The sequence below is a fragment of the Falsiroseomonas ponticola genome (assembly GCF_016805305.1).
GTDB lineage: Bacteria > Pseudomonadota > Alphaproteobacteria > Acetobacterales > Acetobacteraceae > Falsiroseomonas > Falsiroseomonas ponticola.
Map to the genome: position 1 here is coordinate 56405 of NZ_JAERQN010000001.1, position 56826 is coordinate 113230.

The following is a 56826-nucleotide window of genomic DNA, read 5'->3' on the forward strand; positions in this document are numbered from 1 at the left end:
CCGCGCATTGGCTGGACCTCTGGCGCCAGGTGGCCTTCACGCGCTGGGACCTGGTGATCGACCTGCGCGCCTCCGCGCTCGCCTGGATGGTGCCGGCGCGGGCCCGCGCCACGGCCAAGGGCGGGCGGCGCCCCGGCCATCGCCTTGCGCATCTCGGCGCGCTGCTCGGCCTCGACCCGCCGCCGCTGCCCGTCGCCTGGACGGCGCCGGCGGATGAGGCGAAGGCGGCCGCGCTGCTGCCCGGCGGCCCCTGGCTGGTGCTGGGCCCGACCGCGAATTGGGAGAAGAAGGTCTGGCCCGCCGACCGCTTCGTGCAGGTGGCGCAGGCGCTGACCGCCCCCGGCGCCGCGCTGGCCGGCGCGCGCATCGCCATCCTGGGCGGCCCCGGCGAAGGGGAACGCGCCATGGCCGCGCCGGTGCTGGCGGCACTTCCCGGCGCGCTGGACCTGGTCGGCACGCTGGCGCTGCCGGAAGTGGCCGCGGTGCTGAAGCGCGCCGCGCTCTTCATCGGCAATGACAGCGGCCTGATGCACCTCTCCGCCGCCGCGGGCGCGCCCACCATCGGCCTGTTCGGCCGCAGCAGCGCCGCGGAATACGGCCCCGCCGGCCCCCGTGCGAGGGCCGTCGAGGCCGATGGCCCCCCCTACGAATCGCCGATGACGGACCTGCCCGCCCCCCGCGTGCTGGCCGCAGCCACCGCCCTGCTGGCGCCACGCTGATGCGCGTCATCATGGTCACGCAGAACTTCACCCCCGACCCCGGCGGGATCGAGACCACCATGGGCGGCCTGGCGAGGGAGGTGGCGGCGGCCGGCCATGCCGTCTCCGTCTTCGCGGAGCGCATCCGCTCCGGCCGGGCGGAGGATACGCCCCCCACCCTTCCCATCCGCCGCTTCGGCGGCCCCCGCCCGCTGCGCAGACTCGCCCGGCGCCTGGCACTGTGGCGGGCGTTCCGCGCGGCGCCGCCCGACGCCATCATCGCCGATACCTGGAAGAGCGTGGAGGCCATCCCCGCCACCCGCGCCCGCCTGCTGGTGCTGGCGCATGGCATGGAATTCCCGCCCGACGCCTCGCCCGCCAAGATCGCCCGCATCCGCGCCGCCCTCGGCCGCGCCGACGCCATCGCCGCCAATTCCCGCTACACGGCGGATCTCGTCCGCCCGCATCTCCGCGCCGGCCAGGTGCTGGAGGTGGTGCAGCCCGTCATCCGCCCCCAGCCCGAGCCCACCGCCGCCGACATCGCCGCCGCCGCGGCCCTCCGCGGCGATGCCGACCCGCTGCTGTTCAGCCTGGCGCGGCTCGAGCCCCGCAAGGGCTTCGACCAGGTGATCCGCGCCCTGCCCGCGCTCGCCAGGGAATTCCCCGCCATCCGCCACGTCATCGCCGGCGGCGGGCCGGACCGGGACCGGCTGGCCGCGCTGGCCGCCGAATGCGGCGTCGCGGACCGCGTGGTCTTCGCCGGGCGGGTGGAGGAGGGGCTGAAGGCCGCGCTCTACCGCCGCGCCACCCTCTTCGCCATGCCGGTGCGGCGGGAGGGCGCCTCGGTGGAGGGCTTCGGCCTCACCTACCTCGAGGCCGCCTGGCAGGGCGTCGCCTCCCTCGCCGGGCGCGATGGCGGGGCGGTGGATGCGGTGGCGGCGGGGGAGACGGGCCTCGTCTGCGACGGCGCCGATCCGGATGCGGTGCGCGATGCCCTGGCCGCCATGCTGCGGGACCGGCCGCGCCTGGCCGCCATGGGCGAAGCCGCGGCGGCGCGGGTGCGCCGGGATTTCGTGTGGGAAGCGGTGACGGCCCGCTACGTCGCGCTGCTGCGAGGCCCCTGAAGCGCCGAGACGGCGACGGCCAGCAGCAGGAGCATGCCGATCCACCATTCCTGCCAGATGCCGTAGCTCAGCATCCCCACCACCAGCGCGGCGCCATAGGCGCCGACCGCCCCGGGCCCGAGCCGCGCCGCCGCCACGCCGATCGCCGCCAGCATCAGCGCCGCGATCGCCGCGCCCACCGCCCCCAGCTCCAGCCACACCTGCAGCGCGGCGTTGTGCGTGTGCAGCGGCAGGCGCTGCGCCGGCGGCCGGGCGAACCAGGTGCGGGACGCCTCCGAGGTCAGGCCGAAGCGGTCCAGCGTCTCCCGGTCGAACAGCCCGGTCCCGCCCGGGATGGCGCGGGCGGATTCCGCGCCCCAGCCCAGCACGGGCCGTTCCGCGATGCGCTGCACCGCGAAATCCCAGATCAGGATGCGATGCGCGGCGGAGGGCTGGATCGCCTCCAGCCCCGGCAGGCGGGGCAGCACCGCGCCGGTCAGCAGCGGCGCCACCAGCATCACCACCGCCGCCGCCGCGCCGACCAGCCACCCGGCCCAGCGCCCCAGCAGCCAGGCCAGCCCCAGCGCCAGCAGCCCCGCGAAGGCCGCGATCTTCGCACTCTCCGCCGGCAGCAGCAGGGACGCCGCCAGCCCCGCCACCGCCAGCCCCGCGCGCCACCACCAGGCCAGGCCCCGCATCGCCATCGCCACCGGCAGCAGCACCGCGATGACCGCGACCGCCGATTTCAGCCCGAAGAACAGCCAGGACGGGGCTTCCCGCATCCCGCGCACCGCGGCGCGGATGCCGTTCCCGCTGAGGTGGTCCGCCGCCGCCAGCGCGATGCCCACCGCCAGCCCCGCCACCAGCGCCCGCCCCACCACCGCCAGCCGCGCGGGCGGCTCGCTCTCCATCGCCCGCGCCGCCGCCGCCGCCAGCAGCACGAAGCCCGCGAAGCGCAGCCCCGTGCCCAGCGCGCGCATCGGATCCGGCGCCCAGGCCGCGCTCACCACCGCCCAGGCGCCCAGCGCCACCGCCGCGATCACCACCGGCCCGGGCTTCGGCCAGGGCCAGGCGCCCGTCACCCGCCGCCCCGCCACCACCACCGCCAGCAGGCCGAGGCTCGTCACCAGCGCGATGGCCCGGAACTGCAGCACCGCCACCACCGGCACCGCCACCAGCATGACCACCAGCGGCAATGTCGGGCTTCGCGAGAAGGGGGAGGCAGGCGTCACGCGGGCATCCATCGGGCGGTCAGGGCGGGCACCAAGCCACAAGCCCCCCGCCCCCGCAAGCAAGCCGCACCCACCCTGCCGCGCCGCGCCGTTTCATGGCAGAAGCCCCCACCGGATATCGGCGGCAGTCAGGGGATCGAGAGACGATGGCGCATTACGAGCTGGTGCTGCGCGGCGGCACCTGCGTGCTGCCCTGGGGCGAGCAGGTCACGGATGTCGGTGTCCGCGCCGGCCGCATCGCCGCCATCGGCGACCTCTCCCGCGCCCATGCGGAGGAGGAGATCGATTGCCGCGGCCTGCATGTCCTGCCCGGCCTGATCGACAGCCACGTCCATCTGCGCGAACCCGGCGACCCGGCGGTGGAGACGATCGAGACCGGCACCAAGGCCGCGATCCTCGGCGGCCTCACGGCCGTCTTCGACATGCCCAACACCGCGCCCTCCATCACGACGCGGGAGAAGATCGACTGGAAGCGCGATTTCATTCATGGCCGCGCCTGGTGCGACATGGGCTTCTATGTCGGCGCGCTGAAGACCAACATCCCGAGCCTCGCGGAGCTGGAGGCGCAGCCCAACATCTGCGCCGTGAAGGTCTTCGCCGGCAGCTCCACCGGCGATTTGCTGATCGAGGATGATGCGAGCCTGGAGGCCGTGATGCGCAGCGGCCGCCGCCGCATCGCCTATCACAGCGAGGACGAGTACCGCCTGCAGGCCCGCCGCCCGAACTACACCACGGGCATGCCGCACCGCATGCATGCCGAATGGCGCGACGTGGAATGCGCCTTCCTCGGCACCCGCCGCCTGATGGCGATCGCCCGCAAGACCAACCGCCCCGCCCATATCCTGCATGTCTCGACGGCGGAGGAACTCGGCTACCTCAAGGATTACCGCGACCTCTGCACGGTGGAGGTGCTGCTGAACCACCTGACCCAGACGGATGAGGCCTATGACCGCCTGAAGGGCTACGCCGTGATGAACCCGCCGATCCGCGACGCGCGGCACATGGAGGCCGCCTGGGCCGCCGTGGCCGATGGCACGGTGGACACCGTCGGCTCCGACCACGCGCCGCACAGCCGCGCCAGCAAGGAGAAGCCCTGGCCGGAATGCGGATCGGGCCTGACGGGGGTGCAGACGCTGGTGCCGGTGATGCTGGACCATGTCTCGGCCGGGCGCCTCTCCCTCTCCCGCCTGACGGACCTGATGGCGGCGGGCCCGGCGCGGGTCTATGGCATGGTGGGCAAGGGGCGGCTCGCCGCCGGCTACGATGCCGACTTCACGGTGGTGGACATGAAGCGCAGCCGCACCATCGAGGAGAGCTGGATCGTCTCCCCCTGCGGCTGGACGCCCTTCGCCGGCCATCGCTGCACGGGCTGGCCGGTGATGACCATCCTGCGCGGCCAGGCGGTGATGCGGGAGGATGAGGTGATCGGCACCCCCGCCGGCGCCCCGGTGCGCTTCGCGCCGTAGAGCACGCTGCGTTCAAACGAACGCAGCTCGTGCTCTAGAAGTCATTGAAGCTAGAGCAAGAAATGCGTTCGGATGCTTCCATCTGAACGCATATTGCTCCAGCCCGCGCCTGCGGTTTGACCGGCCCCTGCCCGTGCCGCGGGCAGGGGCGTGCGCCCGGGCCATGGACGTCATCTCGTGGTGGTTGAGGGTGGTGCGGCGGGCTGGTAAGGCCCGCCCGGGGATGCGGCGGAGACGATGGCAATGGCGGAACGAGGCGGCGGCTTTCCCGACTGGGCCGCGCGATTGAAGATGTCGCTCGGCCAGGCCGTTGCGCCCCCGGCGCCGCCCGCCGAGCCCCCCGTCGCGCCGCCCGAGCCCGCCCCGCCGCCCCCCCAGGCGCCGGTCCAGCAGGCGCCGGTCCAACAGGCCCCGATCCCCCAGGCCCCGATCCCCCAGGCGCCGAGTCCCCCGCCGCCGAGTCCCCCGCCGCCGCCCGGGCCGGCGGCCTCCCCGGGGCTGCTCTCCTTCCTGGCCCCCTCCCCGGCCGGGGAGGCGCCCGCCGCCTCCCCCCTGCTGGGCGCCCTCGGCACCGCCCCGGCGCCGCCCATGACCGGGCTGCTCGCCGCCCTGGCCCCGGCGGCGGAGGCCCCGGCCACCCCGCGCACGCCCCCGCCCCCGCCCGCCGCCCCCGCACGGGCCCCATCGGCGCCGCTCCCCGGCCTGCTGGCCGGGCTGCTGCCCGATGCCGCCGCGCCGACCCAGCCCGCCCGGCCGGCGGAGCCGGCGCCCTCGATCGCCCCGCTGCCCGGCCTGCTGGGGGCGCTGGCGCCCTCCGGCGAGGCCCCCGCCACGCCGCCCGGCCTGCTGGGCACGCTGGCGCCGCCCGGCGAGCAGCCCGCCGCGCCCCCCATGCCCGGCCTGCTGGGCACGCTGGCGCCCACGGGCGAGGCGCCCGCCGCCCCGCCGCCCGCCCGCCCCCCGGCCCCGCCGCCGCCGCCGCCCCTGCCGCCGCTGACCACGCTGCTGGCCTCGCTCGGCAGCGAGCCACCGGCCGCGCCGCCCGCGCCCCCCGCCCCGCCCGCGCCGGAGCCGGAGCCGGAACCCGAGCCCACCTGGGCCGCCGCGCCCGAGCCCGAGCCCGAGCCCGAGCCCGAGCCCGAGCCCGAGCCGGAGCCCACCTGGGCCGCCGCCCCCGAGCCCGAGCCCGAACCCGCCCGGGCCGCCGCCCCCGAGCCCGAGCCCGAACCCGCCCGGGCCTCCGCGCCCGAGCCGCCCCCACCCGCGCCGGAGCCGCCCACGCCCGTGGCCCCGGCCGCGCCGCTGCTGGCCTCGCTGATCGCCAGCCCGCCCCCCGCCGCGGCGGCCCCGCCCGCCTTCACCGCGATGCTGGCCGCGCTGGCGGAGGCCGTGCCCCCGCCCGCGCCGCCGCCCCGCCCGCCCGCGGCCAGCCCGCAGGCCATCCTCGCCCGCCTGCCCGCCCTTGGCGGCCTGCGCCCCGCGCCCCGTCCCGAGCCCGAGCCGGAGCCCGCACCCGAACCGGCGCCCGCGCCTCCGCCGCCGGCGGTCGAGACCTGGTCCTTCGGCCAGCCCCAGGCGGCCCCCCCGCCTTTGCCGGAGACGCCCCCCGCCGCCCCGGCCGAGCCCTGGCCCGCGCCCGCCCCCCTGCCGCCCATCGCGCCGGAGGCCTGGGCGATGCTCGCCCCGCTGGCGCCCCCCATCGCCGCGCCTCCGGCGCCCCCGCCCGCCGCCCCGGCCCTGCCGCCGCTGCCGCCCCTCGAATCCCCGGCGCCCGCCGAGCCGCCGCCCGCCCCCGTCGCTCCCCCGGTCCCGCTGCCGGCCGTCGAAGCCCAGGCACCTGCCCCGCTCGCGCCGCCGCCAGCGGTCGAAGCCCCGGCGCCCGCCGAGCCGGCCGCGCTCGCGCCCCCGCCCGCGCCGGTCGCGCCGCCGGTCGCCGAAGCCCCGGCGCCCGCCGAGCCCGCCGCGCCGCCAGCCCCGCCCCCGTTCGCGCCCCCGCCCGCCCCGGTCCCGCCGCCGGCCGCCGAAGCCCCGGCGCCCGCCGCGCTCGCGCCCCCGCCCATCCCGGCCCTGCCGCCGCTGCCGACCTTCCAAGCCCTGGCACCCGCCGAGCCCGTCGCCCCGCCGCCCCCGGCGACGCCCGCCCCGGTCGCCGCCCCCGCGCAGCCCGCCCCGCCGCCACCCCCGGCGACGCTCGCGCCCCCACCCACCCCGGTCGCCGCCCCGGCGCAGCCCGTCCCGCCGCCACCCCCGGCCGCGCCCCCGCCGCCCCCGGCCACGCTCGCGCCCCCGCCCGCCCCGGTTGCCGCGCCGCCCGCCGACCCCGTTGCGCCGCCCCCGGCGAGGCTCGCGCCACCGCCCGCCCCGGTCGCCGCCCCCGCGCAGCCCGCCCCGCCGCCACCGCCACCCCCGGCAACGCTCGCGCCCCCGCCCGCCCCGGTCCCGCCGCCGCCCCCGGCGACGCTCGCGCCCCCACCCACCCCGGTCGCCGCCCCGGCGCAGCCCGCCCCTGCGTCACCGCCACCCCCGGCCGCGCCCCCGCCGCCCCCGGCCACGCTCGCGCCCCCGCCAACCCCGGTTGCCGCGCCGCCCGCCATCCCCATGCCGCTGGCCCCGCCGCCCGTCCCGGTGCCGCCCCCGCCGGGCATGGCGCCCGGCATCCCGCCCGTCCCGCCGGCCCCCTCCTGGGCGCTGCCGCCCCTGCCCCTGCCCGCCGCGCCGCCCGCATCGCGCGACGCGCCGCCGCCGCTGCCCGCCTATGCCCCCGTGCTGCCAGACCCGCTGGACGAAGCCGCGGTCGCCGCCGCCTATGCGGCCCTGACCGGGGAGGCGATGCCCTCCGCCGCGCGGCACCACGGCACCGAATGGCTGGCCATCGAGCGCAGCCTGCGCGATGCGCGGGGCGGCTGGGCCGCCCTCATGCTCGGCGCCACCGGCCACCAGGGGACGGAGGTCGCGCTGGTCGCCGCCCGCGCCGCCCGCGCCCAGGGCCTGGTGCCCCGCCTGGTCGCGACCGAGGCCGCGACGGACCGCCTCCGCCGCCTCGAATCCGCGCTGCGGGCGGAGGGGCTGGATGCGACGGCCGCGCGCCTCCTCGGCGGCGCCATCGCGGCCGAACCCCACCGCGCCGGCCCCGCCACCACCCTGGCGCAGGACCTGCTGGCGGAGGCCCCGGCCTGGGACCTGGTCCGGGTCGGCCTGCGCGGCATCATCCCGCCGCTGCTCAACAATGCCGAGACGCTGCTGAGCGCGCGGGTACGCTGGCTCGTCCTCACCACCCATGCGCGGGGGGAGGAGGCGCTGGCCGTGCGCATCCTGGATGCGGCGGGATGGCGGCTGATGGCGGAACGGCCCGCGCTGCTCGACCTCTCCGCGCCCCGCAAGGCGCAGCGCAACGGCACCCAGGTCTGGCGCGGCCCGCTGGCCTGACGCTCAGGTCCGGATGTCGGGCCTGGCCGGGGCGGCCGCCGGCCGCGCGGCCGGCGCCGAGGCGGGGGCCGGGGCGGTGGCCGCGGGCCGCGGCGGCGCGGCCGCCGGGCTGGGCGCCGGGCTTGGCGCCGGGCTCGGCGCGGGGCTCGGCGCGGGGCTTGGCGCGGCACTGGGCGCGGCACTGGGCGCCGGCGGCGGGACCAGGATCGGCGCCGCGGCCTCGGCCGGTGGCGTGACGGCCGGTGCCGCGAGGGCGGGCGGCGGCGAAGGCGGGTCCGCCACCTGGCGGGCGCTGCCGGGCGGCGGGCTGGTCCAGCAATCCACGCGCCCCAGGCTCGGCGTGCAGAAGGCCTGCGGCGGCGGCGGGCCGGGCGGCGGCGCGCACCAGCTCTCCCCCCGCTCCAGCCGCACGATCGAGCAATCCTGGCCGCGCATCAGGCTCGCCACATGGTCGACCGGCGTCCGCCCCGTCAGCACCACGCTGGCCCCGCCCACCACCAGGCCCGGGCCGATCGCCTGTTCCGCGAGGCACCCCCCCAGCAGCAGCGGCAGCAGCAGCGCGGCCGGAAGCGGGGGGACGGGACGCGCGGGCGGGGTCTTGCGGGGCTGCATGGCGGGAAGCTGCGCCGCCGGGCTTAACGTCACCTGAACACGCCGCTATGGTCCGGCCCCCGCCGGACCAATGAGGATCGCCCGTGCCCGATATCTTCGACGAGGTCGAAGAGGACCTTCGCGCCGACCGTGCCCGCCGCCTCGCGCGGCGCTGGGGCGGCGTGGCGCTGGGTGCCGCGCTGCTGGTGCTCGCCGCGACCGGCGGCTGGCAGGCCTGGCGCTGGCACCAGGCCAGCCAGGCCGCGACGGCCGCCAGCACCTACATGACCCTGCATCGCGGGGCGGAACGCGACGGCGCCGACCTGCCCGCCACGGCGGATGGCTTCGCCGCCCTGTCGCGCGAAGCGCCCCCGGGCTACCGCACCCTGGCCCGGCTGCGCGCCGCCGCCCTGAAGGCGGAAACGGGGGATACCCCCGCGGCCCTGGCCCTGTGGGAAGCGGTCGCGGCGGACAATGACGCGGACCGCCTCTACCGCGACCTCGCCACCCTGCTCGCCGTCGGCCATGCGCTGGAAAGCGGGGACCCCGCCCAGCTCGCCGCCCGGATCGGGCCGCTGACCGTCGCCGGCAATCCCTGGCAGGCCCCGGCGCGGGAGATCGCGGCGCTGGTCGCCATCCGGCGCGGCGACACCGCCGATGCCCGCGCCCGCCTGCAGGCGCTGGCGACGGATGCCACCGTCTCCCCCACCATGCGGGAACGCGCACAACGGGTTGCCGCGGGGCTCGGAAGCTGATGACACACCTGCTCAATCGCCGCGCCGCGCTGCTCGGCGCCGCCGGCCTGCTCGCGGGCTGCGACACGCTCGACGGCATCCTCGGCACGCGCAAGCAGCCCCTGCCCGGCGAACGCCGCACGGTGATGCGCGCGGACCCGCCGCTGGCCGCCGATGCCGGGCTGGAAGGCCGCGCCGTCACCCTGCCGCCGCCCCAGCCGGTCGCCGCCTGGCCGCAGGCCGGCGGCACGCCGAGCCACGCCGCCCCCCATGCCGAGATCCCCGGCGCGCTGCGCCAGGCCTGGCGCAGCTCCATCGGCTACGGCTCCGGCTACCGCCAGCGCATCACCACCGGGCCCGTCATCGCCGGCGACACGGTCTATGCCGTGGATGCCTATGGCGAGGTCACGGCCCATGCGCTGGATACCGGCGGCCGCCGCTGGCGCCGGGACACGGCGCCGGAGGATGACCGCGACGGCGCCGTGGGCGGCGGCATCGCGGTGGAAGGCGGCGTCGTCTATGTCGCCACCGGCCAGGCGGAGATCCTGGCCCTGTCGCCGGAGGATGGCGCCGTCCGCTGGCGCGTGCGCATCCCCGCGCCGACGCGCGGCGCCCCCACCGTCGCGGGCGGGCGCATCTTCGTCTCCACGGTGGAAAACCACCTGCTCGGCCTCTCGGCCGAGGATGGCCGCCGCCTCTGGACCCATCGCGCCGGCGCCCAGGCCACCATCCCCCTTGGCCTGCCCGCCCCGGCGGTGGAGGGCGAGACCGTCGTCGCCGGCTTCGGCACCGGGGAGATGGCGGCGGTGCGCGCCACCGATGGCCGGCTGCTCTGGCAGGAAGGCCTCGGCAATGCCGGCGCCACGGGGCTGGCCGACATCGTCGGCATCACCGGCCTGCCGGTGATCGACCGCGGCCGCGTCTTCGCCGCCGGCCTGTCCAACACCACCATCGCGGTCGATCTGCGCAGCGGCCGGCGCCTCTGGGAACGGGCCTTCGGCGGCGGCAACGGCGTCGCCTCCGCCGGCGACTGGGTCTTCGCCGTCACCGGGGCGGGGGAGGCCGTGGCCGTCGGCCGCAACGATGGCCGCATCCGCTGGGTGGTGGAGCTGGACCCGACGCCGGAAGGCGGCCGCCGGCGGGATGCCGCGCGCTTCGGCCCACCGCTGGTCGCGGGCGGCCTGGTGCTCATCCCCTCCAGCCGGGGGGAGTTGCTGCAGATCGACCCCGCCGCCGGCACCATCGCCGGCCGCGTCCCCCTCTCCGCGGGCAGCACCCTGCCGGCGGCGGTGGCGCAGGGCACCGTCGTGGTGCTGGGCGATGACGGGACCCTGATGGCGCTGCGCTGAGGGCGCCACCCCCGGGGCGGTAAGACGGGACAGGCAGTCTGGCCGTGCTATAGGCGCGGCCAGCACTTCCTGATCGAACCGCTCCCCCATGCAGACCGTCGCCATCCTCGGCCGCCCCAACGTCGGCAAATCCTCCATCTTCAACCGCCTGGCCGGGCGGAAGATCGCGATCGTGGACGACATCCCCGGCGTGACCCGCGACCGGAAGGAGGTCGAGGCCGAGATCGGCGGCATCCCCGTGACGCTGATCGACACCGCCGGCCTCGAGGAAGCGGCCCCCGAAACCCTGGCCGGGCGCATGACGGCCAGCTCCGACGCCGCGCTGCGCCAGGCGGACCTCGTCCTCTTCGTCATCGATGCCCGCACGGGCCTCACCGCCGCCGACCGCGCCTTCGCCAACTGGCTGCGCCGGTCCAGCGTTCCCGTCCTGCTGCTGGCCAACAAGGCGGAGGGGCGCCTCGGCGTGCAGAATGCGCTGGAGGCCTATGAGCTCGGCCTCGGCGATCCCATCCCGGTCAGCGCCGAGCATGGCGATGGCTTCGGCACCCTGCATGACGAGGTGCGGGAGCATCTGCGCAAGGAACCGCGCGGCCAGCGCGGGGAGCGGGAGCGCCCGCTGCGCCTCGCCATCGTCGGCCGCCCCAATGCCGGCAAATCCACCCTGCTCAACACCCTGCTGGGCGAGGAGCGGATGATCACCGGCCCCGAGCCCGGCCTGACGCGCGACGCCATCGCCGTCCAGATCCGCGATGAAGTGGGCCCCATCCGCCTGGTCGATACCGCAGGCCTTCGCAAGCAGGCCCGGATCGAGAAGGAGCTGGAGCGGATGTCCACCGGCGCCTCCATCGCCGCGCTGAAGGAGGCGGAGGTGGTGATCCTCGTCCTCGACGCGCTGCTGGGGATGGAGGAGCAGGACCTGCGCATCGCGCGCCTCGCGGAGCGCGAGGGCCGTGCCGTGGTGATCGCGCTGAACAAGTGGGACGCGGTGGAGGACCGCACCGCCACCCGCAAGCGGCTGGATGACGTGCTGACCTCCAGCCTCGCGCAGATGAAGGGCATCATGGTCGTGCCGATCTCGGCGGCCAACGGGCGGGGCATCGACCGCCTGCTGCCCGCGGTGCGCCAGGTGCATGAGACCTGGAACCGCCGCATCGGCACGGGCGAGCTGAACCGCTGGTTCGAGGTGATGAAGGACCGCCACCAGCCGCCGCTGGTGGAGGGCAAGCGCATCAAGCTGCGCTACGCCACCATGCCCAAGGCCCGCCCCCCCACCATCGCCGTCTTCGGCACGCGGGCGGAGCTGCTGCCGGAGGATTACCGGCGGTACCTCGTGAACAGCTTCCGCGAGGCCTTCGACATGCCGGGGGTGCCGATCCGGCTGAACCTGCGCGGGACGGACAATCCCTATGCGGAGGGGGCGGAGGACTAGGACTCCTCCAGCCACTGCCGCAGCGGCGAGGTTTTGACCACCTTCGCGCCGATATGCTCCCCGAGGCAGCGGTAGGATTCGAACTGCTCCTCGGAGAAGAACTGGTCCGCCGTCGTCTCATGCGGGAAGTCCGGGTTGCGCGTGCGGTATTCCAGGATGTCGAGCGCTTCGTCGCCGCTGACGCTCGCCTTGATGTAGAGGAGCTTCGCCTCGCCATCCGCACTCCGGGCCGCGAGTTCGCCGCCATAGACGATGGCACCCTGGCAGTAATGCGCCCGAACGCACCCCGTCTCCTTCTCATGGCCGAGCGCGGCGGGCGTGATGTCGATCAGCGTCCCCTCCGCATCCAGCCGCGCCAGCCGCGTCGCGACCGCGAGTCCGTTGAACGTCATCCCCGGATCGGCTTCCGCATCCACCACGATGATCACGTCGCAGCCGCGATGGACCAGCGCGTTGAGGCCGAGATTCTCGTGATGCCCGCCATCGCTGACCAGGATGTGGCGCGTGCGGCTGCCGATCCGCCTGATGCCGAAGAACTCCGTGACCTGCAGCTTCGGCTGCAGCCGGGCCCACCAGGCGGCGGACCTGGGCGTCGCCCCGTCCTCCCGCAGACGCTTGGGATTGGGCATCCACCGCGCCGTTCGCAGGTTGAGCAGCCCGCGCAGCAGCCGCGCACCCAATCCCATGGAGGCCTGGTTGCCCCCGATCGCGGCCGCCGAGATCGCCATCGCGCTGGCCGCGTCGAAGCGCGGATCGGCCTCCTCCACGGCTTCGGTCCGGCAATAGCCGAGCGCGTCATTCCCGATCGCGAAGGGCGTCATGGTGAAGGCGCATGTCGTCCGCCCGCGCCGCGCCTCACCCCCATCCACCACGCCATTGACCGTGGCATTGACGACGGGAAAGGGCCCGCCGGTCCGTGCCGGGCGAAGGGCTGACAAGGGCGGCGCCTGCCCGTTGCCGATGAAGGCATCCGCCAGGCGGTGCCGGTAGAAGCCGTGCATGGAGGTGGCGTTGGGGCTGATGGCGCCGCCCAGCAGGAGCAGACCGACCGCCCCCAGGCCGGCCCCCACGGCGGGACCGAAGGTGGCCAGTCCGCCGCCGGCGGGCGGCATCAACTGCGTCGCCGCCACCAGCAGCGCCAGGAGATACAAGGCCGCCACCGCCGCGGCGGCCAGCACGGTCGTCGCGATGCCGGCGATGCGGCCGCGCAGCCGCGCGCCCAGGCCGAGCGCCGCTAGGATGGTCGGCACCCCCGCAGCGAGGCCGGCCAACTCGTCCCATTTCCAGGAAGCCGCCTCGCTGCCGGACGCCATGAACCGCGGCGCCAGCGAGAGCATCAGCGGCTGCACCGCCAGCACCAGCAGCCCGAGCGAAAACCACAGTACCAGGGCGGCCGCCCTGTCGGTTGTGGCCGTCCTCACTTTCCCGATCGCCTTGCCATTCGCACGCTCGACGCGCGTCAGCATGCCCTTGTCATCCGCCGGCGCAGCGAAGCGACGCGTATCGATGAGGCAGGTGACGAAGCCGGTCGCGATGGCGATGCCCAGCACCGCCACCACGGCATGGAGCGCCAGGGTCGAGGGTTCGTTCAACCCCCAGGGCAAGACCCTGGACGCCAGGTCCAGCAGCGCCAGGCACGCCGCCAGCAGCAGCAGGCCCGACAGCAGGCGGAAGCTGTTCCCCGCCAGCTTGCGAACGATCATCGCGAGGACCTTCATCACCTCCCAGGCGCCGGGCGGCAGCAGGTAGCTCGCGCGGTTGCGCAGCCAGGCGAAAGCCTCCTGGTCCTTCGCATAGGGAAAGCGACCACCCGCGGCAGGCCCCTCATTCGCCAGCCGCGACACCCAGCCGATGCCCGTATAGCCGCCGCCGGAGACGGTGGAGAGGTAGTCCACCTCCTTCAGCAGCCCGGCCTCGTCCAGCGCCTGCAACACCCCGACCGAGACGGAGGCGGAGCGGATGCCGCCGCCGGAGAGGGCGAGGCCGACGATCGGCTTGCCCTCCCGCGCGGTGCCTGCGGCCTGGCGCCGCTTCTCGATCGCCTCGCGCTCCTTCATCAGCCAGGCGAGCGAATCAGGCGTCCCGCCGTCGTTCATGGCCGGCGCTGGCCGCCAGGCGGCTGCGACCCCTGCAGCGCCATGCGCGCTCGGCCCGCCGCGATGTTCGCCTCGACCAGCATCTGCAGCAGCCTGCCCTCACCGCACAGCCGCGCCAGTTCTGTCTGGTAGCCGATGACCCGCGGACCGCCAGGGCCAACGACAGGCTCGGTCGATTGCTGCAAGGCCGTGATGCAGGCCAGCGTCATGGCGGAGAGGTCGCCCGTCTGCATGTAGCGGTCCTGCATCCGCTCCAGCACCGGCCCGGCATCAGGCCGGCGCTGCGCTTCCGTCAGCCCGCCGCCCGGCACGAGCGTCTGCGCCCGCGCCGCCGTCAGCGCCTGCGCCGCCTGGTCGGTCCGCAGCCGCGCGCGGAGCGACGCCACCTCCGCATCGATCTGCTGCAGCCGCCGTTCCTGCTGCTGCTTCTTCTCCGTCGCCTGCGACTTCGTCGTCTCATTCTCGCTCGACATCAGCCCGGCCTGGACCGCGATGTCGTCAACTACCCGCGCCCGCTCCGTCTCCAGCTCCCGGATGCGCGTCTCGGTCGCCGTCACCTGCTCCGCCGCCTGGCGCGCCTGGACCAGGCTCGACTGCGATGATCCATCGGCCGAGGTGCCGAGCGCCGCCATCTGCCGGCCGAAGGCGCCCGCCGCCATCTCGCTGCCCAGCAGCGTCACCATGGTGTCGCCATAGCGGCTCAGCATCAGCGCGTAGCTGATCGGCCCGACCGCGCCATTCGCGAAGGCCTCGCAGGCGCGATAGAGCCCGTCCCGCAGCAGCTGGATGGTGGCCAGGCGCTCCGCCAGCTGGGCCAGCGCCTCGGCGCGGGACCGCCCGGCGGCGACGGTGCCGGCCGCCGCGACCGCCGTGCCGGTCTGCGGCTCCGTCGCATTCACCTCCAGGCTCGCCGCCGCCTGGCTCGCGCTCGACACCGCCTTGGCGACGTCGGGGCTCGGCTCCGCGCAGAAGATCTGGTTCGGCACCACCGGCCGGCCATTCTCCGGCGGGCGCTGCGGCACCGCGGCCATGACGACGCGGGTATCGGCTTCCGTCGTCGTGGTGCGAACGAAGCCGAAATTGCGGTCCCCGCATCCCGCCAGGCCGACAGCCATGACGGACAGTCCCAGGAGCAGGCGCATCGTCATGATCCCCACCGGTTCGACGGGTCATCATTCCGACATCAGTATATCAACGCAACCATTGCGCGATTATGTGGAAATTAATTAACTTTTCTCTCGGCGGCCTACCGCCCCAGCACCCGCCCCGCCACCGCATCCAGCTTCGCCAGCAGCGCCGGATCCCGCTTCTCCGGCGCCGTGATCAGCGCATGGTCCAGCGCCCGGTCGCAGCCCGCCGGGCAGGGCCCGCGCGGCGCGCCCAGCCGCGGCACCACATCCGCCACCAGCGCCCGCGCCTTGTCGGCGTTGGAGAAGAGCACCTTCACCACCTGGTCCACCGTCACCGCATCATGGTCCGGGTGCCAGCAATCGAAGTCGGTCACCATGGCGACCGTCGCGTAGCAAAGCTCCGCCTCCCGGGCCAACTTCGCCTCCGGCATGTTGGTCATGCCGATCACGCTGCACCCCCATTGCCGGTACAGCAGGCTCTCCGCCTTGGTGGAGAATTGCGGTCCCTCCATCACGAGGTAGGTGCCGCCCCGCGTCACCGGCAGGCCGAGCCCCCGCGCCGAAGCCTCCAGCGCATCGCCGAGCCGCGGGCAGACCGGGTGGGCGACGGAGACATGGCCGACGCAACCCGTCTCGAAGAAGGACTTCGCCCGCGCGAAGGTGCGGTCGATGAACTGGTCCACGATGACGAAGTGCCCCGGCGGCAGCTCCTCCTTCAGCGAACCGACGGCGGAGAGGGAGATGATCTCCGTCGCGCCCGACCGCTTCATCGCATCGATATTGGCGCGGTAGTTGAGCGCGGAGGGCGGCGTCGGATGGCCGCGCCCGTGCCGCGGCAGGAAGCGCACCTGCACCTCGCCCAGCCGCCCATGCAGGATCTCGTCGGAGGCCTCGCCCCAGGGGCTCTCCACCCGCTTCCATTCCCGATCCTGCAACCCGGGAATGTCGTAGAGGCCGGAGCCACCGATCAGGCCGATGACGGGGGTGACGAGGTCGGACATGCGGTGCTCCTGGGAAACCGCGCGGCTTCTACAGGACGGCGCCCGCCCCTCAAAGCGGGGCGGGATAATCCATCCCGGCCAGCGCCCCCTCCAGCCGCCGCCGCGCCGGCGGCAGCACCGGCACCAGGCGCAGCGCCACCGCCCGCAACGCGCGGACCGGCAGGCTCGCCCCCAGCATGCCCCGCGTCATCGCATGGGTACGGGCAATGACCATCCGCGCCACGGCCCGGCGCTGCGCCGCCCAGCCCTCCAGCGCGCCCTCCCCCCGCGCCAGCGCCAGGGCGAGCGAACAGGCATCCTGGATGCCGAGGTTCATCCCCTGCCCGCCCGCCGGCGAGTGGATATGCGCGGCATCGCCCAGCACCACGGCGCAACCGGCGCGGTAGCGGTCGGCGATGCGGTGGCTGGTGCGGAAGGCGCTCCACCAGGCCACCTCGCCGAAGCGCACCCCGGGGTATCGCAGCGGCGCCAGGTCGCCCTCCGCCGGCGCCGGCGCCCCGGGCGGCAGGGCGGAGACGACGCGCCAGCTGCCGCCGGGCAGCGGGAAGAAGAAGCCGGCGCTCCCCCGCCCCGGGAACATGTGCAGGCAGTCCGGCGCCAGCCCCTCCGCCCGCCCATCCGCCAGCACGAAGCGCTCCTCATAGGCCGCGCCCTCGAAGGCGATGCCGGCCGCCTTGCGGACCAGGCTATGCGCGCCATCCGCCCCCAGCACCCGGTCGAAGCGCGCCGCCTCCTCCCGCCCCCCGTCATGGCGCAGCACCACCTGGCCCGTGCCGGCGTCGAGCGTCGCAAGCTCCACCCCGCGTTCCAGCTGCGGCGCCCCGGCCGCGGCGCCCGCCGCCGACAACAGGGCCTCCGTCCGCGACTGCGGCAGGATGACGACGGAGGGGAAGCGGGGATGGCGCGCATGGTCGAAGGCGAAGCCCGTCTCCAGGGCGCCGAGATGCAGGCGCACGCCGCGCGGCCGCAGCGCCTCCGCCAGGATCGGCTGCACCAGGCCGAGCGGCTCCAGCGCCTCCAGCGTCCGCGCCTGGATCGCCAGGGCGCGGGAGAAGGGGCTCGGCGCCGCCAGCCGGTCGATATGTCGGAAGGCGATGCCCTGGCGGTGCAGCGCCAGCCCCAGGGCGAGCCCGACCGGCCCGCCGCCCACGACCAGAACGCGCATCCCGCCCCTCCCCCTGCCGCGGGGATGGATGGGGCCGCATCGCCGGGGGGATCGCAACGGAAAAGGGATCGCAACGGAAAAGGGCCGGCCCCTCGCGGGGACGGCCCTTCGCTCAACCCGGCCTTGCGGGCGGGTTCAGTGCTTCACGTCGGCCCAGACCTTGCGCTTCACCGCATAGGTCAGCCCGCCGAGGATGATGAGGAAGAGGATGATGCGGATGCCCATGGCCCGCCGCTTCTCCGCCTCCGGCTCCGCCGCCCAGGCCAGGAAGGTGGTCACGTCGCGCGCCATCTGGTCCACGGTGGACTCGGTGCGGTCGGCGTATTCCACCTGGCCCGGGTTCAGCACGTTCGGCATCGCGATCTGGTGGCCGGGGAAGTAGGCGTTGTAGTTCATCCCGTCCATCAGCTGGAAGCCGGCCGGCGCGTCGCGGTAGCCGGTCAGCAGCGCGTGGATGTAGTCGGCGCCGTTGTGGCGGGCCTTCACCATCACGGAGAGGTCGGGCGGATAGGCGCCGTTATTGGCGGACCGCGCGGCCTGCTCGTTCGGGAAGGGCCGGCGGAAGCGGTCGGACAGCCGCGCCGGGCGCTCGAACATCTCGCCCTGGTCGTTCGGGCCGTCCACCACCTGGAAGGTGGCGGCGATGGCGCGGACCTGCTCCTCGGAAAGCCCGATCTCCAGCAGGTTGCGGTAGCTCAGCTGCCGCATCGCGTGGCAGGCGGAGCAGACTTCCTTGTAGACCTGGAAGCCGCGCTGCAGCGACCCGCGGTCATAGACCCCGAAGAAGCCTTCGAAGCTGAACCGGACGTCGGGAAGGGCGATCGCCTCCCCGGCCGCGCGGGCCGGGGTTGCGCTCATCACGGTGGCGGCGCCGAGGGCCAGCGCGCCAACCAGGTTGCGGAAGCCCCGCAGGGACACGCGCATCAGGCCTTCTCCATCGGCTTGGCCAGGGCACCGGCGGGCAGCGGCCCGCCGCCGCGCAGCACGGGCAGGGCGATGCTTTCGGGCAGCGCCAGCGGCCGCTCCAGCCGGCCGAGCAGCGGCAGGATCAGCAGGAAGTAGGCGAAGTAGTAGGCCGTCGCGATGCGGGAGATCGTGACATAGGGCTCCTCCGCCGGCTTCCCGCCCGCCCACATCAGGACGAAGAAGGCGATCAGCCACAGGAACAGCGCCCACTTCGCCACCGGGCGGAAGCGCATGGACCGCACCGGGGAGGTGTCGAGCCAGGGCAGGATGAACAGCACCGCGATGGAGCCGAACATCAGCAGCACGCCGCCGAGCTTGTCCGGCACCGCGCGCAGGATCGCGTAGAAGGGCAGGAAGTACCATTCCGGCACGATATGCGCGGGCGTCACCAGCGGGTTCGCCGGGATGTAGTTGTCGGGGTGGCCGAGGTAGTTCGGCGCGAAGAACACCAGCGCGGCGAAGACGATGAAGTAGACCACCAGGCCGACGCTGTCCTTCACCGTGTAGTAGGGGTGGAAGGGCAGCGTGTCCTGCGGGCCCTTCGGGTCGATGCCGAGCGGGTTGTTGGACCCCGTGATGTGCAGCGCGGCGACGTGCAGGAAGACCACGCCCGCGATCACGAAGGGCATCAGGTAGTGCAGGCTGAAGAAGCGGTTCAGCGTCGGGTTGTCGACCGAGAAGCCGCCCCACAGCCAGGTCACGATGTGCTCGCCCACGATCGGGAAGGCGGAGAACAGGTTCGTGATGACCGTCGCGCCCCAGAAGGACATCTGGCCCCAGGGCAGAACGTAGCCCATGAAGGCGGTGGCCATCATCAGCAGGAAGATGACGACGCCCAGGATCCACAGCAGCTCGCGCGGCGCCTTGTAGGACCCGTAGTAGAGCCCGCGCCAGATGTGGATGTACACGACGATGAAGAACATCGACGCGCCGTTCATGTGCACGTAGCGGATCAGCCAGCCGTAGTTCACGTCGCGCATGATGCGCTCGACGCTGTCGAAGGCGTAGGCGGTGTGCGGCGTGTAGTTCATCGCCAGGAAGATGCCGGTCGCGATCATGATCATCAGCGTGACCATGGCGAGCGCGCCGAAGTTCCAGAAGTAGTTGAAGTTACGGGGCGTCGGGAACGTCCCGTACTCCTTCTGCATCATGGTGAAGACCGGCAGGCGCTGGTCCACCCAGCGCAGGACGGGGTTTGAGATGGTGCTGTCGTGAAGGCCGATGGCCATCTTGCCTGGCTCCTCGGGGGTTGCGGGGCTCACGGGCGGGCGCGGACCATACCGCGCCCCGGCGCCGTCAGCCGATCCGGATCTGGGTGGGAGAGGTGAAGGTGTATTCGGGAACCGCAAGGTTCAGCGGCGCCGGCCCCTTACGGATGCGGCCCGAGGTGTCGTAGTGGCTGCCATGGCAGGGGCAGAACCAGCCATTGTAGTCGCCGCGCGGGTCGGACGATTTCTGCCCGAGCGGCACGCAGCCGAGATGCGTGCACACCCCCACCACCACCAGCCACTGGTCGCGCTGCACGCGGCGCTGGTCCGGCGCCGGGTCCTTCAGCTCGGACAGCGGCGTCGCGCGCGCGGCCTGCACTTCCTCCGCCGTGCGGTTGCGGACGAAGACCGGCTTGCCGCGCCACATCACCGTCACCGCCTGGCCGGAGGCGATCGGCCCCAGATCCACCTCGGTGGAGGACAGCGCCAGCACGTCGCGCGCCGGGTTCATGGAATGGATGAAGGGCCACGCCACCACGCCCACGCCGACCGCGGCGAAGGCGCCCGTCGTCAGTTTCAGGAAGTCCCGCCGCGTCTCCCCGGAGCCATCGGCTCCATGGGGCGCACCGTGCGGCGCCTGCGCAGGCGCCATCGTCTCGGCCATGTCGTCGTCCCCTTCCGGTCTCCGCCCGCCGGATAGATCCGGGCGAACCGCCATCCTCGCGCATGCTTCGCGCCAGAAGATGAACCAACCGTGGCCGGCACTGCCCGAACAGGGGCGCGCGCAAGCCGGGGCTGCCACCAACGACGCTGCGCCGCATATAAAGGGTGGCTTGCGATGGTGTCCATCCGGCGGCAGCCCTGAAATCGCAACAGCTTCATCGCGAAGCCGCCCCGCCGCCTCACTTCCGGGCCAGGATGGGCATCCTCTTCATCCCCTGCCAATCTTCCGGTCATGGCGTGCGACCGGCGCGCCGATCGAGGCCATGGCGCGGCGCCCCGCCGCGCCGATCTAGGACCATCCCCGGATGACCGATACGCCCGCCACCCCGCCTTCCCACCCCATGGTGGCCCCCGCCCGCGCCTGGTTCGAAGGCCTGCGCGACCGCATCTGCGCCGAGTTCGAGGCGATCGAGGACGAACTCGCCACCGGCCCCCACGCCACCCTCCCCCCCGGCCGCTTCATCCGCACCGCCTGGGACCGGCCGGAGGGCGGCGGCGGCGTCATGTCCGTCATGAAGGGCCGGGTGTTCGAGAAGGTGGGCGTCAACGTCTCCACCGTCTTCGGCGAATTTTCGGCGGATTTCCGGAAGCAGATTCCCGGCGCGGACGAAGACCCCCGCTTCCTGGCGACCGGCATCAGCCTGGTGGCGCATATGCGCAGCCCCCGCGTGCCGGCCGTGCACATGAACACGCGCTTCATCCTGACGACGAAGGCCTGGTTCGGCGGCGGCGGGGATTTGACCCCGATGGACCACGCCGCCCCCCATTCGAAGGAGGATGCGGCGACCTTCCACGCCGCCTACCAGGCCGCCTGCGACCGCCACGACCCCACCTACTACCCCCGCTTCAAGCAATGGTGCGACGAGTACTTCTTCCTGCCCCACCGCAACGAACCGCGCGGCCTCGGCGGCATCTTCTACGACTGGCTCGGCGACCGCACGCCGGGGAAGGGTGTCGAGGCCGACTTCGCCTTCACCCGCGACGTCGGCCAGGCCTTCCTCGACGCCTACCCCGCCATCGTCCGCCGCCGCATGCATGAGCCCTGGACCGAGGCCGAGCGCGCCCACCAGCTGATGCGCCGCGGCCGCTACGTGGAGTTCAACCTGCTCTACGACCGCGGCACCATCTTCGGCCTCAAGACCGGCGGCAATGTGGAGGCGATCCTCATGTCGCTCCCGCCCGAGACCGGCTGGCCGTGACGCCCAGGCGCCGCTTCCGGCGGCGCCCTGGCCACCCTTTCCATGCCCTCGGGCACGCCTCCGGCGGGCCGTATCCGCGGCCTCGGCCGCCGGTGGCGGCCGGCTGCAGAACAACGCTCGACATCCCGCCCACGGACGCCAAGATGCCCCCGGGTTGCCCGGGGACGCTTCGATGGCCGAGATCACCGTGAATGGAGAGACGCGCCGCGCCGATGTGGAGGGCGATACCCCCCTCCTCTGGGTGCTGCGCGACACGCTGGGCCTGGTCGGCACCAAGTATGGCTGCGGCGTCGCGCAGTGCGGCGCCTGCACCGTGCTGGTGGATGGCGTCGCCACCCGCTCCTGCCAGCTGCCCCTCGATGCCCTGGCCGGCCGCCCCGTCACGACCATCGAGGCGATCGAGGCCGATCCCATCGGCGCCCGCCTGGTCGCCGCCTGGGTGGCGCTCGACGTCCCGCAATGCGGCTATTGCCAGTCCGGCCAGCTGATGGCGGCGACCGCGCTGCTGAAGGAAACGCCGAAGCCCGATGACGCCGCCATCGCCGCCGCCATGACCAATCTCTGCCGCTGCGGCACCTACAACGCCATCGCCGCCGGCATCCGCCGGGCCGCGGAGGCCGCGTGATGAAGGCGCTCAACCTCTCCCGCCGCACGGCGCTGGGTCTGGCGGGCGGCCTCGTCCTCGCGCTCCGCGTGCCCCCCCGCCCCGCCCGCGCCCAGTCCATGGGCGGCCTGCAGCACGCCCGGAAGGTCCCGGCCTACCTCACGATCCATCCTGACGGCCGGATCAGCCTGAAGAATCCCTTCGCGGAGGGCGGGCAGGGCATCCACACCGCCATCGCCCAGCTGGTGGCGGAGGAGCTGGACGCCGACCTCGCCGCCTTCACCGTGGAAACCGCCCCCGCCGGCGCCGACTACCAGGTGCTGTTCAACGGCACGCGCCGCGTCACCGGCGGCAGCTTCTCCATCCGCAACAGCGCCACCCATTTCCGCGTCCTCGGCGCCACCGCCCGCGCCATGCTCCTCCAGGCCGCGGCGCAGCGCCTCTCGGTGCCCGTGGCCAGCCTCTCCACCGAACCCGGCTTCGTCATCCATCCCGGCGGCCGCATCCCCTATGGCGCGCTGGCGGAGGCCGCCGCGGCGCTGCCCATCCCGGCGGATGCCGAGCCCAAGCCCGCCGGCACGCCGCTGCGCCTGATCGGCCAGCCCGCGCCCCGCCTCGACACCCGCGCCAAATCCACCGGCCAGGCGCGCTACGGCATCGACATGCGCGTGGAGGGCATGCTGCAGGCCGCCATCCTCCACGCCCCCCGCGCCGGCGCCGATCCCGGGGCCGTGCTGAACGAGGCCGCGCTGCGCGCCATGCCCGGCGTCCATTCCGTGCACCGCCTGCCCGGCGCCGTCGCCGTGCTGGCGGACAGCTTCTGGCGCGCCCGCAAGGCGGTGGAATCCGCCCAGGTCGCCTGGACCGCGGTCGGCGGCCAGTCCGTGGTGCCGGAGGATTTTTCCAGCTCCTCGATGCTCGACCTGCTGCGCTCCCAGGCCGATGCGCCGGGCAACCCGGCCAGCGACACCCAGGGCGACGCCCCCGCCATCCTCCGCGTCGCCACCAGGACCATCACCGCCGACTACGACGCCCCCTACCTCGCCCACGCCCAGCTGGAGCCGCCCTCCGCCACCGTCCGCTTCAACGCCGATGGCACGCTGGATGTCTGGACGCCGAACCAGGCGCCGGAGCAGTTCCGCGCCATCGCCGCCCGCGAAGCCAACCTGGCCGAGGACCGCATCCGCATCCACACCCCGCTGCTGGGCGGCTTCTTCGGCCGGCACTTCACCTATGGCAGCATCCACCCGATGAAGCAGGCCATCCGCCTGGCCCGCGCCGCCAGCCGCCCCGTGAAGGTCATCTGGACGCGCGAGGAGGAATTTGCGCGGGACGCCTACCGGCCCATGGGCTTCGCCCGGCTGCGCGCCTCCCTCGGCGCCGATGGCCGGATCGAGGCGCTGCACGCCACCATCCCGGGCGAGGGCCCCGTCGCCAAGCATTTCGGCACCGCCCGCCTCGGCAACCCGCCGCTCGATACCAGCGCGGTGGAGGGCGTGGCCTTCAAGCCCTACGCCATCCCCAACCGCCGCATCGAATGGGTGCACGTCCCCCACCCCATCAATGTCGGCTTCTGGCGCTCCGTCGGCCATTCCATGAACGACTTCTTCCTGGAGGCCTTTCTCGACGAGGTCGCGGAAGTGGCAGGCCAGGACCCCCTCGCCTTCCGCCGCGCCCACCTCGCCCATTCGCCGCGCCACCAGGCGCTGCTCGACGCCGTGGTGGAATTGGCCGGCGGCTGGCGCCGCGGGCCCTTCGAGGCGCCGGACGGCACCCGCCGGGCGCGCGGCATCGCCATGGCCTCCCCCTTCGGGACGGAGGTCGCGACCATCGCCGAGGTCTCGCTGCGGGAGGGCGAGGTGGTGGTCCATGACCTCTTCATCGCCATCGACCCTGGCAGCATCGTCAACCCCGCCATCATCCGCGCCCAGGTCGAAAGCGCCGCCGCCATCGGCCTGTCCGCGGCCTGCTTCGAGGAGATGGGCTTCGAGGATGGCCGCCCCATCCCCCGCAACTTCGACGCCTACCGCATCCTGGCGCGGGCGGAGATGCCGAAGGTCCATGTCCGCATCGTCGAATCCGGCGCCCCCATGGGCGGCATCGGCGAACCCGGCACCCCCGGCGTCCCCCCCGCCGTCGCCAACGCCATCGCCGCCCTCACCGGCCGCCGCATCCGCAGCCTGCCCTTCGCGAAGGAACGCATCGGCGCGGCGTGAGGGCGCGGGAAGCCCTCGCGAAGAATGCGAATTATATGTATAATTCGCATTCCGCACCACCGAGGGAGTCCGCGCCCATGCGGGTCACGACGGCCGACTTCATCAGGAACTTCGGCACGCTGGCCGACCGCGCGCTGGCGGAGCCGCTGACCATCACCAAGAACGGGCGGGACCGCCTGGTCGTCGTCTCGGCCGCCGAATACGAACGCCTCAAGCGCCGTGACCGCCAGGCCATCGCCGCCGCCGAGGTGCCGGACGCGAACGCCGCCCTGATCGCCAGCGCGGAAGTCCCGGCCGGGCAGGAGCAGCTGGATGCCGAGCTGACGGATTGGCGCCCCTGACCTGGCCCGCCCCGCAGCCGGGCCTCGTCATCCGCTACGCCTATCTCTGGCGGCGGGAGGCGATGCAGGGCCGGGAGGAAGGCGCCAAGGACCGGCCCTGCGCCATCATCCTTGCCGTGCACGACGATGCAGGCCAGCACCGCGTCCTGGCGCTGCCCATCACCCGCAGCCCGCCTGCCGATCCGGCGGACGCGATCGAGATTCCCCAGGCCACGAAGCGGCGCCTGGGCCTGGATGACGCACGTTCCTGGGTGGTGGTGACGGAGGCGAATGCCTTCACCTGGCCCGGGCCCGATCTCCGGCCCCTGCCGGGGCAGAACCCCGGCTCCGTCGCCTATGGCTTCCTGCCCCCCGCCTTCTTCCGCGCGGTGCGGGATCGCTTCCTGGAGGCACGGCGCCGGCAGATCGCCGCCCTGGTGCAGCGGACGGCAAAGCCCCTATCGCCGCCGCTTGGTCAGGATCGGCGGCGGCACGCCCCCGATCTCCCGCAGCTCCGCCTCCATCGCGTCATGCTGCCGGCGCAGATCGGCGACATGCGCGTCGCGCTGCGCCATCTCGCCCGGGGTCTTCATCTTCCAGTCCTGCGCGCGCTGGATCTCCTCCCGCTTCGCCAGGATCATCTCCTTCAGCTGCTCCCGCCGCGCGATCCGCTCCGGCGGGTCGGGCTCGGGCTCCGGCTCCGGCGCCGGGTCCGCGGTGATGCCGTGGCCCGGCCCGCCGGTCAGCACCATCGGCGCCTCCGGCCAGAAGGCATCCGCCGCCGCCAGCCCCTCGAACAGCCGGATCAGGCGGGACCAGCGCACGCGCTGCTCGGCGAAGCCCTCCCCCGCCGCCTGCAGCCCCGCGCCGCGGCCGACATGCACCCGCCGCCTGCCCCAGCGCGCCTCCCCCTGCGCCAGGAACAGCGCGGCGACGGCCGGGCCATGCGTCTCCGCCAGGAAGGCCTCCACATCCGCCATGCGGGGCGGGCGGGACAGGCTGCGCCGCCAGTCGCGCCAATGCGCCATCACGTCCCGCGCATCCAGCAGGATCTGCAGCTTCTCGAAGGCCGCGTCGCTGAAGGCCTCCGCCACCCACAGCCAGGCCCAGCGCAGCATGTAGGTCAGGCCGAAGGCCGCCTCCGCCACCAGCAGCCGGCCGCGATGGGCGATGCCCCACAGCACCGCCCCCGCCAGCACCAGCGGCGCCGGCTCCGGCGGCACATCCGCCAGCAGCAGCCCGGCGAGCGACGCCGCGCCCAGCATCGCCGCCACCCCATCCACCATCACCAGCAGCAGGGAGGCGACCTTGAAGCCCCGCCGCACGCGGCGCCGCCGCGGCGGGCGTTCCGCCGGCGCCGCCACCGGGCGCTGCCGCGGCCGGCGGCCGCCATTCCATCCCCCGGGCCATCCCCCTGGCCGCGCCTCCTGGTGGCTGGCCAGCGTCGCGCGGGACCGGTCGAGCAGCGCCGCCACATCCGCGCGCTGCCCGGCCAGGCCGGATTGCTCCAGCCGCTCCACCAGCATCCGCAACTCGGAAAGCGACTGGGCCTGCGCCGCCATGCATACCTCCGGCCTTCCTTGTCCGCTGTCCGGATTAGGCTTCGGTAAAAGGGCGGCGCTTCACCCTCCCTGGCCGCGTCCCCGCCAAGCCTCTATCCTGGCGCCAACCAAGGGGAGACATCCGGAATGACCACGCGCCGCATCCTGCTGGGCACCAGCCTGGCCGCGCCCTTCCTCGCCACCACCGGCGCGCTGGCGCAGGGGGCATGGCCGAACCGCTCCGTCCGCGTGATCGTCCCCTGGCCGCCCGGCGGGTCCACCGACGTGCTCTGCCGCCTGCTCTGCGAACAGCTCCAGCAGAAGACCGGCCAGTCCTTCGTGCTGGAAAACCGCCCCGGCGCCGGCGGCAACATCGGCGCCGACGCGCTCGCGAAATCGGCGCCGGATGGCTACACCATGGCGCCGCTGACGCTCGGCGCCTGGCATATCAACAGCTTCCTCTACGCGCGCCTGCCCTATGACCCGCAGCGGGACTTCCAGCCGATCTCGATGCATTGGGAACTGCCCAATGTCCTGGTCGTCTCCGCCCAGCACAATCCCGCGACCAACTTCGCGGAATTCCTGGCCTGGGCGCGCGCGCAGCGGCAGGGGATCTCCTACGGCTCCCCGGGCGTGGGCACCACCGCCCACCTCTCCGGCGCCCTCTTCACCAGCCGCCTGCGGATCGAGGGCACGCATGTCCCCTTCCGCGGCGCCGCCCAGATCATCCCCGCCATGCTGTCGGGCGACCTGAACTGCGCGCTGGACAATTTGGCGAGCTACGTCCCCGTCATCCAGGAAGGCCGCGCCAAGGCCTTCGCGGTCACGGGGGCGGAACGCTGGGCCACGCTGCCGGATGTGCCGACCATGGCGGAGGTCGGCGTGCCCGACTTCGTCATCACCTCCTGGTGCGCCATGGCCTTCCCGGCCGGCGTGCCCGCGCCGATCGTGGAACGCGCCGCCGGCCTGATCCGGGAGGTGACGGAGCCCGCGGCCATGCAGGAACGCTTCCTCCGCGCCGGCGCCAAGGGCGTGTTCAGCACGCCGGCGGAGGTCACGGCCCGCGTCGCGCGCGAAAGGCCGGTCTGGCAGGAGGTGGTGCGGATCTCGGGGGCGCGGCTCGACTGACGGAAGGCGGGGACGGTCCAGGGGCGGCTCGCCCCTGGCGGAAGGGGTCCGGGGAAGGCAGCGCCCTCCCCGGCATCAGCCGCCCTTCCTCTCCCCGTCATGGGTATGGTGGCTGTCCCGCTCCCCACCCCCGCCGGAGACCCGGCTCTTCCCCGCATTGGTGGCCTCCCCCGGCGCCGGCCCGTGATCGTCCCGGTCCCGCGTGGTGTGGCCGTGGGATCCGCCCTGGTGGCTGCTGCCGGGGCCGCCGCCGGTGCGGTCCGCCCCCGGCTTCGGATCGGTCTGCCGTTGCGTCGCCATGCTCATCGATCCTGCTGGTAGCCCTGGTGGCGGGTGTTCTGGTGCGTGTTCCCCTGCCTTCCCTGCTGTTCCAGCTTCCGGTTCTTCGAATCGATGTTGGCCTGCGCCTCCTCCGGCGGCAGCGGGCTGCCGCCGGGGTTGTTGCCGCCGCCGGGGCTCTGGTTGGCCGGCGGCACGGGCGGCACCTTGGCGTTGGACATGGGCTGGTCCTCCTGGGTTGACGCCTCCCCCAACGCCCCCCGCCCGGCGCCGTTCGTTGCGGGTCTCCCGGGCGGGCCCCTCCTGGCCTTCGGCGGCGGGACCCGCCATATCGGCGCCGTGGACCTCTCCTCCCCCGCCGGCCGGCAGCGCGCCTGGCTCAATTCCCTGCTCGTGGATCACGCGATCCTGCGCATCTCCTGGCGCAATTGGGGTGAGGTCTCGCGCGGCCGCCTCTACCGCTCCAACCACCCCCTGCCCTGGCAGCTGGCCGCGGCGCAGCGGCGCTTCGGGCTGAAATCGGTGCTGAACCTGCGCGGCCACCGGCAGGATTGCGGGTCGGATGCGCTCGGCCGGGCGCGGGCGGGCGAACTCGGCCTGATCCATGCCGATGCCCCCTTCGAAAGCCGCGGCGCGCCGCACAAGGACCGCATCCTGCGCCTGGTGGAGCTGCTGCCCACATTGCCTGAGCCACTTCTGATTCACTGCAAGTCCGGCGCCGACCGCACCGGGCTGATCGCCGGAATCTGGCTCATCCTGAATGGCCATTCCGTGGCCGAAGCGCTGGGCCAGTTGCACTGGCGCTTCGGCCACATCGCTGCCAGCCGCACCGGCATCCTCGACGCCTTCTTCCAGGACTACGCCGCCCACCAGGCCGCCCACGGCCCGAAGCCGTTTCTCCAATGGCTCACGCAGGACTATGACGAGGCCGATCTCCGCGCCCGGTTCCGGTCCAAGGCCTGGGCGGACCGGCTGGTGGATGGGGTGCTGAAGCGCGAATAGGCTTGCAGCCCGCGGGCGAAAGGAATATAGTCCTTGACGTCCCGGCATCTCCGCGGAATGACCTTCCCCGCCCCTTGAACCTGCCCCCCGCCTGGGGGATCAGACGCCCAACGACCCGACGCGGAGTTGCCCACCATGAAGTTCGCCTCCCTTGCCGTGCTCGGCCTGGCCCTCGGCCTGGCCGCCTGCTCCTCCAGCGCCGATTCGGATGCGGCGGCGGCCGGCCGGGGCGGCGCCGGCGGCGGGGATGGCCGGGGCGGCGGCATCGGCACCTCGGCGCTGGGCGGCCCGGGCGGCGGCAATTTCCGCCCCGGATCGCAGGAGGAGCTGGCCGGCGCCATCGGGGACCGCGTCCTCTTCGCCACCGATTCCGTGCAGGTGGGCGCCGACCAGCGCCCAGTCCTGTCCCGCCAGGCGGAATGGCTGAACCGCTACCGCCAGGTACAGGTCACGATCGAGGGCCATGCCGATGAACGCGGCACGCGCGAATACAATTTGGCGCTGGGCCAGCGCCGCGCCAATGCGGCGCGGGACCTGCTGGTGGCCGATGGCGTGGCCAGCACGCGCATCCAGACCATCTCCTACGGCAAGGACCGGCCGGTGGAACTCGGCTCCAACCAGGCGGCCTGGGCGCAGAACCGCCGCGCGGTGACGGTGGTTCGCTAGACCTTTCCTCGATTCGTCCGAAAAAACCCGCGAAAATCGGTGCTAAAGGCGGCTAATCGGCATAATCGGCTAAAAGGGCTTAGTGACTAAAAAGTCACGGCTGGCGCGCGGCGAAATCCTCCAGCGCCGCGACGCCGCCCTTGACCAGCAGCGGGATGGCGCGGGCGATCCGCGCCACCGGCCAGTCCCACCAGGCCAGCGCCACCAGCCGCGCGGCCTCCTCCTCCGTGTAGCGGCGGCGGATCACCCGGGCGGGGTTGCCCGCCACCACGGCATAATCCGGCACGTCGCTGCCCACCACGGCGCGGGCGCCCACCACCGCGCCATGGCCAATCCGCACGCCCGGCATCACCAGCGCCTCCATGCCCACCCACACGTCATGGCCGATGACGGTGTCGCGGCCGGGCTTGAAGGGGTAGTCCGCGAAGGGCAGCGCGCCCAGGAAGCCGCCGCCGAGGATGCCGAAGGGGTAGGTGGAGGGCCCCTCCATCGCATGCATCGCGTCGGGGAACATGAAGCGCGCGCCGGTCGCGATGGCGCCGAAGCGCCCGATCCGCAGCGTCGCGCCGGAGGCCCCGAAATTGTAGAGCAGGTTGCGCCGGAAGAAGTCCCGGGCGTGGAGCGGGTCGTCGTAATAGGTGAAGGCGCCGACCTCGACGTTGCGGATCTCCGGCAGGCTGTCGAGCAGCGGCTTCAGGAACACCACCCGCGGCTTGTTGGGGATGGGGTGGATGGCGTCGGGGTCCGGCATCGCCTCCGCCTCGGCGCGGGTGCGGGTCATGCCGCGAAGGCCTGGGTGCGGACCAGGCGGGCATAGAGCCCGTCCTGCGCCATCAGCCCCGCATGCGTCCCCTGCTCCACCGCGCGCCCGCCCTCCATCACCACGATGAGGTCGGCGTCCCGCACGGTGGAGAGGCGGTGGGCAATGACCAGCGTGGTGCGCCCCGCCCGCAGCCTCTCCAGCGCCTGCTGCACCAGCGCCTCGTTCTCCGCATCCAGCGCGCTCGTCGCCTCGTCCAGCAGCAGGACGCGGGGGTTGCGCAGCAGCGCGCGGGCCAGGCTGACGCGCTGCCGCTGCCCGCCCGAGAGCCGGTTGCCCCCGGTGCCGAGTTCCGTGTCGTAGCCCTGCGGCAGCGCCGCCAGGAATTCATGCGCGGCGGCCGCCCGCGCGGCCGCCTCCACCTCCGCCCGCGTCGCGCCCGGGCGGCCGCAGGCGATGTTGGCGAAGGCGGTGTCGTCGAACAGCACGGCGTCCTGGCCGACATAGGCGATGGCGTCGCGCAGGCTCTCCAGCGTCACGCCCCGGATATCCGCGCCATCGATGCGGATCGCGCCTTCCGTCACCTCATAGAGGCGCGGCACCAGCGCCAGCGCGGTGGATTTGCCGGCCCCCGAGGGCCCGACCAGCGCCACCGTCCGCCCGGGCTCGGCGGTGAAGGAAAGGCCCCGCAGCGCCGCATCCGGCACGCCCTCATAGGCGAAGCCAACGCCCTCGAAGGCCACGCTCCCCTCGCCGGCGGGCAGCGGCTGCGCGGTCGCGGCATCCAGGATGCGCGGGCGTTCATCCATGCTGGCGAAGGATCGGGAGAGGCCGGCCAGGCCCTCCTGCAGCGCCGCGTTCAGGCTGCCCAGCGCCCGCGCCGGGCGGGCCGCGATCAGCAGCGCGGCCACGAAGCCCGTGAAGTCGCCGATGGTGCCGAGCCCTTCCGAGACCCGCCAGCCCACGAAGCCCAGCACCAGCGCCACCGCGAAGCCGCCGAGCGCCTCCAGCACCGGGTCGAGCCGCGCCCGCGTCCGCTGGATGGCGAGCTGGCTGTCCCGCAGCCGGGTGAAGGCGGCATCCGCCCGCGCCTCCTCCTGCGCCTCCAGCCGGTAGCTGCGGACCACGCGGGCGGCGCCGAAGCTCTCCACCAGCAGCGCCGCCGTCTCCCCCACCCGGTCCTGCATGCCCGCGGAGGCGCGGCGGATGCGCTTGCCGATGCGGAGAATCGGCACGATGGCGATGGGATAGAGAAGGGAGGCCAGCAGGGCCATCTTCCAGTCCATCCAGAGCATGGACCCCACCAGCCCCACCACCGTCAGCACATCGGCGATGCCGCTGATGGCCTTGGACAGCGCCTCCCGGATCAGGGCGGCGTCCGTGGTGAAGCGCGCGGCGTGGCGCGCGGGGGCGTCCCGCGCCACGGCCGCCAGGTCGGCGCGGGTCAGCGCCCGGAACAGGTCCCGCTGCAGGTCGGTGATGACGCTCAGCACCACCCGCTGCATGGCGACCGCCTGGCCGTACATGGTCAGGGCGCGCGCCAGGGTGACGGCGATGATGACGGGCGGCAGCGCCCAGACCACGCGGGCATCGCCCTCCGCGAAGAGGTTGAAGGCCTGCTGGATGATCAGCGGGTAGAGCGCCGTCGTCCCCGCCACCCCCAGCGTGCAGGCGATGGCGAGCGCCACGCCCCAGGGATAGCGCCGGATGTAGTCGCGCCAGAGGCGGCGGACGAGCGGCAGGGAGGCGGCATCGAAGGCAGGTCGGGCCATGCCCGCCGTGTAGTCCAAGCCGGCGAGAAGGGCCACTTCGCGGCACGCCGAGGGCCATGTCGCCGCCCCCGTCAAGACTTGCATCCCAGCATGCCCGGTGCTAGTTCTGCATTCGTTCCGGTAAGGCCCGGGGAGTCAGGACCCCGGGTTCTTCCCTTCCGGGGCGGCGGGCCCGTCCGCCGCCCCGGACCTCTCCAGCAGCGCGGCCAGGCGCGCCAGGCAGTCCGCCCGGCCCGCGACGCAGCCGCCCTCGATCCACCAGCCCCGCACCGCCTTCATCGCCTGCCCGATCCGCGCATCCGGCCTGTGGCCGAGGTCGATCGCGTCCTGCCCCCGCAGCGGGAAGGCCGGCACCGGCATGGCCCCGAGTCGCGCCCGCAGCCCCGGCCAATCCCCGGGCTCGCCCCGCGACTCCGCCACCCAGGTCGCGTCCAGCAGCCGGGGCAGCTTGTGGTCCGCCAGCAGGCGGCGCAGCGCGGCCTCGTCCAGCGCGCCCCGGATGCGGGCGGTATCGCGCGCCGCCGCGTATTGCCCGGCCTCCTCCCGCGACCAGCGGAGGCGCGACGGCAGGTGCCGGTCCGCCGCCCCCGCCGGCACCAGCACCGCGAGGCGCAGCACCGGGTCCCGCGGCAGCCCGCGCGCCAGGCCCGCCGCCAGCGAGGCGGGATCGGCGCCTTCCGGCAGCACGGCGGCGCGGATGCCGGTCTCCTCCATGAGACGCAGCGCAGCGACGGGGTCCGCGGCCTCCAGCAGCCGCTTGATCTCCATCCATACCCGCTCGACGGCGATGCGGCGGGCGAGCCCCTCCACCGCGCCGCGGATCGCCGCCACGGCCTCCGCATCCGGCGCCCCGCGCCCGTAGCGGGCCCAGAAGCGGAAGAAGCGGAGCGCCCGGAGGTAGTCCTCGGCCAGCCGGGTCGCGGCATCGCCCACGAACCGCACCTGCCCCGCCGCCAGGTCCGCCCGGCCGCCGAAATAGTCCCAGAGCCGCCCTTCCCCGTCGCAGGACATGGCGTTGATGGTGAAGTCCCGCCGCGCGGCATCCTCCGCCCAGTCGGTGGTCCAGGCGACCTCCGCATGGCGGCCATCGGTCGCGACATCGCGGCGCAGCGCCGTCACCTCCACGGGCTGCCCGCCCAGCACGGCGGTGACGGTGCCATGGGCGAGCCCGGTCTCGAACACCTTGAGCCCCGCCGCCTTCAGCCGTTCGGCAATGGCCTCCGGCGGCAGGGGCGCGGCCACGTCCACGTCATGCACCGCGACGCCGGCCAGCGCGTCCCGCACGCAGCCGCCGACCGCCCGGCTGCCCGGCAGCGCGGCCAGCACCGCGGCGGGGGCGGGCTCCGCCAGGAAGGCGGGGGGCGCGATGCGCGCATGGGCCGCCTCGCTCACGGGCGCCGCTCCCCATGCCCGGGCGTGATGGTGCCATCGGGGGCGAGGGTCGCGGGCACATAGGCCTCGCCCTTACCCATCGCGCCTTCGGTGCCGAACCAGATCGCCGCCCCGATCCCCGCCGCCGCCCCCAGCGCCAGCGCCAGCACCAGCCCGGGCGAGGGCCCGGTGGAGGAGGGTGGCCGCAGCCGCCGCCAGGCCAGGAACAGCCCCAGCGGCAGCAGCATCAGCAGGATGTCGGCGATCGCCATCATGACCCGTTCATCCCCCAAGGCGATGCCGATGGCGGCGAGAGGAAGCGTCTCTTCGACCCCGGCCGCCCGCCGATCCTAGCGTCACGGCAACGACCCGGAAGGTGCCCGATGCCCGTGAAGCCGCTCCCCCTCGCCCTGGCCCGCAGCCTGGCCGCCGCGCACTGGCCGCAGGCGCGCGCCCATGTGCTGACCGCGGGCTTCATCCCCTGGCGCAACCCGAAGCGGCGGCCTCAGCCTCTCAGCACCCGCGCCAGGCCCATCAGCATGGCGGCGGTGGCGCCCCAGATCAGGTGGGTGTCATGCGGCCAGACCCAGTAGTCCCGCATCTTCCCCCGCACCTCCCGCGACTTCAGCGCGGGCGCCGCGGGGTCCAGCACGGTGGCCAGCGGCAGTTCGAAGATCGCCTGCACCTCGCCTGGTTCCGGTGACAGCGACAAGGGCGGGTCGAGGAAGGCAACGACGGGAGTCACGCGGTAGCCCGTGCCCGTCAGGTGTTCCGGCAGCGCCCCCACGATCTCCGGCAGGCGCGGGTCCAGCCCCACCTCCTCCGCCGCCTCCCGCAGCGCCGCGGCCTCCGCTGTCTCGCCCCGCTCGATCCGCCCGCCGGGGAAGGCCACCTGGCCCGCATGGGAGGAGAGGCGGTCGGAACGGAGCGTCAGCAGGATGCCCGGCCCCGATCCGTGCCAGACGATCGGGATCAGCACCGCGGCGGCCACCGGCCCGTTCGGCCGGATCACGAAGATGTCCCGCTCCTCGAAGGTGCTGTCCCGGGCGCGTTCCAGCGCGACGGGGTCGGCGAGGCGGGCGGCGATCTCCTCCCGGCTCGGCAGGCTCGGGACGGGAATGAGGGCCTGGCGCGGGGCGCCGCTCACTCCGCCGCCTGGTCGTAGGTGTCGTCCTCGTCGTCCTGCTGGGCGGTGGGGGCGTCGTCGATCGGGAAGAAGACGCCTTCCGACCACACGCCGATCACGGCGCGGCCTTCCACCGTCTCCGGCTGGGCGAGGGCCACCAGCTCATAGAACACCGCGCGGTTGATCCGCGCCTCCAGCCCCGGGCGGACGGTGATGTAGGGGCGGGGTTCGCGCGATTCCGGGTCGATGGTGACGCGGATCGGATGCTCGGCGTCGGCCGTCACCATCTCATCGAGGTTGGTGCGGAAGGTCAGGCATTGCCGCGGCTCGGCGGAGCGGGAGCCGAGCGGCGCGAAGGGGTCGGCGCAGGTGCGCCACCACATCTCGACGGCCACGAAGGGGGCGTCATCCACCTCGATCCGGCCGCGCTCGACGGGGGTTTCCAGCCAGTAGCTGCCATCCTCCTCCCGCTTCAGGACGGAGGCGAAGAGGCAGACCAGCTCCTTCCGCCCGATCGGGCTGCCCCGGTAGAACCAGGTCCCGTCCTTGGCGATGCGCATGGAGAAATCGCCGCAGTTCTGGTTCGGCTTGAGCCGCGGCATGGCCGGCATCCGGCCTTCACGCCCTTTCGGCCCCGCGCCATTCAGCGCCCCATCGGGCGCCCCATCGGGCACAGCGTCACGTCGCGCTTCGTTCATCACACCTTCCGCACCCCGTGACCCCGCGGGCCTTCCGGCCCCTGGCTCCCCAGCCACACCACGAAATCCTCCCCCGGCCAGGCCGCCGGCATCGAAGCGTGACGCTTTGATGCACGCCGATGTGGCGCCAGGGATGGGCGAGGTGGATACTCGCCCCATATCGAACGGATCGCATATAGGGAGCCTTACCCGCATGGTGGAAGTGGCCGACGCCGCGGAGGCGGAATCTCTCATCCGGGAGGCCGAGTCGCTGGCGGACCGGCTGGCCCGGGTGCGCGAAGGGGTCGGCCGCGTCATCTTCGGGCAGGAGACGGTGGTGGAGCGCACGCTCATCACCCTGCTCTCCGGCGGCCATGTGCTGCTGGTCGGCGTCCCGGGCCTCGGCAAGACCAAGCTGGTGGAGACGCTGGGCACCGTCCTCGGCCTCGATGCCCGGCGCGTCCAGTTCACGCCGGACCTCATGCCATCGGACATCCTCGGCTCCGAGGTGCTGGAGGAGGATGCGCATGGCCGCCGCCACTTCCGCTTCATCAAGGGCCCGGTCTTCTGCCAGCTGCTGATGGCGGATGAGATCAACCGCGCCAGCCCGCGCACCCAATCCGCCCTCCTCCAGGCGATGCAGGAGCACAAGGTGGCGATCGCGGGGGAGGTCCACCCCCTGCCCGCCCCCTTCCATGTGCTGGCCACCCAGAACCCGATCGAGCAGGAAGGCACCTACCCCCTGCCGGAGGCGCAGCTCGACCGCTTCCTGCTGGAGATCGATGTCGGCTACCCCGACCTGGCGGCGGAGCGCGCCATGCTGCTGGCGACGACCGGCGCGAAGGAGGCGAAGCCCCAGCCCGCCATGACGGGGGCGGAGCTGTCCGCCGCGCAGCTGCTGATCCGGCGCCTGCCGGTCGGCGAACAGGTGCTGGACGCCATCCTGAAGCTGGTCCGCAGCGCGCGGCCGGAGACGACGGAGATCGAATCGATCCGCCAGAACCTGGCCTATGGCCCCGGCCCCCGCGCCGCCCAGGCGCTGATGCTGGCCACCCGGGCGCGCGCCGTCCTCCAGGGCCGCCTCTCCCCCAGCGTGGATGACGTGGTGGCGCTGGCGGAGCCGGTACTGCGGCACCGCATGGCGCTGAACTTCTCGGCCCGGGCGGATGGGGTGAAGCTGTCGGAGGTGCTCGATGTGCTGAAGGCGCAGCTTGGCTAGCCCCGCGCCCCCCTCCTCCTCCCCCGCCCGGCTGACCATCCCCTGGGCGGAACAGCTCGGCGCCCGCCTGCCGCCCTTGCTGGTGGAGGCGGAGCGGGTGGCGGCGACCGTCATGCCCGGCATCCATGGCCGCCGCCGCGCGGGACCGGGCGAGGCCTTCTGGCAGTTCCGCCCCTATGTCGCCGGCGACCAGGCCAGCCGGATCGACTGGCGGCAATCCGGCAAGTCCGACCGCCTGTTCATCCGGGAGACGGAGTGGGAGGCCGCGCAGACCGTGGCGCTGTGGCGCGCGGCGGACGCCGGCATGGCCTGGCGCAGCGGGCCGGAGGTGCCGCCCAAGCAGCTGCGCGCCGACCTGCTGCTGCTGGCGCTGTCCGCCCTGCTGCTGCGGGGCGGGGAGCGTGTGCGGCTCTTCGGCCTGCCCCGCCCCTTCGCCGGCCGCGGCGCGCTGCCGCAGATCGCGGATTCGCTCGGCGCCATGGCGCCCACGCCGGAGGACCCCCGCATCGCCCGCCACGCCCGCGCCGTGCTGTTCGGCGATTTCTGGGGCCGGCTGGAGGAGACGCGCCGCGCGCTCGGCGCGCTGTCGGCCCAGGGGGTGCGCGGCCATCTGCTGCAGGTGATCGACCCGGCGGAGGAGACGCTGCCCTATGCCGGGCGCATCCGCTTCGAGGAGGTGGCCGCGGGCCTCGCCGCCGCCCTCGTCCCCCGCGTCGAATCGGTGCGGGAGGTCTATGGGGAGCGGCTGGCCCGCCACCGCGCGGGGCTGGCGGCGATCGCCGCCGCCGCGGGCTGGAGCTTCGCCACCCACCGCACCGACCAGCCGCCGGAAGCCGCGCTGCTGGCGCTGCATCAGGCGCTGGCGCCGCAATGAGGCGCTTCACTGATGACGGTCCAGGGTCGTCTCGACCCTGGCGGATGGGGCCCGGGGAAGGCAGCGCCTTCCCCGGAGCGCTCCCTTGCTGGACGGCCACCGCCCCATGCTGATCCTCGGCCCCATCGCCTTCGCGGCGCCCTGGCTGCTGACCGCGCTCGCGCTGCTGCCGGTCCTCTGGTGGCTGCTCCGCGTCACGCCGCCGGCGCCGAAGCGGCAGAGCTTCCCGGCGCTGCGCCTGCTGCAGGACCTGCCGGCGCCGGAGGAAACCCCCTCCCGCACCCCCTGGTGGCTGCTGGCGCTGCGGATCGCGGCGGCGGCGCTCATCATCCTGGGCCTGGCGCGCCCGGTCTGGAACGCGACGGCCGGCGAGGGTGGGGAGGGGCCGCTGCTGGTCGCGATCGATGATGGCTGGGCGGCGGCGGCGGATTGGCCGGACCGGCTGGCCTCCCTCGAATCCGTGCTGGACGCCGCCGCGCGCAGCGGCCGCCGCACCGCCCTGCTGCTGACCGCCCCGCCCGCCACCCCCGACGCGCCACGCATTACCGGGCTGATGCCGGCGGAGGAGCTGCGCTCCCGCCTCGCCGCGCTGCGCCCGAAACCCTGGGCGCCGGACCGCGGCGCGGCGCGGGAGGCGCTGGCCGCCTGGCGCGTGCAGCACCCCGGCCCCTTCGCCACCTTCTACGTGGCCGATGGCGTGGAGCATGAGGCGGGCGAGGCGCGCGGCTTCGGCACGCTGGCGGAGGCGCTGGCCGCCGGCGGGGCGCTGACCCTCGCGCGGTCCGAGGGCCGCCCCACCCGCCTGCTGCCGCCCCCCCGCGGAGAGGCCGATCGCCTGGTGCTGACCGTCCGCACCACGCCCCTGCCCATCGCGTCGGAGGCCGTGGTGCTGGCCCGCACCGGCGATGGCCGCACGCTGGACCGCGCCGTGGTGCCGATCCCGGCCGGGGCGACGGAGGCCGAGGCCGCCATGCCGCTGCCGCTCGAGATCCGCAACCAGGTGGTGCGGCTCGACCTCGATGGCGTCGCGGGCGCCAATGCGACCGTGCTGCTGGATGAACGCTTCCGCCGCCGCCCCGTCGGGCTGATCGCGGGCGGCGAGGAGGCGGCGGCCGATGTGCCGCTGATCGGGGAGCTCTTCTACCTAGACCGCGCGCTGTCGCCCCATGCGGAGCTGCGGCGCGGCTCCGTCGAGGGCCTGCTGGCGCGGCGGCTTTCCGTGCTGGTGCTGGCCGACCGCCCTGTCTCCGAGGGGCGGGAGCGCGACCAGCTGACGCGCTGGATCGAGGCCGGCGGCACCCTCGTCCGCTTCGCCGGGCCGCGGCTGGCGGAGGCGCCGGACACGCTGATGCCGGTGCCGCTGCGGGCGGGCGAGCGGCAGCTCGGCGGCGCGCTGTCCTGGGAAAGGCCGCAGACGCTGGCCGCCTTCCCGGAAGGCTCGCCCTTCCAGGGGCTGATGCCGCCGCCGGAAGTCACCGTGGAGCGCCAGGTGCTGGCGGAGCCCTCCGCGCGGCTGACGGGCCATACCTGGGCGCGGCTGGCGGATGGCACGCCGCTCGTGACCTGGGACGGGCGGGGCGCCGGGCGGATCGTGATGTTCCACGTCACCGCCAATGCCGAATGGTCCAACCTGCCGCTCTCGGGATTGTTCGTGGAGATGATGAAGCGCCTGGTCGCCCTCTCCGCCGGCGTCGGCGGCGCCGATGGGGAGGCGCCGCTGCCGCCCTTCGAGACGCTGGACGGCTTCGGCCGGCTCGGCCCGCCCCAGCCCGGCGCGCAGCCCATCCCGCCCGCGCGGATCGAGAACGAGGCGCCCTCGCCCCGCCACCCGCCGGGCTGGTACGGCAGCGGCACGGGGGGGGAGGCCGCGCATCGCCGCGCGCTGAACCTCGGCGCCGGGGTGGCCCCGCCACGGCCGGTGACGGGCATTCCCGCCGGCACGGCGATGACCACGATCGGCGGCGTGCCGGCGGAACGCGACCTCGGCCCCTGGCTGCTGGCGGCGGCGATGCTGCTGCTGGTGGCGGATATGGTGGTCAGCCTGCTGCTGCGCGGCCTGATGGGGCGCGGGCGCAGCCGGGCCATGGCGGGGGCGGTGGCGCTGGCCGCGATGCTGGCCGGGCCGGCCCTGGCGCAGGATGGCAACGCGGCGCTGGCGACCCGGCTCGGCTACGTCGTCACCGGCGATGCGGCGGTGGATGAGGTGAGCCGCACGGGCCTGGTCGGCCTGTCGGACTTCGTCAACCGCCGCACCGCGGCCGCGCTGGCGGACCCGCTGCCGGTGACGCCGGGGCGGGACGACCTCGCCTTCTTCCCGCTGCTCTACTGGCCCGTGCTGGGCGACGCGCCCGCCCCCAGCGCCGCGGCGGCGGCCGCGCTGAACGGCTTCATGCGCAATGGCGGCATCATCCTGTTCGACACGCGGGACGAGGGATCGGGCGAGGGATTCTCCCCGGGTTCGCGCGCCGCGCTGCGGCGGCTCACGCGGGATCTCTCGGTGCCGCCCCTGGCGCCGGTGCCGGAGGACCATGTGCTGAAGCGCGCCTTCTACCTGCTGCAGGACCTGCCCGGCCGCTTCACCGGCGGCAATGTCTGGGTGGCGCGGGAACAGGACCGGGCGAATGACAGCGTCAGCCCCGTGATCATCGGGGGGCATGACTGGGCCTCCGCCTGGGCGATCGATGCGCGGGGCAACAACCCCTATGCCGTCATCCCCGGCGGCGCGCGGCAGCGGACGCTGGCCTACCGCTTCGGCACCAACCTCGTGATGTACGCGCTGACCGGCAACTACAAGGGCGACCAGGTCCATGTGCCGGCCATCCTGGAGAGGCTCGGCAATTGAGGGCGGTCGGGAATTCCCGAAGCTGGCGGGCGGCGAAGCCGACCGAGGCCGCGAACGCGGCCCGCCGGAAGTCCGTCACGCCGCTGGCGTGCCTGCGGCACGACGAGCCAAGCCGGCTCGTCACGCCGCTGGCGTGCCTGCGGCACGACGCGCTTGAGGGCATGAACCAATGAAGCAGGCGCTGGCCGGCATCGACTTCGCGCCCGTCATCCCGCTGTGGCTGCTGGCCACGCTCGCGGCGCTGGCGCTGCTGGCGCTGCTGCCCGGGCTGCTGCGGGTGGTGCGGAACAGCGCGGGCGCGGCCACCTGGGCCCCCGCCCCCGGCATCTGGCTGCGGGCGCTGGCCTTCGCGGCCCTGGTGCTGGCACTGGCCAATCCGCGCCTGGTGGAGGAGACGCGGGAGACGCGGCCCGACATCGCGCTGCTGGTGGTGGACCGCAGCGACAGCGCCGTGCTCGGCCCGCGGGAGGCGCAGATCACCGCGGCGCGGGAGCAGATCGAGGCCCGCGCCCGCCGCCTGCCCGAACTCGAACTCCGTACCGTGGAGGTGCCGGAGGGCGGCAACCAGGGCACGCGGCTGTTCAGCGCCATGGAACGCGCCCTGGCCGACATCCCCCGCGCGCGCCTGGCCGGCGTGGTGGCGCTGACGGATGGCCAGGTGCATGACGTGCCCGCCGCCCCGGCGCTGGACGCGCCCTTCCACCTGTTGCTGCCCGGGCGGCCGGGCGAGGTGGACCGGCGCATCCGCGTGGTGGAGGCGCCGGGCTTCGGCATCGTCGGCAGGCCGGTCGAACTCCGCGTGGTGGTGGAGGACCAGGGCGCGCCCCCCGGCGGCGCCGCGCGCCTGACCATCCGGCGGGACGGCCAGCCGCCCCGTGTCGAATCCGTCCCCGTGGGGCGGGAGCACCGCATCGCCGTGCCGATCGAGCGCGGCGGCCCGACCGTGGTGGAGATCACGGCCGAGACGCGGCCCGGGGAGGTCAGCGACCTCAACAACCGCGCCGTCGTCTCCATCAACGGGGTGCGGGACCGGCTGCGGGTGCTGCTCGTCTCCGGGGAGCCGCATGCGGGGCAGCGCACCTGGCGGCGGCTGCTGAAGGCCGACCCCAATGTCGATCTCGTCCACTTCACGATTCTCCGGCCGCCGGAGAAGGACGACCTGACGCCGCTGCATGAGCTGGCGCTGATCGCCTTCCCGGTGCGGGAGCTGTTCCAGGTCAAGCTCCGCGAATTCGACCTGATCGTCTTCGACCGCTTCGCCAATCGCGGCCTGCTGCCGCCGGTCTATCTGCGGAACATCGCGGATTACGTCCGCGGCGGCGGCGCGCTGCTGATGTCGGTGGGGCCGGAATTCGCGGGGCCGACCAGCCTCGCCTCCACCCCGCTCGGCCAGATCCTGCCCGCCCGCCCGCCGACCGGCGCCGGCGCCGCCCAGGCCGCGCTGCTCGAACAGCCCTTCCGGCCGATGGTGACGGAGACGGGGGCGCGGCATCCGGTGACGGAGGGGCTGCCCGGCGCCAATGTCCTCGGCCCCGCCTTGGCGGATGCCACCTGGGGCCGCTGGTACCGCGCCATGCGGGCCGATGCGCGGGCCGGCAGCACCGTGATGGAAGGGCCGAACGGCACGCCGCTGATGGTGCTGGACCGGGTCGGCGAGGGGCGCGTCGCGCTGATGCTGTCGGACCACATCTGGCTCTGGTCCCGCGGCCATGATGGCGGCGGGCCGCAGCAGGAACTGCTCCGCCGCATCGCCCATTGGACGATGAAGGAGCCGGAGCTGGAGGAGGAGGACCTGACGGCGCGGATCGACCAGGGCCACCTGACCGTGGTCCGCCGCAGCCTGGAAGCCGGCCCGCCGCCCGAGATCACCATCACCGCCCCCGACGGCACCATCACCCGCCAGCAGGCCGAGCCGCGCGGCGGCGGCCGGGCGGTGGTGGAGATGCCGGCCATCCGCGCCGGCGTCTGGCAGGCCGCCGATGGCCGCCGCACCGCCTTCGCCGCCGCCGAGGCGCCCAACCCGATGGAGGTCGCGGACCTCCGCGCCGAGGAATCCCGGCTGCGCCCGCTGGCGGAGGCGACGGGCGGCGCGGTGCGCTGGCTCGGCACCGAGGCCCAGCCGCTGGTGCCGGAACTCCGCCGCGTGGCGCTGGGGCGGGACCAGCATGGCGGCGCCAGCCCCGGCCCCGGCTGGATCGGGCTGCGCCGCAACGCCGACCACACCGTGACCGGCATCACCGCCCTGCCGCTGCTGCCGCCCTGGCTCGCCCTGCCGCTGGTGCTCGGCCTGGCGCTGCTGGCCTGGCGGCGGGAGGGGCGGTGACGTTCCGGGCGCGGCGCCCTACATCGGTCGCATGATCCGTATCGGTGCCCTTGGCGGTCTCCTCCTGCTCGGTGCCTGTGCCCAGGGGCCGACTCTGCAGCAGCGCCTCTCGGTCTTCATGGGCCAGGGGGAGGCCGACCTGGTGGCGGCGCTCGGCGTGCCGGCCCGGACCCATGAGGCGGAGGGGCGGCGCTTCCTGCAATTCGAGCAGCGCCGCACCGTGGCCGTCGCCGCCCCCGCGCCCATCCCCTATTACGGCCGCTTCGGGCCCCGCTACGGCTACTGGCCGCAGCCGCCCGCCTATGCCGTGGTCGGCTGCGACATCACCTTCGAACTGGCCGAGGGCCGGGTGCAGGGTTTTTCCACCCGGGGCGAGGGCTGCCGGTGAGGCCGGGCCTTTCTCGCCGCCCGGTAAATGCGTAGGTTGCCGCCCATGCGACGCACCCCCCGCCTGCCCGCCCTGCTGATCCCCGCCGCCCTGCTCGGCCTGCCGGCGGTGCTGGCCGGCCTGCCGGCCGGGGCGCAGGAGATGCCGCGCCCGCCGCAGCAGGCGCCGCAGACCCAGGCCCCCGCCCCCGCTTTGCCGGGCCTGGCGGCGCGCCGCCCGGTGGCGCCGATCCCGGGCGATCCCTCCGCCAACCTCTCCCCCAACGCCGCGCTGTTCGACGCGGTGGCGCGCGGCGACATCGCCGCGGCGCGGGATGCGGTGGCGCGCGGGGCGGATGTGGAGGCGCGGAACGCGCTGGGGCTGACGGCGCTGGACGCCGCCGTGGACCAGGGCCGGAACGACATCGCCTTCTACCTGCTTTCGGCGCGGGACGTGGCGCGCAGCGGCACGCAGGGCCCGCCGCCCTCTGCCGCCCGCGCCCCCGCCACCCCGCCGGCCGCGGCGCCGCGCCCCGCGCGCCCGGCCGCGCCGCTCAACACGCCGCCCGCCGCCGCCGTGGCGCAGCCGCGCTCCGCCGCGCTCTGGGCCGGCAATGGCGGCGCGCCGCAGCCGGAGATCGGCTTCCTGGGCTTCGATGCCGGCCGCCCCGCCGGCGCCGTGCCGCCGCCCGAGGCCACGCCGGCCCGCCGCCCGCCGCGGGGCTGACGCGCCGCTAGGCCCGCCCGCCGGGCCTTCCCATACCGCCGAGCCCATGTCCTGACCCGCGGCCGGATGGCCGCGCCGGCGCCTGGGGGCGGAAACGCCTCGGCATTTCCGCGTCTCGGGATCAGTCGTTCCCGGCGGAGCGGACGCCGCGGCGCTCCTCCATCGCCGCCCCGGCCGAAGCCGGGCGCCCGGCGGCATCGCCGCCGCGGCCCCGCAGCGCATCGATCAGCCCCAGCAGGCGGCGCGTCTCGAAGGGCTTGCGCAGCACGGCATCGAAGCCCGCGGCACGGCAGGCGGGCTCCACCTCCTCCGGCTGCTCCGCCGTCAGGGCGATCAGCGGCACGCGCCCCTGCTCCCCGGGCAGGGTGCGCAGCGCGGCGGCGACGCCGAAGCCATCGAGGCCCGGCATGTGCAGGTCCAGCACCGCCAGGTCGAAGGCGGCGCCATGCAGGGCGGCCAGCGCGGCGGGCCCGTCCTCCGCCGCCGTCACGGCATGGCCCGCGCGTTCCAGCACCGCGGTCAGCAGCAGGCGGCTCGCGGCCACGTCCTCCGCCACCAGGATGCGCAGCCGGGCCTCATGCGCCGGGGCCAGCGGCGCGGCGCCGGGGCGGAAGGGCACCCAGAAGACGAAGCGGCTGCCCTGCCCCGGCCGGCTCTCCGCGCCGATCGCGCCGCCCATCGCCTCCACCAGCCGCCGGCAGATGGCGAGGCCGAGGCCGCTGCCGCCGAAGCGCCGCGCGGTATCGGCGCTTTCCTGGCGGAAGCGGTCGAAGATCCGGGGCAGGGCCTCCGGCGCGATACCGATGCCGGTATCGACCACGGCCACCTCCACCCGTTCCGGCCGGGCGGTCAGCCGGGCGGAGACGACGATCTCCCCCCGCTCCGTGAACTTGATGGCGTTGCTGATGAGGTTGGTGGCCACCTGGCGCAGCCGCATCGGGTCGCCGCGCATCCAGCGCGGCAGGCCGGGATCCAGCTGCACCCGCAGGCCGAGCCCCTTCTGCTGCGCGACGCTGCGCATCAGCCCGGCGCAATCCTCCAGCAGCTGCGCGATCTCGATATCCGCGTCCTCCAGCTCCACCGCGCCTTCGTCGAGCCGGGCGAAATCCAGCACGTCGCCGATCAGCGCCAGCAGCGCCTGGCCGGCGCGGCGCTGCTGTTCCACCCAGGCCTTGGCGGTGGCGGAGAGGTCGGATTTGGCCAGGAGGTCGGTGTAGCCCAGCAGCCCCGTCAGCGGCGCGCGCAGCTCATGGCTCACCGTCGCCAGCATGTCGGTGCGCCGGCGCTCCTGCTCCGCCGCGCGGGCCAGGGCTTCCGCCTGGCTGCGATGGCGCATCGCCTCCTGCCCCCGGTGGCGGGAGGCGATGCGCGCGGCGACGCCGATGCCGGCCAGCACGGCGGCGGCGCCCACGGCCAGCACCAGCCAGCCCAGCGCCCGGGTGGCGAAATCATCCGGCGTGGCGGCGGCGACCAGCGTCCAGCGTGAATCGCCGACCGGCATGGCATAGGCGGTGAGGGCGCCGAGCGAGAGCGCCTCCCGCGGCTGGGCCAGGGAAGGGCGCAGCGCCTCCGGCGACGCGGCGCCGCCGGCGGCCCGGGCGATCAGCCTGCCCTCGGCATCCAGCAGCACCGCGGACCAGCCGCGCGGCAGGTCCGCCCGGTCCAGCACCCTGGCGAAGGCCGATGCCTCCAGCGCCACCATCAGGGAAAAGCGGACCAGCCCCTCGATCCGGACGGGGACGCGCAGCGCCACGAAGCCGTCCAGCAGGCCGCTGGGCTGCGCGCGCCCGGTGCGCAGCACGCTGGCGACGGAGGCCGGGTCGCGCAGCGGCGGCAGCTCGGCCTCCGCGGGGTAGCGCAGGTTCAGCAGCTGCCTTTCGCCATCCGTCAGCACGATGCTGAACCAGGCGGGGTCCCGCGCCATGACGCGCTGCGCTTCCGCCCGGAAGCCGGCCAGGTCCCCGGCGGCCAGGCGCGGCGACCCGGCCAGCGCCTCCATCACCCGGATGGCGCCGCGCAGCTCGGATTCCACGGCGGTGGACAGCGCGGTGGCGGCGCGCTGCAGGTCGGCGCGGCGGTCGGCCTCCCGCTCCGCCTGCAGGGCCAGGACCAGCATCAGGCCGAAGGCGGCGAGGGGCGCGAGGGCGAGGAAGGGCGCGAGGAAGGTCAGCCGCGAGATCAGCCGGCGGGACAGCCAGGACCCGCCGCCGTCAGGGACACGGGATGGCGTGGCGGTTTCTGGCACGCTGGCGCTTCACCTTTTGCTGGGGTCGCGACGGCAGTGCCCCAGGCACCAGACCCTTGCCAGGATTACAGCATCGGATGGGGTGCCGTCATCCGCGTCCGCTACCGGGACGCGAAATTCATCCCCAAAGCGCAACCAGCGTCAGGCCGGCGCCCCTGTCAGACAAGGATATTTATTGGCGACTGACGACACGGCGCGGCCATCACATGCGCGCGACCGGCCGCCCGCCACCGGCCGGTGGCGGCGACTCGCGGGGGGCATGCGGGCGCGGTGGCCGGCGGCGGGCCGGCCTCACTCCAGCCGTACATCGGCGGCGCGGATCACGTCGCGCCATTTGGGCGGCTCCGCCGCCAGGAAGCGGCCGAACTCGGCCGGGCTGTTGCCGACCGTCTCGAAGCCCAGCGTCGCGATGCGGCCGGCGACCTCGGGCCGCTTCAGGGCGGTGGCGAAGACCTCATGCAGCTTGGCGATGATGGGCGCCGGGGTGCCGGCCGGCGCCAGCAGGCCGTACCAGGCCTCCACGCTGATGGCGGGGCCGCCGGATTCCGCCATGGTCGGCACCTCCGGGAAGGCGCCAAAGCGGCGCGGCGTGGTCACGGCCAGCGCCTTCAGCGTGCCGGCCCGGACATGCTGGATGGATTGCGGGCTGTCGAAGAACACCGCCGTGTCCCCGCGCATGACGGATTGCGTGGCGTCCGGCGTCTGGCGGTAGGTGACGTTGGTCATCTGCACGCCGGCTTCGCGCAGGAACATCTCGGTCGCGAGGTGCGGGACGGTGCCGTTGCCGGCGGTTGCGTAGTTCAGCGCGCCGGGGCGGCGCCGCGCCTCCGCCACCAGGTCGCCGATGCTGGCGAAGGGCAGGCGGGGGTTGGTGACGACCAGCAGCGGGCCGGTGGTGAGCATGGAGATCGGCGCGAAGGCCGTGGCGGGGTCGTAGCCCAGGTCCCGGTAGAGGAACTGGTTGATGACCAGGGGGGAGGAGGCGTTGAGCGCCAGCGTGTAGCCATCCGGCGCCGCTTGGGCGACGACGCGGGAGCCGAGATTGCCGCCGGCGCCGGCCCGGTTCTCGATCACCAGGGGCTGGCCGAGCGCGGCGCCGACGGGTTCCGCCAGCAGCCGCGCCACCACATCGGTGGGGCCGCCGGCGCCGAAGGGCACCACGACGCGGATGGGCCGGTCCGGCCATGGCGCCTGGGCGCGGGCGATGCCCGAGGGAACAAGACCCGGCAGGGCGAGCAGGCCGAGGGCGGGCAGGTGGCGGCGGCGGAGCATGGGCAGGCTCATTCCGGCTGGATGCGGGCGGCGGCGACCAGGGCCTGGTTGCGCGGGATCTCGGCGGCGATGTAGCGGGCGAAGGCCTCGGCGGGCTCGGCCACCGGCGTCAGGCCGAGATCGGCCATGCGGGCATTCACCGCCGGCTCCATCGCCGCTTGGTTCACCTGGGCGTTGACCCGGGCGACGATGTCGGCCGCCAGGCCCTTCGGGCCCCAGAGGCCCGTCCAGCCATCCAGCACCATGTCGGGGAAGCCGGCCTCCACCATGGTGGGCACGTCCGGCAGCACGCGCTGCCGCGCGGCCGACAGCACGCCATAGGCGCGCAGCCGCCCGTCCCGGATCAGCGGCATGGAGGGGCCGAGGGGGGCGATGAAGAGGCTGACGGCGCCGGAGACGAGGTCGTTCATCGCGGGGCCCGTGCCGCGATAGCTGACGAAGGTCGTGGTGACGTTGAGCTTCTGCCAGATCGCCGCCGTCGCCAGCTGGCCGACGGAGCCGAGCGAGGAGCCGGCGAAGGAGAAGTCATCCGGCCTGGTGCGGATGGCCGTGAGCAGCTGGTCCAGGCTGCGCGGCGCGAGCGCCGTGCCGCCCACGATGACGTAGGGAATGGAGACGGTGCGCGCGATCGGCGTGAAATCGGCCTGCAGGTCGAAGGGGACGTTGCGCTGCACGAAGGGCAGCACGGTCAGCACCTCGTTCGAATAGAGCAGCGTGGTGCCATCCGGCGCGCTGCGGGCCACGGCCTCCGCCCCCACCGCGCCATTGGCGCCGGAGCGGTTCTCGATCACCCAGTTCTGGCCGAGCAGCTCGGCCGCGCGCGGCGCGATGAGGCGCGCGGTCAGGTCCGTGGTGCCGCCGGGGGGATAGGGGACGATGATCCGCGTGCTGCGCGCGGATTGCGCGGCCGCGGCGCGGGAGAGGGCGGGCGCGGCAAGCGCGGCCAGCGCCAGGCGGCGCGTGATGCGGATGGTCATGGTCGTTCCCCTTCCCGCCGCATTCAGGCCCCGGCGGAATTGCTTCAGTGCCTAAGCATCACGGCAGGGAAGGGTGCGGTCAAGCGGGAGGATCGGGCTCCACAACGACCAGCTCGGCGCCATCCTCCACCAGGTCCCCGGCCTGGCAGCGCAGCGCCTGGACGGTGCCGGGGATGGGGGCGGTGATGCGCATCTGCACCTTCATCGCCTCCATCACCAGCAGCACCGCGCCGCGCGCCACGCGGTCCCCGGCCGCGGCCAGCACCTGCAGCACGCGGCCCGGCATGGGGGCGAGGATGCGGCCGCCGCCGGCCTGCTCCTCACCGGAGGGCGCGCGGGGGTCGCGGTGGCGGAGTTCATGGGTGGCGCCATCCAGCACCACCAGCAGCAGCTCCCCCTCCCGCGCCACGGTGGCGCGGATGGCGCGGCCATCGAGGGTGAAGGTGGCCGCATCGCCCTCCCAGCGCGGCACGCCAAGGGCGGCGCTGCCATCAGCGAAGTCGATTCCGCGGCCAGGATGAAGGCGAAGGTCGATCTCATCCTCGCCGTCAATCAGACGAAAATCCTGGTAGCCATCGCCGTTGAGGCGCCAGGCGGTGGCGCTGCCCCAGGGCGAATGGGGGTCCGCGGCGTCCCGCGCCTCGGCATCCCGCAGCAGGCGGAGCGCGGCGGCGGCGAGGGCGGCGCGGGGCGCGGGGCCGGCTTCCGGCAGCAGGGCGGCGGCGTGGCGGGCGATGAAGCCGGTGTCGAGGTCCGCGGCCGCGAAGGCCGGGTGGACCGCGATGGCGCGCAGCAGCGGCAGGTTGCTGCGGATGCCGGCGACCGCGGCGGCATCCAGCGCGCGGGAGAGGCGGCGCAGCGCCGTGGCGCGATCCGGCCCGGCGGCGATGATCTTGGCCAGCATCGGGTCGTAGTGGATGGGCACCGCGTCGCCCTCTCGGACGCCGGAATCGATGCGGATGCCGGGGAGATGCGCGGGCAGGTGGAGGTGGCGCAGCGTGCCGATGGAGGGGGCGAAATCCCGCGCCGGATCCTCGGCATAGAGCCGGACCTCGATGGCGTGGCCTTCCAGCGGGATCTCGGCCTGCGCCAGCGGCAGGGGCTCGCCCATGGCGACGCGGAGCTGCCATTCGACCAGATCCTGGCCGGTGATGGCCTCCGTCACGGGGTGTTCGACCTGCAGGCGGGTGTTCATCTCCATGAAGGCGAAGGTGTCGCCTTCGGATATGAACTCCACCGTTCCGGCGCCGACATAGCCGATGGCGCGGGCGGCATCGCAGGCGGCGCGGCCCATGGCGGCGCGGCGATCGGGCGTCATGCCCGGGGCGGGGGCTTCCTCCACCACCTTCTGGTGGCGGCGCTGGATGGAGCAGTCGCGTTCATGCAGGTGGACGACGTTGCCGTGCGCATCGGCGAAGACCTGGATCTCGATGTGCCGGGGCTTCGTCAGGTAGCGTTCCAGCAGCAGGCGGCCATCGCCGAAGGCGGCGAGCGCTTCGCCGCGCGCGAGGGTGATGGCTTCCTCCAGCGCGGCGGCATCGGCCGCCACCTTCATGCCCTTCCCGCCGCCGCCGGCGCTGGCCTTGACCAGGATGGGGAAGCCGATGCGCGCGGCCTCCGCCCGCAGCGTGGCGTCCGACTGGTCCTGCCCGTGGTAGCCGGGCACGAGGGGGACGCCGGCCTGTTCCATCAGCGCCTTGGCCGCGGCCTTGCTGCCCATGGCGCGGATGGCGGCGGGGGGCGGGCCGACGAAGATGAGGCTCGCTTCGGCGCAGGCCTCCGCGAAATCGGCATTCTCCGAGAGGAAGCCATAGCCGGGGTGGATGGCCTGCGCGCCGGTCGCGCGGGCGGCGGCGATGAGCGCGGGGATGGAGAGGTAGCTTTCCCGCGCGGGGGCGGGGCCGAGGCGGATGGCGTCATCGGCCAGGGCGACATGCAGGGCGGTGGCATCGGCATCGCTGAAGACGGCGATGGTGCGCAGCCCCATGGCGCGCGCCGTGCGGATGACGCGGCAGGCGATCTCGCCGCGATTGGCGATGAGGAGGGAGGTGAAGGCGGTCACGTGCGGAAGACGCCGAAGCGCGGCTCCCCCTGCCAGCCCGGCACCGGGTTGTTGCGGGAAGCGGAGAGGCAGAGCGCGAGGACCATGCGCGTATCCTCCGGCGCGATCACCCCATCATCCCAGAGCCTGGCGCTGGCATAGGTCGGGTTGCCCTGGGTCTCGTATTGCGCCTCGATCGGGGCCTTGAAGCGGGCCTCCTCCTCCGCCGGCCAGGTGCCGCCCTTGGCCTCGATCGCGTCGCGGCGGAGGGTGGAGAGCACGCTCGCGGCCTGGGGGCCGCCCATGACGCCGATGCGGGCATTGGGCCACATGAAGAGGAAGCGGGGGCCATAGGCGCGGCCGCACATGCCGTAGTTGCCGGCGCCGAAGCTGCCGCCGATGACGACGGTGAACTTGGGCACGCGGGCGGTGGCGACGGCCGTCACCATCTTGGCGCCGTCCTTGGCGATGCCGCCCGCTTCGTATTTCCGGCCGACCATGAAGCCGGTGATGTTCTGCAGGAACACCAGCGGGATGCCGCGCTGGTCGCAGAGTTCGATGAAATGCGCGCCCTTCTGCGCGGATTCACCGAACAGCACGCCGTTATTGGCGACGATGCCGATGCGGTAGCCCCAGAGGCGGGCGAAGCCCGTCACCAGCGTCGGGCCGTAGAGCGGCTTGAACTCCTCGAACTCGCTGCCGTCCACCAGGCGGGCGATCACCTCCCGCACGTCATAGGGTTCGCGGAGGTCGGCGGGGATGACGCCGCCGATCTCGGCCTCGGGGTAGAGGGGCGGGCGGGGTTCGGTGACGTCGTCATGGCCCGCGGGCTTGGCGCGGTTGAGGCCGGCCACGATGCGGCGCGCCAGGCCCAGCGCATGGGCATCGCTGTCCGCCATGTGGTCCGTGACGCCGGAGGTGCGGCTGTGGAGTTCGGCCCCGCCGAGATCCTCGGCGGAGACCACCTCCCCGGTCGCGGCCTTCACCAAGGGCGGGCCGGCCAGGAAGATGGTGCCCTGGTTGCGGACGATGATCGCCTCGTCCGACATGGCGGGGACATAGGCGCCGCCGGCGGTGCAGCTGCCCATCACCACCGCGATCTGCGGGATGCCGGCCGCGGACATGCGGGCCTGGTTGAAGAAGATGCGGCCGAAATGGTCGCGGTCCGGGAAGACCTCGTCCTGATTCGGCAGGTTGGCGCCGCCGCTATCCACCAGATAGAGGCAGGGCAGGCGGTTGGCCTCCGCGATCTCCTGCGCCCGCAGGTGCTTCTTCACCGTCATCGGGTAGTAGGTGCCGCCCTTCACGGTCGCGTCATTGGCGACGATGACGCATTCGCGGCCGGAGACGCGGCCGATGCCGGTGATGAGGCCGGCGGCGGGAATCTCCTCCCCATACATGCCCTGGGCGGCGAGCTGGCTGAATTCCAGGAAGGGGGAGGCCGGATCGATCAGGGTGCGGATGCGGTCGCGGGGCAGCAGTTTTCCTCTGCTCGTATGCCGCAGCCGTGCCGCTTCACCGCCGCCGAGGCGGATCCTTTCGACGGTTGTCCGGAGATCGGCGACGAGGGCCGCCATGCGGGCGGCATTGGCGCGGAAGCTGTCGCTGCGCGGGTCGGCGCTGGTCGGGATCACGCCCATGGCGTGGCCGCCCGGAATCCCACGCAGCATCCCCGAACCCTTGGCACGCCCTGCCCCCCTTGTTGCTTCGGGGGCTAGTGCCGCACGGCAGGCCGCGGGCCGTCAATCCTGCCGGGGAGCCCACAAAAGGAAAGGGGCGCCTTGCGGCGCCCCCGACCCGTAGCCGTGTCCGGAAGGTCCGGCGCTGATCAGCGCAGGACGATCTCGACGCGGCGGTTCTGCGGCTCGCGCACGCCGTCCGCCGTCGGGACGAGCGGGCGGCTCTCGCCGAAGGCCTGGATGGACATCGCCGAGCGGGCGACGCCACGGCGCTCCAGCTCCGCGGCCACGGCCTGGGCGCGGCGCTCGGACAGGCGCTGGTTGTACTGCGGCGTGCCGGAGCGGTCGGCGTGGCCGGAGACCTCGATGCGCGTCGTGCCGGTGCGGCTGTTGGTCGCGGCCTCGCCGATGATCTGGCGGGCGCGGTCCGTCAGGTCGGCGCGGTCGAAGTCGAAGAACACCAGGTAGGTGCGCGGGGCGGCCGGGGCCACGACCGGGGTCGGGGGAACGACCGGGGCCGGCGGCGGCGTCACGCCGAAGGCGTAGCGCAGGCCGATCAGCAGGCTGTGGTTGTAGTTGTCCACATCCGTGTTGCCGCGGGTCGTGCCCGAGGCGCTGGCGGGCACGTCGATGTTCGGCTGCAGCGTGCCCATGAAGCGGTATTCGGCGGTTATCGCCAGGCCCGGGGCCGCGGCGATCGGGAAGGCGGCGCCGACGATCGCCTGGTAGGCGAACTGGCCGTCGTCACCGTCGATCGTCACGGAGGCGCCGTTGGAGGCGCGGGCGCGGACGCTGTCATAGGAGTGCCACTGGTAGCCGGCGCCGACGCCGACATACGGCGTCAGGAAGGAACCGGCGCCCAGGTCGAAGTCGTAGAAGGCGTTCGCCATGATGCCGTAGGAACGGGCCTTGCCGTCGGCGCGCAGCGGGCGGGTGTTGAAGCCCGTGATGCTGTCCACCTCGTTCTCGCGGTAGCTGCCCTCGATTTCCGCGCGGACGCCGTTGCCGAAGCCGTAGCCGAGGCTGATGACGCCGACCCAGCCGTAGTTGAACTCGACCGTCGCGCTGCGGTCGGCGCGCGTCAGGCCGGCGGCCAGCGGGCCGGTGATCGAGACGTCCGACTCCTGCAGCAGGTTCACGCCGGCGCCGGCGCCGACGTAGAGGCCGCTGATCGGCTGGGCCTGAGCCGCCAGCGGCAGCGCCAGGAAGGTCGCCGCCAGAAGGGCGTTGCGGATACGCATCATCATCGCTCCTTTGTCCCCGGCTTCGCCGGGGGGGTCGGTCATTGCCGCTTGCGCGGCTGCCGGATCGATCGCCTCTCTAGACCGCCGGCGCGCACAAGGCGAGAGGGACCTGCCAGGATGCTCGCGGGTGGCGTGTGCGTGTGGCACCCGGGACACACTCACAGAACCGCGATGCCACAGGCCCGGACCAGCCCCCGTCACCCCCGCAGGGCCATCACCTCCCGCGCCTTGGCCGCGCAGGCGGCGGCCAGGAAGCCGAGGTCGGTGCCGGTCGAGACGTAGCGCGCCCCCATGCCCACGATCTCCGCCACCATGTCGGGGCGGGAGGCGAGGCCGCCGATCCCCACATGCTTCCCCCGCCCGCGGGCGGCATCGATGATCCGGCGATAGGCGTCGCGCACCCGCGGATCGTCGTAGCGGCCGGGGATGCCCATTTCCGCGGTCAGGTCGTTCGTGCCGACCAGCACCATGTCCACGCCCTCCACCGCCACGATCTCCTCCACCCGGTCCAGCGCCTCCAGCGTCTCGACCATCGGGATCACCATGGTGGCGGCGTCCAGCACCGGGTTGGCCAGGCTGGCGGGGAAGGATCGGAAGCCGAACTGGGGCAAGGGCGCGGCGGCGGAGCGGGTGCCGAGCGGGGCGAATCGCGCCATGGCCACCACCGCCTTCGCATCCGCCGCCGAGCGCACATGGGGGGCGATGATGCCGAGCGACCCGGCATCCAGCACCCGGCCGACATAATCGGGCGTCAGCGCCGGCACCCGGACGAAGGGGGTGATGCCCGCCGCCAGCGCCGCCATGCAGACCTGGCCGGTCATGTCGAGCGTCAGCGGGCTGTGCTCCATGTCCACATAAAGGCTGTCGAAGCCGGCGCTGGCGGCGATCTGCGCGATCTCGATCCCCCGCACCAGGCGCACGGTCATGCTGGCCACGACCTCGTCCCGGGCCAGCATCTCCCGCACCCGGTTGCGCAGGATGTCGGCGGGCTGGACGGTCATGGCGCGGGCTCCGGCATGGCGGGCGGGGCCGGGCGGCCGGAGGGCGGCGGCCCGGGGCGGTCCCTCCCCTGTTGCGGGAAGCCTGGAGCATTTTCAAGTCGGGCGGAATCGCCCGACGACTCGGAAAATGCGCAAAAACAGAATTCTAGATCGGTTTCAGCGTCGCGGCCGACGCTGAAACCGATCTAGGCCCCGGCGCTCAGCCCCGGCAATCCGCGCCGGCGATGCGGGCGGGGTCGAGCCGCCCGCGGGCCAGGCCATCGCCGGGTTCGGGGGCGAAGGCGGCGAACAGCGCCAGCGCCCGCTCTTCCAGCCACAGCGGATCCTGCCGCGCCGCCAGCGCCCGCATCGCCGCGCGGGCCTCCCCGAATCGCGGCCCGAAGGCGCGGTGGAGATAGGCCTCCGCGGGCCCCGGCGGCACGCCCACGCCGTCGCCGCGATCAGCCAGCGGCGGGTTCCCGGCCACCAGCCGCGCCGCGGGGCCGAGCGCGACCGGGCCCGGCGGCCGGCCCGGCGCCGGCGGGGCGATTCCCGCCAGCACCGCGGCCAGGCTCAGCGCCGTGCCGGGCGCATGGCCCAGCCGTTCGGCCACCACCGCCGCCCAGAGGGCCAGGGCCGGGGCGCGGTTGACGCGGAGGGGGGGGCGGGGATCGCATGGCGGGACAACGCGCTGGCGGGACCGGCGTTGATGTTCTTGATTCGTTCCAGCATCCACGGCATGCTGGGCGCATGCCCGAAGCGCCCCTGCCCCCCGGAGCCCTGCCCCTGCTCGCGGCCTGTGCCGGCGGCCGGGTGGTGGCTGGCCGGCCGGCCTGGCTCTCCCCGGCCACCTTCGCCCTGATGCGCCAGGCCGCGGCGTCGGCCGGCCCGGCGGGGGATGGCGTGAGCCTGGCGCGGGAGGTGGTGGCGGCGCGCCACCCCGCCCTGCCCGCCGCGCTGCTGACGGAGGCCGCGCAGCTGGCCGCCGCCGGGGCCGGAGCCGCCGCCGGGGCCGCCGCCGGAAAGGACCTGCCATGACCCCGCCGCCCAGCATCCTCGGCCAGACCCGCTGGGAATGGGTGGGGGCGGGCATCCGCTTCCGGCTCTGGACGCGGCCGGTAGTCGGCCAGGGCGGGCGCAGCGTGGTGCCGGTGACGCTGCTCTGGCGCCGCCCCGACGGCACGGGCGGCATGGCGCGCTGCGACGGGCTGATCGAGGCGATGGCGCGGGTCGAGGCGGTGATGGCGGAGCCCGCGGCGGGCTGAGCGGCGCGCGGCGGCGGCGGCGGCGGGGCATGTCCTTGGCGGGATTCGAACCGTCCTGCCGCAGGCAGGCGGGGCAGCCACCGTGGGTTCGACCGGCGGCGCGCGGGGATTGGGGGCATGTCCTCGGCGGGATTCGAACCGTCCTGCCGCAGGCAGGCGGGGCAGTCACCGTGGGTTCGACCGGCGGCGCGCGGGGATTGGGGGCATGTCCTCGGCGGGATTCGAACCGTCCTGCCGCAGGCAGGCGGGACAGTCACCGTGGGTTCGACCGGCGGCGCGCGGGAATCGGGGCATGTCCTCGGCGGGATTCGAACCCACGGCCCCCAGATTAGGAATAGGGAGGATTGCCCCGCCAGGGGCCGCCCTGCCTCGCCGTAAGCCGCCAAATACCTTGCTTTTAGACGGGTCCGCAAATAAGGTGGCCGCCATAAGCCGCCATGCGGACCCGTAGCGGACCTAGCCGCCGGGTCCGCACGGGGTCCGCAACCGGGGTCCGCGCCATGCCGAAGCTGTCCGAGAAATTCATCACCGGCCTGGCCCCGGCGCCCGGCGCTAAGGACAGGCTGGTGTTCGATACGGAGACGAAGGGGCTTGGCGTTCGGGCCACGGCCAACGGCAACAAGGTGTTCCTCGTCCAATGGACCGATGCCGCGACGAAGCGGAAGGTCCGGGAGCCGCTGGGCACCTGGGGTTCGATCACGCTGGAGCAGGCCCGGACAGCGGCTAGGGCGCGGCTTGGCCGAGTCGCGGCAGGTTTCGACCCGAAGGCCGAACGCGAAGCCCGGAAGGCGGAGGATGCCCGCCGCCGGGCCGAGGAAGCGCGGACGAAGGCGGACAAGGCATTTACGGTAGAGGCCCTGATCGCGGATTGGGCGCGGCTGCATCTGGCAGGCCGCCGCCCGCGCTACGCCGCCGAGGCTACACGCGCGCTCCGGCTTGCCTTCAAGGCACACATGGGTAGCCCCGCCGCCAGCCTGGACCATGGCGCGGTGGTGGCGGTGCTGGATTCGCTTTCTGGCGAGGGCAAGGCCGCAACCGCCCGCCTCACACTCGCCTATGGTCGCGCCTGCTACGGCTGGGCGGTGAAGCGGCGCCGGCTTGTGTTGAACCCCTTCGCTGGTCTGCCGGTGGCAGATGGCGGAGGCGTGGCCCGCGACCGCGTGCTGTCCGACGCCGAGATTGGAGAGGTGTGGCGTGCTGCCAGCAAGGTGCCGGCGCCGCATGGCCCGATGGTGCGCTTCCTGCTGCTGACACTCGCGCGCCGGGAGGAGGTGTGCAGCATGACCTGGAGCGAGGTGTCGGCGGACCTCTCCACATGGACCCAGCCCGGAACGCGGACGAAGAACGGGAAGCCGCATGTCGTGCATCTGAGCGGCGCCGCGCGCGACATCCTGCGCGCCGTGCTGGGCGCCGAGTCGGGCAAGCCACTTCCAGCACTTCCAGCCCAGGAGCGGATGGTATTCGGCATTGGTGACAACCGGCCGATTACAGCCCACTCGTGGACCAAGCGACAGGTTGATGCCGCGATTGACGGAGAGCGGAAGGAAGCCGCTGGCGACACAGCGGCGGAGATGCCTCGATGGGTTCTGCACGATTTCCGGCGGAGCGGCGTGACGTGGCTGGCGGGTGCCGGCTTCCCGCCGCATGTGTGCGACCGACTGCTGAACCACATCAGCGGCACCATCAGCGGTGTGGCCGCCGTGTATCAGCGCAATGAGTTTTTGCCGGAGCGGAAGGCGGCGCTGGAAGCGTGGGGAAAGCAGGTTCTCGCCTGCGCCAAGGCGAACGCGGACC

The 56826-nt window shown here is 74.0% G+C and carries 49 protein-coding genes (2 of these 49 only partly in view); 23 read left to right on the forward strand and 26 right to left on the reverse strand.

The annotated features are described in order from the left end of the window. Together JJI54_RS00250 and JJI54_RS00255 are read left to right on the forward strand one after the other, a co-directional pair. Positions 1-719: the 3' portion of a glycosyltransferase family 9 protein gene (locus tag JJI54_RS00250; protein ID WP_203069786.1), read on the forward strand. It extends 187 nt beyond the left edge of the window; the window shows 719 of its 906 coding nt (coding positions 188-906); its start codon lies off the left edge, out of view; its stop codon occupies positions 717-719. Continuing rightward, positions 719-1822: a glycosyltransferase family 4 protein gene (locus JJI54_RS00255; protein ID WP_203069788.1), complete on the forward strand. Its 1104-nt coding sequence runs from the start codon at positions 719-721 to the stop codon at positions 1820-1822. Before JJI54_RS00250 ends, JJI54_RS00255 begins: the two co-directional genes overlap by 1 nt. Here the strand turns inward: JJI54_RS00255 and JJI54_RS32885 are convergent. Beyond that, complete coding sequence (locus JJI54_RS32885; protein ID WP_203069790.1) at positions 1795-3033, reverse strand: O-antigen ligase family protein; 1239 nt, start codon at positions 3031-3033, stop codon at positions 1795-1797. The genes JJI54_RS00255 and JJI54_RS32885 overlap by 28 nt on opposite strands. A 146-nt stretch (positions 3034-3179) precedes the next feature. Between JJI54_RS32885 and JJI54_RS00265 the strand changes: the two genes are divergently transcribed. Both JJI54_RS00265 and JJI54_RS00270 read left to right on the forward strand, forming a co-directional pair. After that, positions 3180-4499 (forward strand): dihydroorotase, encoded by a 1320-nt coding sequence (locus tag JJI54_RS00265; RefSeq protein WP_203069792.1) that lies wholly within the window; start codon positions 3180-3182, stop codon positions 4497-4499. Between the two features lie 243 nt (positions 4500-4742). Next, positions 4743-7925, forward strand: coding sequence for a hypothetical protein (locus JJI54_RS00270; RefSeq protein ID WP_203069794.1), 3183 nt, complete (start codon positions 4743-4745; stop codon positions 7923-7925). A gap of 3 nt (positions 7926-7928) precedes the next feature. Here the strand turns inward: JJI54_RS00270 and JJI54_RS00275 are convergent, their stop codons facing one another. Continuing rightward, positions 7929-8537 (reverse strand): hypothetical protein, encoded by a 609-nt coding sequence (locus tag JJI54_RS00275; protein WP_203069795.1) that lies wholly within the window; start codon positions 8535-8537, stop codon positions 7929-7931. Between the two features lie 83 nt (positions 8538-8620). Here JJI54_RS00275 and JJI54_RS00280 point away from each other — a divergent pair, with 83 nt between their 5' ends. From JJI54_RS00280 to der, 3 genes are all read left to right on the forward strand, one after another. Beyond that, positions 8621-9271 carry a tetratricopeptide repeat protein gene (locus JJI54_RS00280; protein WP_203069797.1) on the forward strand — a complete coding sequence of 217 codons (651 nt, stop codon included), beginning with the start codon at positions 8621-8623 and terminating at the stop codon, positions 9269-9271. Beyond that, positions 9271-10599: an outer membrane protein assembly factor BamB family protein gene (locus JJI54_RS00285; RefSeq protein ID WP_203069798.1), complete on the forward strand. Its 1329-nt coding sequence runs from the start codon at positions 9271-9273 to the stop codon at positions 10597-10599. The genes JJI54_RS00280 and JJI54_RS00285 overlap by 1 nt, the downstream gene beginning before the upstream one ends. Positions 10600-10687: 88 nt before the next feature. Continuing rightward, a complete protein-coding gene (gene der / locus JJI54_RS00290) occupies positions 10688-12028 on the forward strand; it encodes a ribosome biogenesis GTPase Der (RefSeq protein WP_203069800.1) in 1341 nt (446 codons plus the stop codon). Here der and JJI54_RS00295 read toward each other — a convergent pair. The 7 genes from JJI54_RS00295 to petA form a co-directional block, all read right to left on the reverse strand. Then, positions 12025-14124 carry a patatin-like phospholipase domain-containing protein gene (locus tag JJI54_RS00295; protein ID WP_203069801.1) on the reverse strand — a complete coding sequence of 700 codons (2100 nt, stop codon included), beginning with the start codon at positions 14122-14124 and terminating at the stop codon, positions 12025-12027. The two genes, der and JJI54_RS00295, sit on opposite strands and share 4 nt — an antisense overlap. After that, positions 14121-15266 (reverse strand): hypothetical protein, encoded by a 1146-nt coding sequence (locus JJI54_RS00300; protein WP_203069803.1) that lies wholly within the window; start codon positions 15264-15266, stop codon positions 14121-14123. The genes JJI54_RS00295 and JJI54_RS00300 overlap by 4 nt, the downstream gene beginning before the upstream one ends. A 104-nt stretch (positions 15267-15370) precedes the next feature. Beyond that, the gene (locus tag JJI54_RS00305) at positions 15371-16255 is read right to left on the reverse strand and encodes an S-methyl-5'-thioadenosine phosphorylase (RefSeq protein WP_203069805.1); all 885 of its coding nucleotides are present in this window, start codon (positions 16253-16255) and stop codon (positions 15371-15373) included. A gap of 49 nt (positions 16256-16304) precedes the next feature. Continuing rightward, positions 16305-17420 (reverse strand): FAD-dependent oxidoreductase, encoded by a 1116-nt coding sequence (locus JJI54_RS00310; protein WP_203069807.1) that lies wholly within the window; start codon positions 17418-17420, stop codon positions 16305-16307. Between the two features lie 135 nt (positions 17421-17555). Further along, the gene (locus tag JJI54_RS00315; RefSeq protein WP_203069809.1) at positions 17556-18344 is read right to left on the reverse strand and encodes a cytochrome c1; all 789 of its coding nucleotides are present in this window, start codon (positions 18342-18344) and stop codon (positions 17556-17558) included. Continuing rightward, positions 18344-19615, reverse strand: a complete 1272-nt coding sequence (locus tag JJI54_RS00320) for a cytochrome b (protein WP_203069811.1) — start codon at positions 19613-19615, stop codon at positions 18344-18346. Before JJI54_RS00320 ends, JJI54_RS00315 begins: the two co-directional genes overlap by 1 nt. A gap of 67 nt (positions 19616-19682) precedes the next feature. Then, a complete protein-coding gene (petA, locus tag JJI54_RS00325) occupies positions 19683-20258 on the reverse strand; it encodes a ubiquinol-cytochrome c reductase iron-sulfur subunit (protein ID WP_203069813.1) in 576 nt (191 codons plus the stop codon). 364 nt (positions 20259-20622) lie between these two features. On the opposite strand from petA, the gene hemF reads away from it, so the two are divergent. From hemF to JJI54_RS00345, 4 genes are all read left to right on the forward strand, one after another. Beyond that, complete coding sequence (gene hemF / locus JJI54_RS00330) at positions 20623-21516, forward strand: oxygen-dependent coproporphyrinogen oxidase (RefSeq protein WP_203069815.1); 894 nt, start codon at positions 20623-20625, stop codon at positions 21514-21516. Positions 21517-21688: 172 nt separating this feature from the next. Continuing rightward, positions 21689-22141, forward strand: a complete 453-nt coding sequence (locus tag JJI54_RS00335) for a (2Fe-2S)-binding protein (RefSeq protein WP_203069817.1) — start codon at positions 21689-21691, stop codon at positions 22139-22141. Then, positions 22141-24336: a xanthine dehydrogenase family protein molybdopterin-binding subunit gene (locus tag JJI54_RS00340; RefSeq protein ID WP_203069819.1), complete on the forward strand. Its 2196-nt coding sequence runs from the start codon at positions 22141-22143 to the stop codon at positions 24334-24336. Before JJI54_RS00335 ends, JJI54_RS00340 begins: the two co-directional genes overlap by 1 nt. A 77-nt stretch (positions 24337-24413) precedes the next feature. Beyond that, positions 24414-24677: a type II toxin-antitoxin system prevent-host-death family antitoxin gene (locus JJI54_RS00345; RefSeq protein WP_203069821.1), complete on the forward strand. Its 264-nt coding sequence runs from the start codon at positions 24414-24416 to the stop codon at positions 24675-24677. A gap of 437 nt (positions 24678-25114) precedes the next feature. Here the strand turns inward: JJI54_RS00345 and JJI54_RS00350 are convergent, their stop codons facing one another. Beyond that, positions 25115-26218 carry a hypothetical protein gene (locus JJI54_RS00350; RefSeq protein WP_203069823.1) on the reverse strand — a complete coding sequence of 368 codons (1104 nt, stop codon included), beginning with the start codon at positions 26216-26218 and terminating at the stop codon, positions 25115-25117. Between the two features lie 126 nt (positions 26219-26344). On the opposite strand from JJI54_RS00350, the gene JJI54_RS00355 reads away from it, so the two are divergent. Beyond that, positions 26345-27325: a Bug family tripartite tricarboxylate transporter substrate binding protein gene (locus JJI54_RS00355; RefSeq protein WP_203069825.1), complete on the forward strand. Its 981-nt coding sequence runs from the start codon at positions 26345-26347 to the stop codon at positions 27323-27325. Positions 27326-27400: 75 nt separating this feature from the next. Here JJI54_RS00355 and JJI54_RS00360 read toward each other — a convergent pair whose 3' ends face one another. Together JJI54_RS00360 and JJI54_RS00365 are read right to left on the reverse strand one after the other, a co-directional pair. Then, the gene (locus JJI54_RS00360) at positions 27401-27625 is read right to left on the reverse strand and encodes a hypothetical protein (protein ID WP_203069827.1); all 225 of its coding nucleotides are present in this window, start codon (positions 27623-27625) and stop codon (positions 27401-27403) included. A gap of 2 nt (positions 27626-27627) precedes the next feature. Continuing rightward, positions 27628-27825, reverse strand: coding sequence for a hypothetical protein (locus JJI54_RS00365; protein ID WP_203069829.1), 198 nt, complete (start codon positions 27823-27825; stop codon positions 27628-27630). A gap of 118 nt (positions 27826-27943) precedes the next feature. Between JJI54_RS00365 and JJI54_RS00370 the strand changes: the two genes are divergently transcribed. Both JJI54_RS00370 and pal read left to right on the forward strand, forming a co-directional pair. After that, positions 27944-28606 (forward strand): tyrosine-protein phosphatase, encoded by a 663-nt coding sequence (locus JJI54_RS00370; protein ID WP_404817584.1) that lies wholly within the window; start codon positions 27944-27946, stop codon positions 28604-28606. 135 nt (positions 28607-28741) lie between these two features. Further along, positions 28742-29272 (forward strand): peptidoglycan-associated lipoprotein Pal, encoded by a 531-nt coding sequence (gene pal / locus JJI54_RS00375; RefSeq protein ID WP_203069833.1) that lies wholly within the window; start codon positions 28742-28744, stop codon positions 29270-29272. Positions 29273-29366: 94 nt separating this feature from the next. Here the strand turns inward: pal and JJI54_RS00380 are convergent, their stop codons facing one another. The 6 genes from JJI54_RS00380 to JJI54_RS00405 all read right to left on the reverse strand — a co-directional run bounded on the left by JJI54_RS00380 (position 29367) and on the right by JJI54_RS00405 (position 34903). Beyond that, positions 29367-30053, reverse strand: coding sequence for a CatB-related O-acetyltransferase (locus tag JJI54_RS00380; RefSeq protein WP_226381325.1), 687 nt, complete (start codon positions 30051-30053; stop codon positions 29367-29369). After that, complete coding sequence (locus JJI54_RS00385) at positions 30050-31804, reverse strand: ABC transporter ATP-binding protein (protein WP_203069835.1); 1755 nt, start codon at positions 31802-31804, stop codon at positions 30050-30052. The genes JJI54_RS00380 and JJI54_RS00385 overlap by 4 nt, the downstream gene beginning before the upstream one ends. Positions 31805-31939: 135 nt before the next feature. Continuing rightward, the gene (locus JJI54_RS00390) at positions 31940-33196 is read right to left on the reverse strand and encodes a CCA tRNA nucleotidyltransferase (protein ID WP_203069837.1); all 1257 of its coding nucleotides are present in this window, start codon (positions 33194-33196) and stop codon (positions 31940-31942) included. Beyond that, positions 33193-33450, reverse strand: coding sequence for a hypothetical protein (locus JJI54_RS00395; RefSeq protein WP_203069839.1), 258 nt, complete (start codon positions 33448-33450; stop codon positions 33193-33195). The genes JJI54_RS00390 and JJI54_RS00395 overlap by 4 nt, the downstream gene beginning before the upstream one ends. A gap of 230 nt (positions 33451-33680) precedes the next feature. After that, a complete protein-coding gene (locus JJI54_RS00400) occupies positions 33681-34322 on the reverse strand; it encodes a CoA pyrophosphatase (RefSeq protein WP_203069841.1) in 642 nt (213 codons plus the stop codon). Continuing rightward, positions 34319-34903, reverse strand: a complete 585-nt coding sequence (locus JJI54_RS00405) for a DUF1285 domain-containing protein (protein WP_226381326.1) — start codon at positions 34901-34903, stop codon at positions 34319-34321. Before JJI54_RS00405 ends, JJI54_RS00400 begins: the two co-directional genes overlap by 4 nt. A 289-nt stretch (positions 34904-35192) precedes the next feature. Between JJI54_RS00405 and JJI54_RS00410 the strand changes: the two genes are divergently transcribed. From JJI54_RS00410 to JJI54_RS00435, 6 genes are all read left to right on the forward strand, one after another. Further along, positions 35193-36197 (forward strand): AAA family ATPase, encoded by a 1005-nt coding sequence (locus JJI54_RS00410; protein WP_203069843.1) that lies wholly within the window; start codon positions 35193-35195, stop codon positions 36195-36197. Continuing rightward, a complete protein-coding gene (locus JJI54_RS00415) occupies positions 36190-37071 on the forward strand; it encodes a DUF58 domain-containing protein (protein ID WP_226381327.1) in 882 nt (293 codons plus the stop codon). Before JJI54_RS00410 ends, JJI54_RS00415 begins: the two co-directional genes overlap by 8 nt. Positions 37072-37156: 85 nt before the next feature. Continuing rightward, positions 37157-39913 carry a DUF4159 domain-containing protein gene (locus JJI54_RS00420; RefSeq protein WP_318987416.1) on the forward strand — a complete coding sequence of 919 codons (2757 nt, stop codon included), beginning with the start codon at positions 37157-37159 and terminating at the stop codon, positions 39911-39913. Between the two features lie 169 nt (positions 39914-40082). Further along, positions 40083-42236, forward strand: a complete 2154-nt coding sequence (locus tag JJI54_RS00425) for a hypothetical protein (protein WP_203069846.1) — start codon at positions 40083-40085, stop codon at positions 42234-42236. Positions 42237-42267: 31 nt separating this feature from the next. After that, on the forward strand, positions 42268-42624 hold the full coding sequence (locus JJI54_RS00430; protein ID WP_203069848.1) for a hypothetical protein: 357 nt from the start codon (positions 42268-42270) through the stop codon (positions 42622-42624). A 45-nt stretch (positions 42625-42669) separates the two neighbouring features. Further along, positions 42670-43329, forward strand: a complete 660-nt coding sequence (locus JJI54_RS00435) for an ankyrin repeat domain-containing protein (RefSeq protein ID WP_203069850.1) — start codon at positions 42670-42672, stop codon at positions 43327-43329. Positions 43330-43450: 121 nt separating this feature from the next. On the opposite strand, the gene JJI54_RS32890 is transcribed toward JJI54_RS00435, so the two are convergent. The 8 genes from JJI54_RS32890 to JJI54_RS00475 all read right to left on the reverse strand — a co-directional run bounded on the left by JJI54_RS32890 (position 43451) and on the right by JJI54_RS00475 (position 54380). Beyond that, positions 43451-45574: a hybrid sensor histidine kinase/response regulator gene (locus JJI54_RS32890; protein WP_203069851.1), complete on the reverse strand. Its 2124-nt coding sequence runs from the start codon at positions 45572-45574 to the stop codon at positions 43451-43453. Between the two features lie 291 nt (positions 45575-45865). Then, complete coding sequence (locus JJI54_RS00445; protein ID WP_203069853.1) at positions 45866-46846, reverse strand: Bug family tripartite tricarboxylate transporter substrate binding protein; 981 nt, start codon at positions 46844-46846, stop codon at positions 45866-45868. Between the two features lie 8 nt (positions 46847-46854). Further along, positions 46855-47823, reverse strand: a complete 969-nt coding sequence (locus JJI54_RS00450; protein ID WP_203069855.1) for a Bug family tripartite tricarboxylate transporter substrate binding protein — start codon at positions 47821-47823, stop codon at positions 46855-46857. A 79-nt stretch (positions 47824-47902) separates the two neighbouring features. Next, positions 47903-49885 (reverse strand): acetyl/propionyl/methylcrotonyl-CoA carboxylase subunit alpha, encoded by a 1983-nt coding sequence (locus JJI54_RS00455; protein WP_318987417.1) that lies wholly within the window; start codon positions 49883-49885, stop codon positions 47903-47905. After that, entirely contained in the window at positions 49882-51534 is a 1653-nt protein-coding gene (locus JJI54_RS00460; protein WP_456305570.1) for a carboxyl transferase domain-containing protein, read from the reverse strand. Before JJI54_RS00460 ends, JJI54_RS00455 begins: the two co-directional genes overlap by 4 nt. 158 nt (positions 51535-51692) lie before the next feature. After that, positions 51693-52790, reverse strand: coding sequence for an OmpA family protein (locus JJI54_RS00465; RefSeq protein ID WP_226381328.1), 1098 nt, complete (start codon positions 52788-52790; stop codon positions 51693-51695). A 194-nt stretch (positions 52791-52984) separates the two neighbouring features. Continuing rightward, positions 52985-53788, reverse strand: a complete 804-nt coding sequence (locus JJI54_RS00470) for an HpcH/HpaI aldolase family protein (protein WP_203069857.1) — start codon at positions 53786-53788, stop codon at positions 52985-52987. Between the two features lie 199 nt (positions 53789-53987). Beyond that, positions 53988-54380 carry a hypothetical protein gene (locus JJI54_RS00475; RefSeq protein WP_203069859.1) on the reverse strand — a complete coding sequence of 131 codons (393 nt, stop codon included), beginning with the start codon at positions 54378-54380 and terminating at the stop codon, positions 53988-53990. A 137-nt stretch (positions 54381-54517) separates the two neighbouring features. Between JJI54_RS00475 and JJI54_RS00480 the strand changes: the two genes are divergently transcribed. From JJI54_RS00480 to JJI54_RS00490, 3 genes are all read left to right on the forward strand, one after another. Further along, positions 54518-54805, forward strand: a complete 288-nt coding sequence (locus tag JJI54_RS00480; protein WP_203069862.1) for a hypothetical protein — start codon at positions 54518-54520, stop codon at positions 54803-54805. Continuing rightward, complete coding sequence (locus JJI54_RS00485; protein ID WP_203069864.1) at positions 54802-55032, forward strand: hypothetical protein; 231 nt, start codon at positions 54802-54804, stop codon at positions 55030-55032. The genes JJI54_RS00480 and JJI54_RS00485 overlap by 4 nt, the downstream gene beginning before the upstream one ends. Before the next feature lie 500 nt (positions 55033-55532). Next, positions 55533-56826, forward strand: the 5' portion of a protein-coding gene (locus tag JJI54_RS00490; RefSeq protein WP_203069866.1) for a tyrosine-type recombinase/integrase. It continues 59 nt past the right edge of the window; the window shows 1294 of its 1353 coding nt (coding positions 1-1294); its start codon is at positions 55533-55535; its stop codon lies beyond the right edge, outside the window.

Bases quoted from the DNA above. Each gene is read 5' to 3' on its own strand.
- JJI54_RS00480 (WP_203069862.1), top strand. From the start codon at position 54,518: ATGCCCGAAGCGCCCCTGCCCCCCGGAGCCCTGCCCCTGCTCGCGGCC.
- JJI54_RS00345 (WP_203069821.1), top strand. From the start codon at position 24,414: ATGCGGGTCACGACGGCCGACTTCATCAGGAACTTCGGCACGCTGGCC.
- JJI54_RS00385 (WP_203069835.1), bottom strand. From the start codon at position 31,804: ATGGCCCGACCTGCCTTCGATGCCGCCTCCCTGCCGCTCGTCCGCCGC.
- JJI54_RS00465 (WP_226381328.1), bottom strand. From the start codon at position 52,790: ATGATGATGCGTATCCGCAACGCCCTTCTGGCGGCGACCTTCCTGGCG.
- JJI54_RS00470 (WP_203069857.1), bottom strand. From the start codon at position 53,788: ATGACCGTCCAGCCCGCCGACATCCTGCGCAACCGGGTGCGGGAGATG.
- JJI54_RS00265 (WP_203069792.1), top strand. From the start codon at position 3,180: ATGGCGCATTACGAGCTGGTGCTGCGCGGCGGCACCTGCGTGCTGCCC.
- JJI54_RS00445 (WP_203069853.1), bottom strand. From the start codon at position 46,846: ATGCTCCGCCGCCGCCACCTGCCCGCCCTCGGCCTGCTCGCCCTGCCG.
- JJI54_RS00450 (WP_203069855.1), bottom strand. From the start codon at position 47,823: ATGACCATCCGCATCACGCGCCGCCTGGCGCTGGCCGCGCTTGCCGCG.
- hemF (WP_203069815.1), top strand. From the start codon at position 20,623: ATGACCGATACGCCCGCCACCCCGCCTTCCCACCCCATGGTGGCCCCC.
- JJI54_RS00410 (WP_203069843.1), top strand. From the start codon at position 35,193: ATGGTGGAAGTGGCCGACGCCGCGGAGGCGGAATCTCTCATCCGGGAG.
- JJI54_RS00365 (WP_203069829.1), bottom strand. From the start codon at position 27,825: ATGTCCAACGCCAAGGTGCCGCCCGTGCCGCCGGCCAACCAGAGCCCC.
- petA (WP_203069813.1), bottom strand. From the start codon at position 20,258: ATGGCCGAGACGATGGCGCCTGCGCAGGCGCCGCACGGTGCGCCCCAT.
- JJI54_RS00405 (WP_226381326.1), bottom strand. From the start codon at position 34,903: ATGCCGCGGCTCAAGCCGAACCAGAACTGCGGCGATTTCTCCATGCGC.
- JJI54_RS00435 (WP_203069850.1), top strand. From the start codon at position 42,670: ATGCGACGCACCCCCCGCCTGCCCGCCCTGCTGATCCCCGCCGCCCTG.
- JJI54_RS00350 (WP_203069823.1), bottom strand. From the start codon at position 26,218: ATGGCGGCGCAGGCCCAGTCGCTTTCCGAGTTGCGGATGCTGGTGGAG.
- der (WP_203069800.1), top strand. From the start codon at position 10,688: ATGCAGACCGTCGCCATCCTCGGCCGCCCCAACGTCGGCAAATCCTCC.
- JJI54_RS00320 (WP_203069811.1), bottom strand. From the start codon at position 19,615: ATGGCCATCGGCCTTCACGACAGCACCATCTCAAACCCCGTCCTGCGC.
- JJI54_RS00335 (WP_203069817.1), top strand. From the start codon at position 21,689: ATGGCCGAGATCACCGTGAATGGAGAGACGCGCCGCGCCGATGTGGAG.
- JJI54_RS00360 (WP_203069827.1), bottom strand. From the start codon at position 27,625: ATGGCGACGCAACGGCAGACCGATCCGAAGCCGGGGGCGGACCGCACC.
- JJI54_RS00285 (WP_203069798.1), top strand. From the start codon at position 9,271: ATGACACACCTGCTCAATCGCCGCGCCGCGCTGCTCGGCGCCGCCGGC.
- JJI54_RS00310 (WP_203069807.1), bottom strand. From the start codon at position 17,420: ATGCGCGTTCTGGTCGTGGGCGGCGGGCCGGTCGGGCTCGCCCTGGGG.
- JJI54_RS00395 (WP_203069839.1), bottom strand. From the start codon at position 33,450: ATGATGGCGATCGCCGACATCCTGCTGATGCTGCTGCCGCTGGGGCTG.
- JJI54_RS00340 (WP_203069819.1), top strand. From the start codon at position 22,141: ATGAAGGCGCTCAACCTCTCCCGCCGCACGGCGCTGGGTCTGGCGGGC.
- JJI54_RS00485 (WP_203069864.1), top strand. From the start codon at position 54,802: ATGACCCCGCCGCCCAGCATCCTCGGCCAGACCCGCTGGGAATGGGTG.
- JJI54_RS00255 (WP_203069788.1), top strand. From the start codon at position 719: ATGCGCGTCATCATGGTCACGCAGAACTTCACCCCCGACCCCGGCGGG.
- JJI54_RS00425 (WP_203069846.1), top strand. From the start codon at position 40,083: ATGAAGCAGGCGCTGGCCGGCATCGACTTCGCGCCCGTCATCCCGCTG.
- JJI54_RS00305 (WP_203069805.1), bottom strand. From the start codon at position 16,255: ATGTCCGACCTCGTCACCCCCGTCATCGGCCTGATCGGTGGCTCCGGC.
- JJI54_RS00275 (WP_203069795.1), bottom strand. From the start codon at position 8,537: ATGCAGCCCCGCAAGACCCCGCCCGCGCGTCCCGTCCCCCCGCTTCCG.
- JJI54_RS00315 (WP_203069809.1), bottom strand. From the start codon at position 18,344: ATGCGCGTGTCCCTGCGGGGCTTCCGCAACCTGGTTGGCGCGCTGGCC.
- JJI54_RS00380 (WP_226381325.1), bottom strand. From the start codon at position 30,053: ATGACCCGCACCCGCGCCGAGGCGGAGGCGATGCCGGACCCCGACGCC.
- JJI54_RS00270 (WP_203069794.1), top strand. From the start codon at position 4,743: ATGGCGGAACGAGGCGGCGGCTTTCCCGACTGGGCCGCGCGATTGAAG.
- JJI54_RS00295 (WP_203069801.1), bottom strand. From the start codon at position 14,124: ATGAACGACGGCGGGACGCCTGATTCGCTCGCCTGGCTGATGAAGGAG.
- JJI54_RS00355 (WP_203069825.1), top strand. From the start codon at position 26,345: ATGACCACGCGCCGCATCCTGCTGGGCACCAGCCTGGCCGCGCCCTTC.
- JJI54_RS00300 (WP_203069803.1), bottom strand. From the start codon at position 15,266: ATGCGCCTGCTCCTGGGACTGTCCGTCATGGCTGTCGGCCTGGCGGGA.
- JJI54_RS00430 (WP_203069848.1), top strand. From the start codon at position 42,268: ATGATCCGTATCGGTGCCCTTGGCGGTCTCCTCCTGCTCGGTGCCTGT.
- pal (WP_203069833.1), top strand. From the start codon at position 28,742: ATGAAGTTCGCCTCCCTTGCCGTGCTCGGCCTGGCCCTCGGCCTGGCC.
- JJI54_RS00460 (WP_456305570.1), bottom strand. From the start codon at position 51,534: ATGCTGCGTGGGATTCCGGGCGGCCACGCCATGGGCGTGATCCCGACC.